The following is a 57,671-nucleotide window of genomic DNA, read 5'->3' as shown; positions in this document are numbered from 1 at the left end:
AGTATCATATTTGATGAGGTAGACACAGGTGTCAGCGGGAGAGTTGCACAAGCGATTGCAGATAAAATCTATTCAGTCGCTTTTCATTCACAAGTATTATGTATTACACATTTACCGCAGGTTGCTGCTATGGCAGATCAGCATTTGTATATCAGTAAGGTGATCGTTGAAGATAGGACAAGTACGCATGTTGAGCAGTTGGCAGATAAAGACAAGGTATCAGAAGTGGCCAGAATGCTTGCAGGTAGTGAGATCACGAAGTTAACAATGGATACAGCAAACGAACTGCTTTCATTGGCTTCAAAGAAAAAGAAAGCATAAAAAAAGTCATGGAGAATCTCCATGACTTTGGTCTATAATATAGCGCCAAGTAGAGCAGCAATTGCTGAAAAACTCATTGTAAAGACCATTGCCCAAATAATGATTTTAGAAATTAAACCTGATTTACTTTTTTTATCGTCTTTTTTTACCACTAGTCTACACCAACTTTCTAAGTGATAGTTGCTTGTCAGTTAATAGTGTACGCAATATCATCTTTTTTTTCAAGAGTATAGAAGATTGTTTTAAAAGTGTTCAAAGTTTGATACTATTAAGTTAAAGATTATAATTAATTTGTAGACTGGGAGTAACCAGATGCAAAAACCTAATGATTAGAGTGGGTTTTGGTAAGGTAGACCGATTGTCTACGGTGAACATTCAGTTCAAACTGACTGATAACAAGTAGGCTCTCAGTCCAAATATCAAACCTGAGAGGAGAATGAAGCAATTGAGTAAACAACAAGTCGGCGTCGTTGGTATGGCCGTTATGGGGAAAAACCTTGCACTAAATATCGAGAGTAGAGGATACAGTGTTTCAATCTACAATCGTACAAATGCTAAAACGGATGTAGTCATAGCAGAAAATCCAGGTAAGAACTTAGTTGCCACTTACGAACTAGAAGAATTTGTTCAATCTCTTGAAACACCTCGTCAGATTTTATTGATGGTTCAAGCTGGTAAAGGAACAGATGCTGTTATTCAACAGCTACTACCTTTCTTAGATAAAGGAGATATTTTAGTAGATGGCGGAAACACTTTCTACAAAGATACGATTCGAAGAAGCAAAGAGCTTGCAGAATCAGGCATCAACTTCATTGGTACTGGGGTATCTGGTGGAGAAGAAGGCGCACTAAAAGGCCCTGCAATTATGCCAGGTGGTCAAAAAGAAGCGTATAATCTAATTGCTCCAATTCTTGAAAAGATTGCTGCTAAAGCACCAGCGGATAATGAACCATGTGTAGCATACATTGGACCTAACGGAGCTGGTCACTATGTAAAAATGGTTCATAATGGAATTGAATATGGAGATATGCAACTGATTGCTGAAGCTTATCACTTGTTAAGTGACGTTGCAGGCCTTCCTAATGACGAGATCGCTGAAGTGTTCAAAGAATGGAATACTGGAGAACTAGACAGTTTCTTGATTGAAATCACAGCGGATGCTTTGACTAAAAAAGATCCAGAAACAGGTAAACCAATGGTTGATATCATCTTAGACCGTGCCGGAAACAAAGGAACAGGTAAATGGACTTCTCAAAGTGCGCTTGACTTAGGTGTACCTCTTCCATTGATCACTGAGTCAGTATTTGCTAGATACATCTCTGCTCTTAAAGACGAGCGTGTAGCTGCAAGTAAAGTCTTAACTAAACCAGAAGCAAAAGCATATGATGGCGACAAAAAAGAATTGATTGAAAAAATTCGTCAAGCACTTTACTTCAGTAAAATTATGAGCTATGCTCAAGGATTTGCTCAAATGAGAACAGCTTCTGATGAATATGGCTGGGACCTTAAGTACGGTGAAATCGCGAAAATCTTCCGAGCTGGTTGTATCATTCGTGCAGGATTCTTACAAAAAATCACAGATGCATACGATAGAAAGCCTGACCTTAAAAACTTAGTTCTTGATGAGTATTTCTTAGACATTACAAAAAACTACCAACAATCTGTTCGTGATCTAGTTGGATTAGCTGTACAATCCGGCGTTCCTGTGCCAGCATTCTCCTCAGCAATCTCTTATTACGATTCTTATCGTTCAGAACGTCTGCCAGCAAATATCATTCAAGCACAACGTGATTATTTTGGGGCACACACTTACGAACGTACTGATAAAGAAGGTACATTCCACTTCGACTGGTATGGAGATAATGGCCAAGAACAGTGGTAAGCACAAACAAATGAGTTTAAGTTGAATTGAAAAACGGAAAATGTGGATTCCACTTTTTTGGAATCTGCATTTTTTTGTGTGTTAATTGTAAGTTTTGAATAGAATTGTAAGCATGTTAAAGAAAAATTAGAAAAAACTTTAAAGCTAACATTTTTTCTGTGTAAAAACTATGTTAAACTGATGGTGTATAAGTGGATCAGTTTGAGCATAAAGCGATTGTGACCTTTATGAGTACAAATTTTTCTTAAAATATAACTGAACTATAAGTAAAAATCTAAAAAAGTAAATAAAGAACTGGGAGCTGAAAAAATGGGTAAAATTTTAATAATAGAAGATGAAAAAAACCTTGCGCGTTTTGTGGAGTTAGAATTAAATCATGAAGGATTCGAAACAGAAGTTCGTTTCAACGGACGTGCTGGACTTGAAGCTGCTATTGATGAAAATGAAGAATGGGATATTATCTTGTTGGACCTAATGTTGCCTGAATTAAACGGTATCGATGTAGCACGTCGAATTCGTCAAGTAAGCAATGTACCTATTATCATGATGACTGCTAGAGACTCAGTGATTGACCGAGTATCTGGTTTTGACCATGGAGCAGATGACTATGTGGTAAAACCATTCGCAATTGAAGAGTTGCTTGCTAGAATGCGTGCATTATTAAGACGTATCGAAATTGAGACAGAAGAAAATGCCAATAGACAAACAACAGTAACATATAAAGACTTAACGGTTGAAAAAGAAAATCGTGTTGTTCGTCGAGGTGAAGATGTTATTGAATTGACTAAACGTGAATATGAATTGCTCGTTGAGCTAATGGAAAACGTTAATGTTGTATTATCAAGAGAAGTTTTGTTGAACAAAGTATGGGGTTACGAAACTGAAGTCGAGACAAATGTAGTAGACGTTTATATTCGTTACTTGAGAAACAAAATTGATGTTCCAAATAGAGAAAGCTATATTCAGACTGTCAGAGGTACTGGGTATGTGATGCGTACGTGAAACAAGTTGTAACAACTGACAATGATATGAATCAAAAAAAGAGAATTTCTTTAAGGTGGAAATGGACAATTGGAGCAGCCATTGCGATTTTTTTGACTTATACGATTTTTTCAACGATCCTATATGTGAGCTTTCAGCGAAGTATGTTAGAGAACGAAGAAGTTGCTTTAAGAGATACTGTTCAGAATCTTTCAGATAGATTTGGTCAGCAATTCTATGATTTAACGGAGGAGTCTGTCGCAGAAACGCTGGAATTGAGTCAATTAAGGCTTCTACCGACACTTCCTGATCCTGAATCAGAAGAAATGATCGATGAGGAAACACCTATTCCTTTGCGAATCGGTCAAGGTGGGATGTATGTTCGAATCTTTAACACAGAGTCGGAATTACTTTATGAAACAGCGACATTTTCAACTGATTTCGCACCTACAAAGGATTTAAGGATTGATACAATCGATGGTCCTTATGGTGAAGCTTTTTCTGCCAGAAAGCCAATTTATTCTTATTTAAATAATGATCATATTGGATATGTGCAAGTCATTAATTCTCTTTATTCGTACCACCAGCTATCTGACAGTGTTTTGATGGCCATACTGGTTACTGGTGTGATTGCTCTGATGTTTAGTGCTATTATAGGTTATTTTATTGCTCGAAAATTCTTACAACCGATCAGAAAAATCACAAATGCTATGAAAAGCATCGAATTGGATCCAGAATCCGTTGAAAGAATTGATGTTGGAGATGGTCGTGATGAATTGACAGATCTGGCCAATGCCTATAACAATATGCTTGACCGAATGCAGAAAAATATCGAACATCAGAAACAGTTTGTTGAAGATGTATCACATGAATTAAGAACACCAGTGGCTGTAGTAGAAGGACATTTGAAATTACTGCATAGATGGGGGAAAGATGATCCAACGGTTCTGGAAGAGTCCTTGGATGCATCTTTACAAGAAATTGGACGAATGAAGAGCCTCGTTCAGGAAATGTTAGATTTATCTAGAGCTGAACAAGTCGAAATTCATTACAAGAATGAACAGACGCCCGTAAGACAAATCATATATGCAACATTTAATAATATTAAACTCGTTCATCCAGATTTTGTATTTATTCTAGATGATGATCTTCGAAAAGAAGTATACGTGAACATTTACCGTAATCACTTGGAACAAATTTTGATTATCTTACTGGATAATGCAGTGAAATACTCAACGGATAGAAAAGAAGTGCATATCTCTGTATCAATTGATAGCAAAGAAATTCAAATTGCCATTCAAGATTACGGAGAAGGTATGACAGAAGAAGATACTGAGAAAATCTTTAACCGATTCTACCGTATCGATAAGGCACGTAGCCGTTACAAGGGTGGAAATGGACTTGGGTTATCGATTGCCAAGCAACTGATTGAAGGATACAAAGGTAAAATTTGGGCCGAAAGTGTGCTGAATCATGGTTCGATCTTCAGAATTATGTTACCTGTATTAAAAATAACGGATGACGAATTAAACCATAAAACAAAAGAGCCACAAGCTGAGGAGTAATGCCTTAGCCTGTGACTCTTTTTTCATTATATTATTTCTTTTGTTTACCTTCATTGCGTCTGTTTTTATTTTCGAAAGGACTTGCTGATTTTCGGTTACGATTAGAAGCAGTGTTTGAAGAAGTGATACCAGTAGATGGTCCTACTTTTTCGGCCGTTTTGCGAGCTTTTGGCTTACGGGCAACGACTTGTACTTCACCGTGCTTCTCTTTCAATTCTGCTTGAATTTTTGGTTTGTAATAAAAAGTTGTAATGGCAGATTGTGCGATCGCAACAAATCCACCAACCATCCAATAAAGACCTAATCCTGCAGGACTTGTAAAGGAAATAACCATTAACATGATCGGGTTCATTAACATCATCGTATTCGATTGTTTTCTTTGTTCTTCAGGCATACCCAGTAACATAACTCTAGATTGTGCATAGTAAACAGCACCTGTTAATAGTGCAAGTAGAATACTAGGCGTTCCTAGTTCAATTCCTAAGAATGTAGCGTTCTGAATCGATTCTGACATACGAATCGCTTGGAACATGGCAGTGAAGACAGGCATTTGAATCAGTAGGGGGAAACATCCGGCAACGCCGCCAAGCATATTTACATTGTTTTCACGATAAAGTTCCATTAGTTCTGCTTGAAGCTCTTGTTTTTGTCTAGGGTCAGTTGATTCTTTCATTTCAGCTTGAATTTCATCGGCTGCTGGTTTTACTACAGACATCTTGACTTGTTGCTCCAGTGTCGTACGTTGCTGCTTGATACTTAATGGTAAAATCAAGATACGAACGATAATCGTAATGGCAATAATGGCCAAACCATAACTACCTAAAAGACTATTGAGTAATTCAATGAATTGCTGTGTAGGAAGTACAAGATAGTCAAACAAGAATTGCGATATATTTCCTGCAGGTTCTCCGGTTGACTGATCAATTCGGATACATCCTGACATGAAGACGACTAAGGATAGCATTCCGAGAGAAAGTATCCACTTTTTTGCTCTATTTTTCAAAATAATTCAATCCCTTAAGTGAGTTAGTAGTGTTAAAACGCCAATTCTCACTATACCTTATAAAGTAAGAGATTTCAATTGGACTGAGAAAAATTTGATTTTTCTTCAATATTTTGATCAAATTTAACCACAACTTTGTCAACTTTAGCAGACGGACTAGGACCTTTACTCACTGCGTCAATGAATTTGTCGATTTGATCGGGTGTACCAATTGCTTCTGAATAAACAGATCCATCTGGTTCATTTCTCACGATGCCAGTGACACCAATCTCGTCAGCTGCTTGTTTAGTCGTAAACCGAAATCCAACACCTTGAACGCGTCCGAATACTTTAAGAGAGATCTTGTCTTTATTTACATCAGGTTGTCGTTCATTAATATATTCTACTGTCCCAGCCTCAGTATTTTCCTGTCCTTTTTTAAAAAAATCATCAAATATTGATCCCATACATGTTCCTCCTAAAAGTTTTATTATCTTGAGTTTACAGGTAAATAAGATCAGACGTCAAAAGTTATGTCGGTATAGAGTACGATTAAGTTCTTTAAAAAAGAACGAACTTCCGTACCCCTTGTTTTCATGATATAATCAACAGGAAAAGAATAGAATTAGAGGAGTAATTTTATGGCACAGGCACGTAAAAGGGGAAGACCTAAAAAGAAACAATCCAAAGTTTCTTCAGAACTTGTAGGCATTATTGTATTGATTATAAACTTTTTAGCAATTGGGCAATTCGGGTTTGTAGGCCGTTTCTTTGCCAATATTTTGCGTATTTTCGTGGGAGAAACCTACATAGTTGTATCGTTTGTATTTATCTTGATTGGAATTTATCTATTAATCAAAGGAAAGAAACCAAGCTTGAAGAGTCAAAGATGGCTCGGAGGATTCTTACTTTTTTGTGCGCTCGTCGTATGGCAGCACGCACAATTGTTTTCTCCAATTATGAATGCTGATGTCAACATCATCAGTGCGACTTGGCGGATGTTCGTTCCGCAGTTTACTAGTGTAACGATAGGACAAAGTATTGGTGGCGGCATGATTGGTGCTATTCTTTATGCAACGAGTTATTTCTTGTTTTCTTCAGTTGGAACGTATCTAATGATGGCTATGTTTATCTTTATAGGAATTATGACGATGTTTCAGTTATCTTATAAAAACCTTCTTGAGCGCTTGCGTTCTACTGGCGGTAAATTTATAGAATCCACTGGAAAATTAGCTGGTCGAATAAAAGAAAATCATCATTCTAGAAAAAGTAAAAAGAAAAAATCAAAAAAATCTCAAAAACCCAAGAGAACGAGAGCCGAAAAAGGAGTAATAGAAGAGCCAGAAGCTAAAGCACTCCAAGTAGAAGAACAAGAAGATACTAGTACGCCATTAATAGATGATACGGAATCAGATGATGTATTAGCTGGTCAGATGGCTTTAAAAATCGAAGGATTTCAGCAGAATACTAAAGTGGAAGAACCTAAAGAAGAAACTGTGAGTACGGAAACAGGAACAGTCGATTTTGAAATTGGAGAAGAAGAGAATGAACAATACAAATTACCTCCGATTTCATTACTGAATGTCAGAGAACCTGTGGATCAGTCAGATGAGTATTCGATTATCCAAGAAAACGTAAAAAAACTAGAGGAGACTTTTGAAAGTTTTGGCGTGAAAGCAAAAGTCACAAAAGCCAATCTTGGTCCAGCTGTAACAAAATATGAAATTCAGCCAGCAACAGGTGTGAAAGTTAGTAAAGTAGTTGGATTGACGGATGATATTGCACTCGCACTTGCGGCCAAAGATATTCGTATGGAAGCCCCGATTCCTGGTAAAGCACTGATTGGAATTGAAGTTCCAAACTCAGAAGTTAGTATGGTTTCATTTAGAGATGTGATCGAAGGGCAGATCAATAACAAAGATCAGTTGCTTGAAGTCCCACTAGGTAGAGATATTGCTGGGAATGTCGCAATGGCTGACCTAGCTAAAATGCCTCATTTGTTAGTAGCTGGAGCGACTGGATCAGGGAAATCAGTCGCAATTAATGGAATTATCATCAGTTTGTTACTTAAAGCGAAACCGAACGAAGTTAAATTGATGATGATTGACCCAAAAATGGTTGAATTGAATGTTTATAATGGAATTCCTCATTTATTGACACCGGTTGTGACAAACCCTAAAAAAGCTTCACAGGCATTGCATAAAGTGGTTCAAGAAATGGAAAGACGTTATGAACTCTTTGCTGCTAGTGGAACAAGAAATATGGCTGGATATAATCAATTCGTCAAGAAAAAGAATGAAGAAATGGAAGAAGCGCTACTGCCGCTTCCTTATATTGTTGTTATTGTAGATGAGCTTGCTGATTTGATGATGGTGGCTTCAAATGATGTTGAAGACTCTATTACAAGACTAGCTCAAATGGCAAGAGCTGCTGGAATTCATATGATTCTTGCAACACAAAGACCGTCTGTAGACGTCATTACGGGTATCATTAAAGCGAATGTTCCTTCAAGAATTGCCTTTGCTGTTTCAAGCGGTACAGACTCTAGAACGATTCTAGATGGAAACGGGGCTGAGAAACTTCTTGGAAGAGGGGACATGCTATTCCAGCCGATGGGCGAGAATAAACCGAACCGTGTGCAGGGTGCCTTTATCTCTGATGAAGAAGTAGAAGCGATCGTTCACTTCGTTAAGGAACAGCAGGAAGCTAATTATGTAGAAGAAATGATTCCAAAAGATGAACCAGTCGTCAGTCAGGGAGAAGCCGAGGACGAATTATATGAAGAAGCAGTAGCTTTAGTTGTCGATATGCAAACAGCAAGTATTTCGCTACTACAAAGAAGATTTAGAATTGGATATAACAGAGCAGCACGAATCGTTGATGAAATGGAAGATAGAGGTGTCGTTGGACAATCTGAAGGTTCAAAACCTAGAGAAGTACTCATTCAGCCTGAAATGGATTCAGCGGAAAATATTTTAGAGTAAAAATGAATTTAATGTAAAGAATGTAGAGAAGATGACAAAATCTCTACATTCTTTTTTTGTGCAAAAAGCCATAAAATATGAAAAAATCCGGTATCATTTTCCGAACGTACGGGTATAGAGCGGTTTCATGTGAACGTTCTGAATCAGTAGCTCATTAATTAATCGTATTTAGGCTTTATTTTTCTTTACAAAGATGTTACTATTAATTCGAGATAAGAAACAAAGAATTGTGGAATGAATTTGGTGGATTAAACAACTATGTTAAATTCTGATTCAGGAGCAGCTCTACATACAACTTTAATTGGAGGAATTTCGTAATGACTACTAAATTAAGAAATCTTTTTGCAATTGGAGCATCTGCTATGCTATTAGCAGCTTGCCAGGGACAAGACGCAAGTGATACAGGCTCAACACCTGCTGATGATAATGCTACCCCAGATACTGAAGAAACAGCAGAATTCAAACTTGGTATGGTAACAGATGAAGGTGGTGTAGATGACCGTTCATTTAACCAATCAGCTTGGGAAGGTATGCAAGCTTGGGCAGACGAAAATGGATATGGAGCTGATGCAGTAGATTACTTCCAATCAAATGATGCACAAGACTTTGTACCGAACTTGAATCAAGCAATACAAGCAGATTTTGATATTATCTACGGAGTTGGTTTTCAACTAGCAGAAGCGGTTGAAGATGTTGCAAACAGTAATCCTAACCAACACTTTGGAATCATCGATTCAGTGGTTGAAGCGGATAATGTTATTTCATTGAACTTCCGTGATAATGAAGCGGCATATTTAGTAGGTGTTGCAGCGGCACACACGACTGAGACGAACAAAGTTGGATTTATCGGTGGTATCGCTGGACCAGTTATTGATAAGTTCGAAGCTGGATTTGTTGAAGGCGTTAAATCAGTTGACGAAAATATTGAAGTAGAAGTTCGCTACGCTGAATCATTCTCTGATGCAGCGATTGGACAACAAATTGCTGCTGGTATGTACTCAGCAGGAGCGGATATCATTTATCACGCTTCAGGTGCTGTAGGTAATGGCGTATTTACAGAAGCTGCTGATTTAATGGAATCAGGATCAGATAGACAATTGTGGGTAATTGGAGTAGACCGTGATCAAGAAGAATTAGGCGAATACTCAGGTGGAAACTTAACATTAACTTCTTCTCTTAAAGGTGTAGGAGCAGCGATTCAATTGGCTTCAAACGAAGCAAGAGATGAAGGCTTCCAAGGCGGAGAAAACTTAATTTACGGTTTAGCTGAAGATGGTGTTGGTGTTACTGAAGGGAACATGTCTGAAGAAGCTTGGACTGCCGTTCAAGAAGCTATGGAATCTATTATCAGTGGAGACATTGAAGTTTCAGAAACTCCGGGAGAGTAAGGTACGATAACTCTGTTAAAGACGATTTGAAATTGAATAAAAGAGCGCTGGTCGTGTGACCGGCGCTTTTTTAGAGCGAAAAACTCAATACAATTAGTAGACAGATAATATGAATTTTTTAGCACAATATCTTGAAATGAGTCTTTTTTCGAATGAAATACTTTAAAGAAGCTTGAATACGGGTTCACGATGTAAGATAATGAGAAAACATCAGAATTAATTTAAATAATTTGAATGAGGAGGCCATCTTTTGTCTGAATTACAACATGTTATTGAGATGAGTGGGATCACAAAAGAATTTGGAACATTTAGAGCAAATGATAATATCCATTTAGATTTAAGAAAAGGTGAAATTCATGCACTTTTAGGTGAAAATGGTGCAGGGAAATCTACTTTGATGAATATCTTGTCTGGTTTGTTAGAGCCGACTTCCGGAGAAATTAAAGTGAACGGTCAGTCTGTAAACATATCATCACCAGATGTAGCAAATGAATTAGGTATTGGTATGGTGCATCAACATTTTATGTTGGTGGATAAATTTACTGTAGCTGAAAACATTATGCTAGGAAGAGAAAAAACGAAATTTGGATATATCGACCGTAAAAAGGCAGAAAAAGAAATCCAGACTCTGTCAGATCAATATGGTTTGAGAGTAGATCCTTCCGCACGTGTGGAAAATATTTCTGTAGGGATGCAACAACGTGTAGAGATTTTGAAAACACTTTACCGTGGAGCAGATATTCTTATCTTCGATGAACCAACAGGGGTTTTAACACCTCAAGAAATTCAAGAATTAATGGGCATTATGAATAAATTGGTCAATGAAGGCAAATCAATTATTTTAATCACGCACAAGCTTGATGAAATCAAACAAGTATCCAATAGATGTACTGTTATCCGAAGAGGAAAAAGTATTAATACGGTTGATGTAGCTGGAACATCGCAACAAGAACTTGCTGACATGATGGTAGGACGTTCCGTATCCTTTAAAGTGGATAAAAAGCCTGCTAATCCATCAGGAACCGTTTTGAAAGTTAAAGACTTAACTGTAAAAGAAACACGAGGATTTGACGCAGTGAAGAATATCAGCTTTGAAGTACAGGCTGGGGAAATTCTTGGAATTGCAGGGGTAGATGGAAACGGTCAGTCAGAACTGATTCAGGCTTTGTCTGGGCTTACTAAATCAAGTAATGGAAGTATTGAATTAGATGGCAAAAATGTAACGAACTTGAAACCAAGAAAAATTACTGAAGCGGGACTGGGGCATATACCAGAAGACCGTCAGAAATTTGGTTTGATCTTACCAATGTCTTTGGAAGAGAATATTGCACTTCAAACATACTATAAAAAACCATTTAGTAAGCATGGATTCTTGAACTATAAAGAAATTAAAATACATGCGAAAAGATTGATTGAAGAATTTGATGTTCGTACACCTAGTGAAGAACATTCAGCTGCCTCTTTATCTGGGGGAAATCAACAAAAAGCCATCATTGCTAGAGAAGTAGATAGAGACCCTGCTTTATTAATTGCAGCACAACCAACTCGTGGATTAGATGTTGGAGCCATCGAGTATATTCACAAGCGCTTAGTTGAGCTCAGAGATAATGGAAAAGCCGTTCTCTTGATGAGTTATGAACTGGATGAAGTCATGAATGTTTCAGACCGAATCGCAGTTATGTACGATGGGAAAATCATCGCTATCGTTAATGCTAAAGATACATCAGAATCAGAACTAGGATTACTTATGGCCGGAGTTTCCTTAAGTGATGCACAAGATCAAGCAGAACAAAAAGGAAAGGAGAAGGATGTAGTTGATTCGACAAAGTAAAGGTTTTTTAAGTAGTTTAATCGTTCCTATCATGTCTATCTTGTTCGGGTTTTTATTTGGAGCCATTCTTATGCTGGCATTTGGATATAATCCAGTTGAAGCTTATAGAGCGATGATCGTCAGCGTCTTCCAAAGTCCGTATTTCATTGGGGAAGCACTTAGACAAGCAACCGCACTAACCTTCACAGGATTAGGATTTGCTTTAGCTTTCCAAGCCGGTTTCTTTAACATCGGAATTGCTGGACAAGCTTTAGCTGGTTGGGTGAGTGCAGTTTGGGTTGCATTAGCATTTCCTGATTTACCTAGAATTCTTTTATTAACGCTCAGTCTAGGTGTAGGATTACTTGTTGGTGCAGTTTGGGCATCAATTGCTGGTTTCTTGCGTGCTTATTTTGGAACGAGTGAAGTTATCGTTAGTATTATGCTGAATTATACAGCCTTACAAGTGACCAATTATCTAATCAGAAACGTTTTATCAGAAGCTGGAAATACAACAGCGAGAGTTGGTGAGAATGCCAACATGGGATTCCAGTGGCTGTCTACTTTAACACAGAATTCAAGATTAAATGTTGGATTCTTTATTGCTATCGTCGTAGTCATTCTTTACTGGGTGTTCATGACGAAAACAACTGCCGGTTTTGAAATTCGCGCAGTTGGATTAAACGCTTCTGCTTCAAAATATGCTGGAATGAGTGCTGAAAAAAATATTATTCTATCTATGTTTTTAAGTGGTGCTTTAGCTGGTTTAGGTGGGGCCATTCACGGACTCGGAACATTTGGAAATATCTTTACTCAAGGAGGATTACCAGATATCGGATTCAATGGTATCGCGGTTGCTTTACTTGGACTAGGCAATCCTTTTGGTATTTTCTTCTCTTCTATTTTATTCGGTGTTTTAAACATCGGAGCTGGGTTCATGCCGAATCAGGCAGGGGTGCCAGATGAAATGGCCAATATTGTTATAGCTGCTATTATTTTCTTTGTAGGCGCTAATTATATTATTCGTTATTTTATAGATAAAAGAGCAGCAAAAAAACAAACTGCTAGCTCAACTTCGCAAGGAGGAGACGTATGAACGCTTTAAGTATCATTCAACTGATTGTTTCAAGTTCGTTAATCTATGCAGCTCCATTAATACTCACAGCTCTCGGTGGAACGTTTTCTGAGCGAAGTGGTGTCGTAAATATCGGTCTTGAGGGTATCATGGTTATGGGGGCTTTCATGTCTGCGGTGTTTAATATTCAATTTGCTGCAACTTTCGGAGGTTGGACTCCATGGATGGGCTTACTCGCAGGAGGGCTTATCGGGGTGCTGTTTTCTATCATTCATGCAGTAGCGACAATTAATCTTAGGGCAGATCATATTATTTCTGGTACAGTGATCAACTTAGCTGCACCGGCGTTAGGTGTCTTTTTGACAAGAGCCATTTTTGGAGCTGCTCAAACAGGTCCGTTACCTGAGTCATTCGGTAGAACGAGTATTTTCTTACTTGATCGAATTCCAATTATTGGACCGATTTTCTTTGAAAACACTTCAGGACCAGCATATTTTGGTATCATAGTAGCAATCCTTTCTTGGTTCATTCTTTTTAAAACAAGATTTGGTCTAAGGCTCCGTTCAGTTGGGGAACATCCTCATGCTGCTGAGACATTGGGAATTAAAGTCTATCTTATGAAATACTCTGGAGTTTTGATTTCAGGATTACTTGGAGGCATGGGTGGCGCGATTCAAGCTCAAGCGATCTCTAATGAGTTTGGTATTCTAACCATTGCCGGTCAAGGATTTATCGCTATGGCCGCAATGATCTTCGGTAAATGGAATCCATTGGGTGTTATGGGTGCTGCGATATTCTTTGGTTTTGCACAAAGTCTAGCGCGTATCGGTACGTATATACCAATTATTCAAAATATACCAACAATATGGTTACTAGTTATGCCATACTTATTGACAATCATTGTACTTGTAGGCGTAATTGGAAAATCTGAAGCACCAGCAAGACTTGGACAAACCTATATTAAAACAAAATAAACGAAAGCCATATCCCTAATCACAGGGATATGGCTTTTTACTTACCTTTTTTTTTCAATAGCAATAAGAAATGGAGGGGTATTTTTTTGATTCATGAATCCGTATCTAAGCACTGAGTAGTCTTCTTGAGGGAGTGTCTTTAGATAAGACTCCACAGCATTTTTCTCTTCTTGTCCACCGTCATGTCCGTAATAAACCATAATAACAACTAGTCCACCAGGCGTTAAGCTATCTAGACTTTGTTCTATTGCAGACAATGTTGTGTCTGGAAGTGTAATAATGGTTTTGTCACTCTTTGGTAAGTAGCCGAGATTGAAGACCACGGCTTGAATCGCATCCGTACCTATATAGTTCTTTAATTGTTCATGACCATCGTGGATCAATTCAACTTGAGTATTCAGTCCAGTTAAAAGAACTTTTTTCTTCGTTTCTTCAATTGCAGAATCTTGTATATCAAAACCATAAACTTTTCCAGTTTTTCCGACAAGTTGAGCAAGTTTGACTGTGTCGTGACCATTTCCAACGGTTGCATCAATAACCGTGTCTCCGTATGAAATAGAATCTGTTAAGAGCTGATGGCAAAATCTAAGTGGCGAAAGTAGCATGGTATCCGACCTTTCTTGAATAATATTCTTGTTCATAAAGTGTTCCCTTATCTTTTGTATAAACAGAACAGGATTAATTTTTGATGAATTTGGCTTACGACGATGTATTAACTTAAATGAATCAGCTATTCGCGTTTATAATCTGTTCGGTTTCCGACTGTTACAGTCATATGACATTTACAAAAAGACTTACTTTTTGGTTCCTTTCATCCGATACTAACGGTATAATATGAGGACAAAGAAACTACTTTTGACTTGTTTTTTTGAGAGGGGTATTGAATAAATGATAAACCAGAAAGATATGTTAGATTCTTACAAAAACAGCGCAAAGAAGCGCTCATTGAAACTGACCATGTCTTCAAGCATTCTAGCTGGGGTCGTGGCGATTTCTGCATTTGGTGAAGCTGTCCATGCAGAAGAAATGGATCTTAATAAAGAAGAAATTCAAGCACTATATGACCAGTATAATGAATTACAAGCAACTGTCAAAGAGCAGCAAACGTTAGCTCCAGAAACAGAAGATGCTGAATTAACTGAAGAAGTGCCTACCAGTGACGAACTTGAAGAACTCTCTTTCGTTAAGTCTCAATTAGTCAGAATGATTGAAATGGCTGGTGGAGAAAGTTTATTAACTCAACTCAACGTTGAACAATTATCTACAGACGACTTAAATACTGCATTTGAAGCATTACTTACTTATCAACTAGAACAATCTGAAAGTGCTGAACTCATTGTTCAAGAAGAATTGACGGAAACTACTGAAGAGGAATCTGTTGAAACAACAGAAAACATAGTAGAAGAAACAGTCGTCAAAAATGTAGAAGTTACAGAACCTGAAATGAATGAAAGTACTAAAGAAGAAACAGAAGATGTAATTGTAGAAGAAGGTACTTCTTCAATTGAGAATAAAACAGCAGAAATAGCCGTTACTCAGTCAACAGAAGAAGGAAATGAAGCGTCCACAGTTGAAACAAAAGCATTAATTGAAACGGTTCAAGAAGAAGTCGAAGAATCCCAAGAGTTTGAAACACCTCTTACTGAAGTCGAAGAATCGATTGAAGAAACAGAAGAAATTGTACCTGAAGAAGTGAAACCAGAAACAAAGCCAGTTGAAGAAACAAAAGATGAAGAAAAGCCAGCTCCTAAACCAGCTGAAACAAAACCGACTCCAGCTCCGGCGACAAAACCTGTAGCAGAAACGAAGCCTGAGCCAAAACCGGAAGTGAAACCAACACCAACTGTCAATAAGCCGGAAGTTAAAGCAATCGTTCACACAGTTAAATCTGGAGACACATTAAACAAAATAGCGAGATCTTATAATACGACTGTTAACAACTTAGTTGCCTTAAACAAAATTACTAATCCCAATAATATAAAGATTGGACAAAGAATTGCGATTAACCAAGCTGGTGTTAGTTCTGCTTCTTCATCATCAAATGGATCAGCAACAAGTACTGGCAATTTGAGTCAAGCTAAAACGACTTCTGAGTTCATTAATCAAATATCTGGCCACGCTCAAAGAATCGCTAAAGAAAATGGAATCTATGCTTCAATTATGATTGCTCAAGCAAGTCTAGAGTCTGGTTATGGTAAAAGTACTTTATCCTCTCCACCAAATCATAACTTATTTGGAATCAAAGGCTCTTATAACGGACAATCTGTTGCTATGCGTACAAAAGAGTACTATTCAAGTACAGGTTGGATCACGATAACAGATAATTTCAAAAAATATCCTAGCTATGCAGAATCTCTAGAAGACAATGCTAGACTAATCAGAAATGGTACAAGATGGAATAACGAATTCTATTCTGGGGCATGGATTGAAAAAACCAACTCCTATAAAGATGCTTCTGCTTGGTTGCAAGGTCGTTATGCAACGGATCCTAGTTATGCAAACAAATTGAATAATATCATTAGTTTATATGATCTTACTCGTTTTGACGGAAATTGGACAGGACCAGTAGAAACAGGTAATGGCGGTTCAAGTACTGTTAAACCAGTTCAACCAACCACACCACCGACATCTGGTAACAATACTAGCGGTCAACATACAGTCGTTAGAGGAGAAACCTTAACGTCTATTGCTAGAAAATACAATACAACGGTAGCTGCGATTAAATCAGCGAACAATTTAAAGAGTGACTTGATTTTTGTGAACCAGAAATTATCTGTTTCCGGAGCGGCATCTGGAGGATCTTCAAACAGTGGATCAACTACGCCAGCACCAACCCCTGGTAACAGTCAACAGACCGATTCATCAAGTTATACGGTTGTTAGAGGAGATACGTTGACGTCAATTGCTAGAAGACACAATACATCCGTTTCTTCCATTAAATCTTTAAACAACTTGAAGAGTGACTTAATCTTTGTGAACCAGAAATTGACTCTAACTGGGTCGTCTTCAAATAACGGATCAGCTACACCAACGCCAGCACCAAAACCTGGAAGTAATCAACAAACTGGTTCGTCAAGCTATACAGTGGTTAGAGGAGATACGTTGACTTCTATCGCTAGAAGATTCAATACGAGCGTGTCGTCGATCAAATCATTAAACAATCTGAAGAGTGACATGATCTTTGTGAACCAGAAGTTAACACTATCAGGAACATCACAAAGTGGATCGACAACACCAGCACCAAATCCTGGAAATAGTCAACAAACGGGCTCGTCACATTATACAGTGGTTAGTGGAGACACATTGACTTCTATCGCTAGAAGATTCAATACAAGCGTGTCGTCAATCAAATCATTAAACAATCTGAAAAGTGATTTGATTTTTGTAAACCAGAAATTAGCCTTGTCTAAAACGTCAACGGGTTCTGTTTCTAATCCAGTTGCGCCTACGACACCCACAGTGTCTAATTACACAGTAGTTAAAGGAGACACGCTGACTTCGATTGCAAGACGTTTTGGTACATCAGTATCTGCTATCAAATCAGCAAATAATCTGAAAAGCGATGCTATCTTTGTGAATCAGAAACTGACTTTAAACGGTCAAAATACGGGTAGTTCAACTACTCCAGTCTCGAGTAACGGAAGTTCTCAAGATGCAACGACTTCAAGCTATACTGTAGTAGGTGGAGATACGTTGACATCCATTGCAAGAAGGTTTAATACAACAGTGAATGCTATTAAATCTCTTAACAACCTAAAAACAGACCAAATATTTGTGAATCAAAAGTTAACGGTTTCTGGTAAAGCGTCAAGCACTCCAGTAACGAATAGTCCAAGCGCATCTGCACCAACTGAGACTGTTCAATCAAGCTATACGGTTCTTGCAGGGGACACGTTGTCAGGAATCGCTAGAAAGTTCAATACTTCGGTTTCTACAATCAAATCATTGAATGGATTAAATACGGATACGATCTATGTGAACCAAAAATTAGCAATCAATGGATCTAAAGCATCAGTTGCGCCTACACCAGTTGTTAGTACTCCTGTGACGCCTAAGCCAGTCTTAGGTCAATATAGTGTGGTTGGTGGAGACACATTAAGTGGAATCGCGCGTCAATTCAATACGACTGTGAATCAATTGATGCAAGACAATAACTTGTCTTCAAGCACGATCTTTGTTGGTCAAACTTTAAATGTGGCTGGCGCTAAGTCAACTTCTAAACCAGTTACACCAGCACCTGTTGTGACTAAGCCGGTTAATGAACAGACAAGTAGTATGGTTGTCTCTGCTGGAGACACATTGTCCGCTCTAGCTGCTAAATATGGAACAACTGTAGCACAGATCAAAGCAGCGAACAGACTAGAATCTGATAATATCTTTGTTGGTCAAGTACTTACTATACCAGCAGGAAGAACACAGACAGTCTCGACTCCTGTAGTCTCGAAACCTGTGTCTCAACCAACACAAGTGGTTTCTAATCAGTACGTTGTTCAACAAGGAGATTCATTATACAAAATTGCGCTTCAATTCAATACAAGCGTTGCACAGATCAAAGAGTGGAATAACTTAGCAAACGACACAATCTTTGTAAATCAGCGTTTATCTATTCATTCTACTGATAAAGTAGTAGAACAAAAAGCACCTGTTACTAAGAGTGGATATGTCGTTGAAAAAGGGGATACACTTTCTGGAATCGCACTTAAATTTAATACAACGATTCAACAATTAAAAGAGAAAAATGCACTAGATTCTGACGTCATTTACGTAAACCAGAACCTATCTGTATAAAGTGTAAAGCAGTAGATCGGCAATCACCGACTACTGCTGTTTCTTTTTTTCGACTAAATAGCTATTGCGGCAAGACAAGGGTTTTGATAAGATATAGACTAATAACTACTTTGAACAGGAATAGTAGGTTTTTCCTTTTTAATAGAGAGCACATGGTTGGTGGAAATGTGTATAGAGGTAAACTGAACTCGCCTGGAAGTTGTTCGAGTGAACGGAATCTAACAGGATTCTATTAATTCGATCCGTAAATCTGCGTTAAAGATTTGAGGCTGCAAAATGTGCAGTGAAATTTAGGTGGTACCGCGAATTGATTCGCCCTATAAATTATACAATTGTATAGTTTATAGGGCTTTTTTTATAGCAATTATTCGAAAAAAGGGGCGTAATGAAATGTCATTTAATCATAAATCAATGGAACCAAAGTGGCAAAAATATTGGCAAGACAACCATTCTTTCAAAGTAACGGAAGATGAGAACAAAGAGAACTTTTATGCATTAGATATGTTCCCATATCCATCTGGACAAGGACTACATGTAGGTCATCCAGAAGGCTATACAGCTACAGATATTATCTCGCGTATGAAACGCGCACAAGGATACAATGTGTTGCACCCGATGGGATGGGATGCTTTTGGTCTTCCTGCTGAGCAGTACGCGCTTGATACAGGAAATGATCCGGCGGAATTCACCGAGAAAAATATTCAGACATTTAAACGTCAAATCAATGCTCTTGGATTTAGTTATGACTGGGAGCGAGAAATCAATACGACTGATCCTGAGTATTATAAATGGACGCAGTGGATCTTTATTAAGTTGTATGAAAAAGGACTGGCTTATGAGGCGGAAGTGGCGGTTAACTGGTGCCCGGCTTTGGGGACAGTTCTGGCGAATGAAGAAGTCATTGATGGTAAGTCAGAGCGTGGCGGACATCCAGTTTACCGTAAGCCAATGAAGCAGTGGATGCTGAAAATCACGGCTTATGCAGATCGTCTTCTAGAAGATTTGGAAGAAGTTGACTGGCCTGAACATATTAAAGATATGCAGCGTAACTGGATTGGTAAATCTGAAGGCGCGAACGTAACGTTTAAGGTTAAAGATTCAGATAAGGACTTCACGGTGTTTACAACTCGCCCAGATACTTTGTTTGGTGCTACGTATGCAGTGCTTGCTCCTGAGTCTGATTTGATTCAACAGATCACTTCAGCGGATCAAAAAGAAACTGTTGAAGCGTATATTAAAGAAGTGAGCATTAAATCAGATCTTGAAAGAACAGATTTGAACAAAGATAAATCTGGTGTATTTACAGGAGCTTATGCTGTCAATCCGGTCAATGGTGAAGAACTTCCAATTTGGATTGCAGACTATGTTCTAGCTTCTTACGGTACAGGTGCGATTATGGCCGTTCCTGCCCATGACGAACGAGACTTTGAGTTTGCTCAAAAATACGATTTGAAGATTATTCCAGTTCTTGAAGGTGGCAATGTGGAAGAAGCTGCTTATACAGAAGACGGAAAACATATCAATTCAGATTTCTTGGATGGGATGAACAAAGAAGAAGCCATTGCAAGTATGATCGAATATCTGGAAAAAGAACAAGTTGGAGAGAAAAAAATCACTTATCGTTTGCGTGACTGGTTGTTTGCTCGTCAAAGATATTGGGGAGAGCCAATTCCAGTTATTCACTGGGAAGATGGCACGACGACTACTGTCGCAGAAGCAGATCTACCAATCGCTTTGCCGAAAACAGATAAGATTCAGCCTTCTGGTACTGGAGAGTCTCCTCTAGCGGTTATTGAAGACTGGGTGAATGTGGTGGATCCTGAAACAGGTATGAAAGGTAAAAGAGATACGAATACCATGCCGCAATGGGCAGGGAGTTCTTGGTACTTCTTGAGATTTATTGATCCTAAGAATACTGAACAACTAGCGGATCCAGAAAAACTGAAAAAATGGCTACCAGTAGATCTTTATATCGGTGGTGCAGAGCATGCGGTTCTTCACTTGTTGTATGCGCGTTTCTGGCATAAGTTCCTTTACGATCTTGACATTGTACCAACAAAAGAACCGTTTCAACGTTTGTACAATCAAGGAATGATTCTTGGTGCTAACAATGAAAAAATGTCTAAATCTAAAGGAAATGTTGTGAATCCTGACGATGTGGTTGAAGAGTTCGGAGCGGATACACTGCGTGTGTATGAAATGTTTATGGGTCCACTAGATGCTGCTATCGCTTGGAGTACGGAAGGTCTTGAAGGTTCGCGTAAATTCCTTGACCGTGTTTGGAGACTACTCGTTGATGAAGAAGACAAACTAAGAGATCGCATTACAACCATCAACGATGGGTCACTAGATGTTGTGTATCATCAGACAGTCAAAAAGGTCACACAGGACTTTGAAAATCTGCAATTCAACACAGGGATATCTCAATTGATGGTCTTTGTAAATGCGGCTTATAAAGCAGAAGGACTACCGATTGATTACATTAAAGGCTTCCTTAAAATGCTTGCACCTGTTGCGCCGCACCTTGGAGAAGAGCTTTGGAGCCGTATTAGTCAAACGGGTGAAAGTATTTCCTATGAAGCTTGGCCAACTTACGATGAAGCCAAATTAATTACGGATGAAGTGGAAGTTGTCTTCCAAGTTAATGGTAAAATCAGAGGAAAAGCAACTGCTTCTAAAGACATTTTAAAAGATGATCTTGAGAAATTAGCATTGGGAAATGACAATATTAAAGAGCATCTAGAAGGTAAGACAGTCCGTAAAGTGATTGTAGTACCCGGAAAACTCGTTAATATCGTTGCACCAAATTAGTAAACTGAACTAGTAATCAATCAATGATTAACGACAGAAGAATTCAAGGAGAATGAATCATTCTTCTTGGGTTCTTCTTTTCATTTTCTGCCTTTCTGATAGAATATGAATGCACTAAAACAGAAGATTGAAGTTACAGAAGATAAGCTGTTGGTGTAGCAGAAATGGCTTATGCTAGAGGGTTTATCGAGTCTTTTACTAATGATCTGGATGAGATGATCGGCGACAGAGGGAATACGCTATTAGAAGGACAAAGGCAACGGATGAATATTGTAAAAAATCTTTTGAAAAATCCAAAAATTTAAATAATGGATGGAGATACTGCTAGTTTGGATAGTCAGGCAGAAAGAATTGTTTCTCAGGTTTTAAATAAAGTGATGGAAGAAAGAACCACTTTTGTTACTGCAAACCGTTTAAGTAAGATTATCGATGCGAACCAAATATTTTTTATAGAAGAAGATAAGTTAATAAAAACACACCAAGAATGACTAATAAAACATCCTTTATCTAGGATGTTTGCGAAATAGCAACTTAATTAAAACCTTGTCTCTTAAAAGTGAACAGAAGCATTAAGTTTTTACTAAATACTCTTTTTATGCTCAAACAAGATTGCAACAGATACAGTAAAACAGTAAAATAGAGTCTAGTTGGAAAAGGGGCCTTACGGTGCTCCTTTTTCTATGGAATTTTTTTATTGAATAAATCAGTAAGAGAATCATTTAGTACTTTTACTTATCGAAAGAAGGTTTCTTTAAATATGGACAACCAAGCCACAACAAACGTGATAAAGAAAGAAATGTCTGATGATCAAAAAATGGTCAGTGGATCCGCTTGGATGACTGCATCCAGTATGATTTCAAGAGTTCTTGGAATTATTTATATTATTCCATGGATGGCATGGATGGGTGGGCGTAGTGATGCGAATGCTGCAAATGCGCTCTTTCAGATTGGATATAATCCATATGCATTCTTTCTAGCCTTGGCAACGGCAGGTGTGCCCTCTGCGATATCAAAGCAGATTAGTCACTATAATGCGATTGGCGAATATGAAATTTCCAAATCCATTTACAAGCAAGGGTTGAAATTGATGGTTTTTACGGGTGTCGTTTCTGCTGGAGCGCTTTATGTACTGGCGCCAGCACTCGCGAGTACTAGCCCGACAGCGAACCCTGAAGATGCTGTGATTGTTATGCGGGCACTAGTCCCAGCTTTACTCATTATTCCTGCTCAAAGTGTTACCAGAGGATTTTTACAGGGACACAATACAATGGCCGGGCCTGCGATTTCTCAAATCATTGAGCAATTTGCCCGTATCTTGTTTATGTTGGCTTCTGCCTATGCAATCACTCAAGTTCTAGGCGGTTCCAATGTAACAGCAGTATCTTATTCGACATTTGCTGCTTTTATAGGAGCCATCTTCTCATTGATCTATCTAGCTTGGAAGATTAAGCGAATCGATACAGCTTTTAATCATAAACCGGAAGACAGCGTAAATGAAGTAAAGGTATCTCCAAAGTCTTTGTTAGTGGAAATTGTTAAAACGTCTATTCCATTCATTATCATCGCAACGGGGATTACACTTTTTCAACAAATTGACCAGAATACGTACAAACCGATTATGGAAATGTTCTCAAACATGGATTCTGACTCAATTCAAGAAACGTACGGTGTCACACAAGCAAATGCACATAAATTGATTATGATCCTAACTTCGTTTGGGACAGCTTTATCGATTACAACAGTTCCCTTAATCAGTAACCTTATGGCTAAAAGAAATGTCAAAGAAGTGAGTAAGCAATTTTCAAAAGGCGTTCAATTACTCTTCTTCGCTATGTTCCCGGCTGCTGTGGGAATGGCCGTTGTTGCTGAACCGTTATATAATGTTTTCTTTTTGCCTAGCGCTCTTGGAACGTCTATTACGCAAGTTTCTGCTTATATGGCTATCTTTATTGCTTTGTATGCTGTGCTTGGGAATATGCTTCAAGCGGCTAACCAGACTAGACCCGCTATTTGGGCATTAGTTATCGGTTTTGTTGTGAAAATTGTTACGCAGCCATTATTTGTTGGAGTACTTGGACTCAATGCATATGGCATGTTGTATTCAACAATTGCCGGGTTCGGTGTAACTTGCTTCATGATGATGCGTATTATGCATAAAGCAACGAACTATTCGGCTGCTCTTTTATTTAGACGCTCAGTATTGATTATGATTTTATCACTTATTATGGGAGCATTTACGATGCTGACCAAAATAGGATTAGGAACAGTGTTGAATTTTGAAAGTAAAGTTCAAGCTGGCCTATCTTTACCGGTTATGGCTGTCGTAGGCATCGTTGTTTATGGATATCTAGTTTTGAAAACAAGATTGGCTGATCGTCTGATTGGTGCACAAGCTGCTCGAGTAAGAAATAAACTCAAAATTGGTTAAACGTTTTTTAATTTAGAGGAATATCAGATACACTAGATATGAGGTGATAAGATGAGAATCGATAAATTATTGGCCCATAGTGGTTTAGGAACAAGAAGAGAAGTTAAAAATTTACTGAAATCATCCATTATTGAAATCAACGGTGTTATCGTAAAAGATCCAAAGACACAAGTTGACCCTGATACGGATACAGTTATGATTGGCGGAGAAGAGCTCGACTACCAAGAGTTCGTTTATTTTATGTTGAATAAACCTGCAGGTGTAATCAGTGCTACAGAAGACGATATGCATGATACGGTTTTAGATTTGCTAGAGCCCAGTGATATCGTACAAGAACCGCATCCAGTGGGTAGGCTGGATATTGACACAGAAGGCTTGATGCTGCTTACAAACGATGGCAAACTGACGCATAAATTACTTTCTCCTAAACGACACGTGGACAAAAAGTATTTTGCTGAGATAGAAGGTATCGTAACAGAATCAGATGTTATAGAATTCGAAAAAGGGATTACACTAGCAGACGACTATGTAACAATGCCCGCAAAACTTTCGATTTTATCAGTGGATGAAGTGGAACAAACTTCTAAGATTGAAGTCACGATTCAAGAAGGGAAATTTCATCAAGTTAAAAGAATGTTTCATGCAGTTGGTAAAGATGTGCTTTACCTCAAGAGACTTTCAATGGGATCATTAGAATTGGATCCTCAGTTAGAACTTGGTGCGTACAGGGAATGTACAAAAGAAGAAATTGCACAATTGAAAAGCTAATACAAAAAAGCCAGTATCGACTATGTTCAGTCTAGTCAATACTGGCTTTTTTATGAAACAAAGAAAAGAGAGGCAATACCGGACAGTACATAAAAGGCACTGATCCACATCAACTTGATAAGACGATCTTGGTCTTTTTTATAACGCGCTTCATTGCCATCGTCATCCAGACGTGGTCCGGCTCCAAACGCGAATAGGATAATGACAGCCATCCCCAGGATATAAAGGATAGCCAAATTGAAATACATCATCATAAATCCTAAAACGAAGGCACCTATACAAATCAGAAAAAGTTTTTTATTCATTGAAATCGACCTCTTTCTATCATTCTATTTCAGTATAGCGAAGAAAAAAGTAAAAAACTAGATTGATTTTGTATATTCCTTCATGAGTTTAGGAATCTCATCAATGATTAAAGTAGGTAGAGTAACATAGTGGGTTTCAGATAATTGATTTGCAATCTGACTATGCATAAAGACAGCAGAAAGAACGCCTTCTTTACGCGTTTTGAATTGGGCTGTAAAACTACCAATCATTCCTGCGAGTGTATCACCCATACCTCCAGTAGCCATGGAAGGATTACCAGAGATATTTTGCCAGACTTCATCTTCAAAATAAACTTCGCTCTGACCTTTTTTCAAAACAACTATAGCGTCAAGTTGGTCTCGTTTCTCTTGATTTTTTTCAAGTGCTTCTTCATCTGGCCCCATTCCTGATAGTGTCTTCCATTCTCCTAAATGAGGTGTGAAAATCAGTTCAGCAACAGGATGATCCAATTTCTCATTAACATAAATAGAAATCGCATCTCCATCGACAACCAAAAATTGCTCTTCTGATACTGTCTCAAAAACTGTTTTTGCAATGTCTACCGATTTTGAATCTCGACCAAGACCAGGTCCAATAACAATCCCATCCATAGAAGGAATCATATCTTTTAGTGTATCAAGATCATACATATCCAAAAACATAACTTCTGGCATTCTGGCATGGAGCGCATGTACATTTACTGGGGCACTAGCTACTGTGACGAGACCAGCCCCGGCATGTAAAGCAGCAGAGGCCGACAATGTAATGGCTCCACCCATCTGATCATTTCCGCCTACGAACAGTAACCTACCGAAATTTCCTTTATAACTATTTTCTTCTCGAACCGGAATAAATTGTCTAATGGTTTCTTCTAAGATTTTCTTCAAAGAAAACCCTCCTTTATAGATCCATTTTACGCTTTGAAATAAAATTATGCATGGATTTTACTTGTGGGAGAATTGGTATTCACACTAAAAAGTGCTAGAATAGTAAGTAGAAGCGAAAAGTGAGAAAGACCTCATTTATTCGCAAAGAAGATAGCTCACTAGGAGGAAAAGACAGTATGACAAATCAGTCAATTGATTGGAAAGCAGAAGCAGCGAAACGCAAAGATGATTTTCTAGAGGATCTTTTCACGATTCTTAAAATTGATAGTGTTCGTGACGACTCAAAAGCAACAAAAGAGGCTCCAGTAGGACCTGGCCCTAAAGAAGCACTCGAAGCCTTTTTAGCGATTGGTGAAAGAGACGGTTTCAAAGCTGAGAACTTTGACAACTGGGCTGGACATATTGAATATGGTGATGGAGACGAAATCATGGGTGTCCTTGCCCACGTAGACGTTGTTCCAACCGGTACTGGATGGGAAACTGATCCTTTTGAACCAGTGATCAAAGACGGTAGACTATATGCTCGTGGATCAAGCGATGATAAGGGACCTGGTATGGCCGCTTACTACGCGATTAAAATGATCAAAGAACTAGGCTTGCCTGTATCGAAAAAAATTCGTTTCATTTTAGGTACTGACGAAGAAAGCGAATGGAAAGGCATTAAGCATTATCTTGAAACGCAACCAGAGCCGGATTTCGGATTCTCTCCAGACGCGATGTTCCCAATCATCAATGGTGAAAAAGGGAATGTATCAGCTGAACTTTCATTCAAAGGAAATGCTACTGGTGGAACACACAAACTAGTTGAATTTGAATCAGGTTTACGCCCGAACATGGTACCTCAAGATGCCGTTGCAGTCATTGAATCAGAAGATCCATCTGAACTTGAGAGTGGATTCCAAGATTATCTATCTAGTCAACCTGTAACAGGAGACCTTTCCGTTGATGGAAATCGTGTAACAGTTACAGTTGTAGGAAAAGCTGCACACGGAAGTACGCCTGCTAAAGGAATCAATGCCGGCACGCATCTCGCTCGTTTCTTATCTGAATTCAACTTTGGTGGAGACGCTAAAGACTTTGTTCAAGTTGCAGCACTTTATCTTCATGATGATCCATCAGGTAGTAAATTAGGTGTGGCGCATACTGATGAAGTCATGGGTGAACTGACTTCAAACACTGGCGTATTCAAGTTCAACGCAGATAAAGGCGGTCAAATGACAGTCAATATGCGTTACCCTCAAGGAACAAGCGAAGAAATTATCGGTAAACAAATCCGCGATAAAGTATCTCAATATGCCGTTGAAGTGAACTTACCTGAAGGTAAAGTACCTCACTACGTACCTGGAAATGACCCATTGGTACAAACCTTATTGGATGTCTATGCACGCCAAACAGGTCTTGAACCTAGTGAACAAGTCATTGGTGGCGGAACATATGGACGTTTGATGAAACGTGGCGTAGCTTATGGCGCAATGTTCCCTAATAGTATTGATACAATGCATCAAGCCAACGAATTTATGGCTGTAGATGATTTAATGAACGCAATGGCAATTTACGCAGAAGCGATTTATGAATTAGTCAAATAAAACAATTATAAGACTGAATAGGTGTAAGAACCTATTCAGTTTTTTACATACTAAGGATTTATTAAAAGAAAAATCAATCACATAATATTAAAGTAAGAGTTGTCCCAAATACCTGGGGCAACTCCTACATTAATATTTTTTATTCGACATTAGATAAATCAACAGACATCGTTTGTCCTTCTTCCAGAGCAATATGTCCAGAAGCATAAGGTGCCTCTTCTACAGTTAGTAAAACTTCATCAACCTCGTAAAATCCACCGATGGTATTCACCAAACTTTGAATCAGTAGGGCTTCAATACCAGATCCGGCATTCATATCGTTAATAAGCTCTTCAGAGAAGTCAACATGAGCAATTTGATCATTACCAAGATAAAGATAATTGATTTCCACGTTTTCCGTTAAGGTGGGAATCGTCATATCGCCAGTACTTCCGTTTAACAGTTCTGTTAATTGAAGTCTAGCTGGATCATTTGTTCTAAGCTCCATTGTAGCATTAGTAGGGGTTAGAGCAGTCGCCATCTCATTCAACTCATAAAGCGTTATGGGAATTTCTTCAGCAGCATCTTCTTGAATGTTGCTTAATGAAGAAACAATCTCTGCTTCGCCATCAACATCGGAAATGGTCTGTATCAATCCAGTACCTTTAGCATAATACAGTTTATCTGACTGATCATTAAGCGTTCGGGTGATCTCTAGTGCTGAATACGTACCAGTTGGTGTCTCAACTTCTACATTGGCATCCGTGATTTCGGATACCGAACCAGAAGGACTCTCCCAACTTCTTCCAATTTCAACAGGGGCCTGCAGTAAAATTTCAAGCTGATCTTGTTCACTACTATTTAGACCAGTATCCACAAAGTCATCTCGGAAATACGTTTCCGCTCTTGTGAAAACTTCGCGGACTTCATTTTCAGTATACTCATAGATGGTAACTGTCTCCGTACTCGCATTTGTTTCTACGAATTGCAGGGTATCATTATGGATAAACTGAGGATAGGTCTGGTATTCAGCAAACTCACTACCAGTTCCTGAGTAGGTATAAGCAGTATCCTCATTCATTGGGAGCCAGTCCAACATATTCTGTGAAAGTGTATCTGTCTCATCTATAGTTTCTTCTGTATCTGTGTCGTCCTCACCAGGCTCGGGAGCTGTTACCGTTTCAATGGGGTCTGGATCGACTGGTTCTTGTTCTTGCGCCGTATTACAAGCAGCAAGAAGAAAGCCAGAAAGGGTTAAGACTGAAACTGTTTTTAATATAGTAGGCTGGTTCATTAAAGTAACCTCCTTATAAATTAACGGTTAAAATTCTAATTCCAATGCTTTTTCATAAATGGCTCTAGAGACCTCTAACGTCTGATCTCCACGTTCAGAGAGTGCTGTATTGCCGTGTTTTTCAAGTTGATTGACCAAGAAGTCGATATCAGAAGAAGATACATTGATATCTTTCAAGGTTACAGGCATACCAATCGATTTCAAGAAAGCAACCGTTTTTAAAATGGCTGCATCAACTTTTTCTTCATTCGTACCATCTGTGATAGACCATACATTCTCAGCATACTGAACAAGTTTATCGAATTTCTGTTCTTTTCTAACGAGCATCACTGCAGGCAAGATTGCTGAAAGAGTTTGAGCGTGATCTGTGTGGTTTAATACAGTTAACTCATGACCTAATGCATGAGTAGACCAGTCACCAGGTACACCATTTCTTAGTATGCCGTTTAAAGCAAGGGTAGCTGTCCACATAAAGTTTGCTCTGATTGTATAGTCATGTAAGTCCTCTTTAACCACATCAGGTCCAATTTTGATTAAAGTTTTCATCAAGCTTTCTGCGAACCCATCTTGAACCATACCGCCGACTGGATAAGTCAGATATTGTTCAATGATGTGTACAAAAGAGTCTGTTACACCGTTCGCTAATTGTTTTTTAGGAAGTGTGTAAGTAAGTTCTGGTTCAAGGATAGAGAACGTTGGAAAAACGTAGAAACTACCGAAGCCAACTTTAGCTTTTTTCTCTTTAAAAGTGATGACCGCACCACTATTCATTTCTGAAGCTGTAGCTGGTAAAGTGAGTACTGTACCCAATGGAAGAGCCGATTTGACAGGTTCTCCAGTACCGATGCCTTTACCGAAGATATTGATAGGATCTCCTTCAAACTCAGCTGCCGCAACGATAAATTTTGAACCATCGATAACAGAACCGCCACCAACTGCAAGGACAAAGTCATACTGTTCTTTTTTGATTAATTCAACTGCGCGCATACACGTTTCAAAAGTTGGATTGGCTTCAATCCCACCAAATTCACCAAAATCATAACCACTTATGGCTTCACGTACACGGTCTAATGTCCCAAATCGCTGAACACTTCCGCCACCATAGGTAATCAAAACTTTCTTACCTTGAGGAATTAACGTTGATAGATTTTTAATCTGATCTTTACCGAATACAATTTTAGTCGGATTCTGTAATGTGAAATTTGCTATTTCTTGTTGCATGATTATTGCGCTCCTTTATAATATAATAACCTTATTGTATCATAAAAGGTAAATGGAAGATTCCAAAGTAAATTATGGAAACGTGATTTTAAAAAAATTAAGATGATCTATCTGATGAAATATACTAAACTTTCGAACGAAAATAGTTTTTATTAATCTATTGTTCGTATTATTAAATAAGTAAGCGTATTCTTAAAATATTATTATTGTTTTATCTATTTCAGTCCGAATAAAATCATGTTAGAATAAAACATAGAAAATTAAAAGAGTAAACAGAAATGCGTTCAGACGAAAATAGTCATTGAATACTGAATAAAGCCCCATTGTAATTACACAGGGTTGACGGAGGGATTAAATGTCAGAAACAAACGATCAAGAGTTGCTACATACGCCGTTATACGATTACTATCTAGAAAAAAATCTCAAGCTAACGAATTTTGGTGGATGGGCACTACCTGTCCAGTTTACAAAAATTGCCGAAGAACATGCAGCTGTAAGAAATCATGCTGGGATTTTTGATGTATCTCATATGGGTGAAATTATGGTTAAGGGGACACAAGCTACAGAGTGGCTAAATAAACTTGTTACAAACGATGTTTCCAAAATGGTTATGCATCAAGCTCAATATAATACGATGACGAACGAGCAAGGCGGTACATTAGACGACTTGTTGTTATTCAAATTTTCAGATAGTCATTATTTGGTAACGCCAAATGCCAGCAACACAGAAAAAATCTATTCTTGGATGAATCAGCACCTGGATGAAGGGATTGAAATTGTTAACGTCTCTGACTCATATGGTTTGATTGCACTGCAAGGACCGAAGGCTGAACGTATTCTTAAATCGATGACGCAAACGACGTTAGCCGATTTAAAAGCTTATCATTTTTTACCTTCTGAGAATTTTGGGAATATCGAAGATGTCATTGTGGCGCGCACGGGTTATACAGGAGAAGATGGCTTTGAATTATACGTGCAAAAAAAGGATACACAAGAATTATGGAAGAAATTGCTCAGAGCTGGATTTATTCATGGGTTAAAAGAGTGTGGATTAGGCGCCAGAGACACCTTGAGACTAGAGGCTGGGATGCCTTTATATGGACAAGAGCTTTCTGAAGAAATTTCTCCTTTAGAAGCTGGCGTAGGTTTCGCAGTCAAATTAGACAAAGCGACTGCTTTTATTGGACAGACAGCTTTAAAAGAACAACGAGAAAAAGGACTCAAACGACTTTCTCGTGGTTTTGAATTGCTAGATAAAGGGATCGCTAGACATGGCTATCCTGTATTGAATGGTAATCAAGAGGAAATTGGTGTGGTGACTTCCGGAACACAATCTCCTTCCTTAGGCAAAAGTTTAGGAATGATATTGATCAATAAGGCAGAAGCTCAACTTGGGGAAACAGTCTGGATACAAGTTAGAAAGAAACAAATTCCTGCGAAACTGACAAAAAAAGACTGGTTAAAAGAACTTCAAAATTCAAACAAAGGTGGATAAAAAAATGGCAGCTAAAGAAGGATTATATTTCACAAAAGAGCACGAATGGATTGAAATCGTTGGAGAAGATTACGTTAGAATTGGCATTTCGGATTACGCTGTAGAGCAATTGGGGGATGTTGTTTTTGTAGAATTGCCTGTACTCAATGATCAAATGGAAAGTGAAGCAGCTTTCTCGACAGTAGAATCCGTTAAATCTTCTTCAGAAATCTATGCACCCGTTCAAGGCACTATTGCAAAGGTTAACGATGAATTAGAAGACGAACCTGAAAAATTAAATGATTCTCCTTATGGTGAAGGATGGATTGTTGAAGTTCAAGTTTCTGAAAAATTGAATACAAGTGACTGGATGGACGCTAAAACTTACGACCAGTACGTTAGTGAACTGTAAAAGATGTTATTTGAATAGCAGAGAAACCACGGAGGAGATTTCTCATTGAAAGATGAGGGGGCTTCTCTTTTCTGTTTATTCCAGCTTGAACGTTATCTATAAGGAGTGAGCCATCATGACAAAGCAACATCGATATTTACCGACAACTCAAAAAGATCAAGAAGATATGTTAGCTGTAATCGGTGTGGAGAGTATCAACGACTTGTTTTCAGATATTCCCATGTCCACTCGAGCAACAAAGGAAAAGTCGATTGATCTTCCAGCACCCTTAAGTGAATATGAGTTAACGAAACATATGAAAGCATTAGCGCAACAAAACAAAACGGCTGCTGATTATCCTTTCTTTTTAGGTGCAGGTACTTATGATCATTTTATTCCAAGCGTCGTCAATCACGTTACATTGAAATCAGAATTCATGACGGCTTATACACCCTATCAACCAGAAGCTAGTCAAGGGGAGCTACAAGCTCTTTTTGAATTTCAGACGATGATTTGTGAACTGACTGGGATGGACGTTTCCAATTCCAGTCTTTATGATGGCTTCACATCTTTAGGAGAAGCTTGTAATCTGGCAACAGCGGTTACGAAAAAGCAGACGATTCTCTTATCAGGTGCCATTCATCCTCAAGCGAAAGAAGTTGTTCATACGTATGCATATGGGATGGAATACAAAGTAGAAGAGCTGGAACTGAAAAAAGACATCACGGATCTTCAAAATTTGAAAGCTTCATTAACAGAAGATACTGCAGCGGTCGTTGTACAATATCCAAACTTTTTCGGGTCAGTTGAAGATCTTTTAAAAATCAAGGAAATGCTGAAAGAAACGAAAGCGTTACTAATCGTTATAGCTAATCCATTAGCACTCGCTAAACTGGAAGCGCCTGGTAAATTAGGTGCAGATATTGTTGTGGGAGATATGCAACCACTTGGACTTTCGATGTCTTATGGCGGACCTCATTGTGGTTATTTCACTGTGAAGAGTCAATATATGAGAAAAGTTCCAAGCCGAATCGTTGGAGAAACGATTGATATTGAAGGCAAACGGGGCTTTGTCATGACGCTTCAGACAAGAGAACAACATATCAGAAGAGAGAAAGCGACATCGAATATGAGCTCCAACCAAGCTTTGAACGCCTTAGCAAGCTCCGTTTTTATGTCTGCAATGGGTAAAGCTGGTGTTCAGGAAATGGCGCAACAAAATATTGATAAAGCCCATTATCTTGCACAACAGTTAAAGGATTCGGGCATAACGATTGTGAATGAATCTCCATTCTTCAACGAATTTGCCATTGAATTGTCTAAGCCGATCGCGAAAATCAACAAAGCTTTACTAGAAAAAGGTTTTATTGGTGGATATGATGTATCAGAAAATTTAAACAAAGATCAAGCTATGTTACTGTGTGCAACTGAGAAAAGAACGCGCAAAGAAATTGATGCATTTGTAAGAGCATTAGTGGAGGTGAACGGTTAAATGATAGAATCACAAACGAAACTGATTTTCGAACAGTCCAAACCCGGACGTAGAGCTTATAGTTTGCCGGAAAATGATGTAGAATCTTTTGACTTATCGGAACAGTTACCAGAGCATTTAACTAGAAAAGAGGCAGCTGAACTACCAGAAGTCTCTGAACTACAATTGATGCGTCACTATACTGCACTAGCAAATAAAAATTTTGGAATCGAAACGGGCTTTTATCCATTAGGTTCTTGTACAATGAAATACAATCCGAAAATCAATGAAGATGTAGCCCGTTATGATGGCTTTACGGCTATTCATCCTTTACAAGATCCTGCTACAACTCAAGGGGCTCTTCAGTTAATGTTTGAATTGCAGGAAGATTTAAAGCAAGTCACAGGAATGGATGAAATCTGTCTTCAACCAGCAGCTGGAGCTCAAGGGGAGTGGGCAGGCTTATTGGTTTTTAAAGCGTATCACCAGTCCAAAGGAGAAGGCGATCAAAGAAGAAAGATTCTCGTTCCAGATTCAGCGCATGGTACAAACCCGGCAAGTGCAGCAGTTGCTGGCTATGATGTAGTAGAAATCAAGTCCAGTGAAAAAGGAACAGTAGGTGTGGAAGCGCTCAAGGCGGCCCTTGGACCGGATACAGCTGGATTAATGTTAACAAATCCCAATACACTCGGATTATTTGAAGTAGACATTGTCGAAATTGCGAAAATCGTGCATGAGGCAGGCGGTCTTCTTTATTACGATGGAGCTAACGCAAATGCGATACTTGGGAAATCGACTCCTGGAGAAATGGGCTTTGATGTGGTTCACTTGAATTTGCATAAATCATTCAGCACACCTCATGGTGGCGGTGGACCAGGATCAGGACCAATCGGTGTTAAAGCGGCTCTTTCACCATTTTTACCAAATCCCAGAATTGAAAAACAAGGGAATCAATATATTTTAAACACAAATTATCCAGATTCTATCGGTCGAGTAAAAGGTTACTTCGGTAACTTTGGTGTTAATGTGAGAGCTTATGCATATATCCGTTCTATGGGTGCTCAAGGTCTTCAAAAAGTGTCAGAAGATGCTGTGCTTCATGCGAACTATTTGAAAGCTAGACTTGCGGATCATTACGATACGCCGTTCAAGCAGCATTGCAAACATGAATTTGTCTTGAGTGGGTTACGTCAGAAAAAACAAGGTGTCAGAACACTAGATATTGCCAAAAGATTATTGGATTATGGCTTTTATGCACCCACTGTTTATTTCCCACTGATTGTTGAAGAGTGCATTATGATTGAACCAACGGATACGGAAGCAAAAGAGACATTGGACGAATTTGCAGATGCAATGATTGCTATTGCAAAAGAAGTTGAAGAACAACCTGAATTACTTCATGAAGCACCCACTACAAAAGCTGTCAGAAGATTAGATGAAGTGCTTGCTGCTAGAAAACCAATGGTAGTTTACCAGAAATAATCTTTCGTCTATACTGAAGGAAGTAAATGAAATCAGTAATGGAGGAGATTAGATAGATGGATATGAAGCTTACCGGGAAGACAGCACTTGTTCTGGCTTCTAGTACAGGACTTGGAAAAGCAATCGCGACAGAATTAGCCAAAGAAGGGGCTAACGTCATGCTGACAAGTAGAAGTATGGATAAACTAGAAGAAGCGAAAAAAGAGATTCTCAAAACGGCCACAGGTAAAGTAGAATATACAGTAGCGGACATTACGGATGCAGAAAGTATCAAGAATCTAGTCGAGGCTACACGTAATACATTTGGACCAATTTCTATCCTTGTCAATAATGCCGGTGGCCCACCAAGTGGAACATTCGAAGACTTCGATGACGCAGAATGGCAAAAAGCATTCGACCTCACACTGTTCAGTTTTATCCGAACCATCAGAGCAGTTCTACCAGATCTGAAAGAAACAGGTGGCCATATTCTGAACAATGCTTCCTCATCCATTAAACAGCCAATCGATGGGTTAACGTTATCGAACGTATTTAGAATGGGTATTTCAGGATTATCTAAAAGTTTGTCTCAGGAATTAGCACCTCATCATATTTTGGTCAACACGATCGGTGCGGGACGTATAGAAACAGAAAGACTTGTTCAGCTAGATGCTGCAAAAGCAGAAAAGCAAGGGAAAAAACAACAAGAAGTGACGGATCAAATCGAGCAGTCGATCCCATTAGGACGTTATGGACAACCAGAAGAATTTGCTAAGGCAGCTGTATTTTTAGTTTCTGGTGCAAATACCTATCTAACTGGTCAAAACATTCTAATCGATGGCGGTATGGTCAAATCTTATTAAAAAGTGGAGCTATGGAACGTCTAATTAGAGGCGCTTCATAGCTTTTTTATAGAGCCCAAGTATCAAATAAAGGATTAAGAACACTCATACGATTTGTACGCTTTTTTGATAGTGGAGTAGACATAAAAAAAGGACCTTGCAATCTAACCAGATTCCTTGTACACTAATAAACGTTGAAATTAAATACAGATAGAGGCGCGAAGAAAATCAGTATGATTCAGTAGGGTGACTCCCATTGATCGAATCAGAAAGGGTTCTTTGCCGAAGTGGATAGAGATAGTCAATCTCTTTTTGCTGGAGTTCCGCTTAAAAAGCGGATCACTGTCACGATGTTTTCGTGGAGCACTATCAGGCTAATTGCGAATTGTAAAGCATTTAGGGTGATTGTGCCTTGAGTGCTATTTTTTTATATAAAAACAAGAATGATCTGTACCTCTATGCAGTCCTTTTCAACAAAATAAGTGAAAATGGAGAATGAAAACAAATGAAAAAGAAATTAACATGGAGTTTGATACTCACAACCTTCTTTTTGTTTTTACCTCAAACGGTACATGCAGAAGAAGTACAATCAAGTTTAGCCAATTCTATCGGCTGGATGACGTTGATTCCGCCAATTATTGCAATCATTCTTGCGTTTGTAACTAAGAATGTTGTTCTGTCATTATTCGTTGGAATCTTTTCTGGAACAATTATCATGCAATTCTATAATGATACCAATATTTTAATGGCGATTTTTAACGGCTTTATGGATATTGTGGATTATATTTTGAATTCACTAGCAGATCCTTGGAATGCTGGGATTATCCTACAAGTTATGACGATCGGTGGACTAATCGCCTTGATTACGAGTATGGGTGGTGCACAGGCGGTAGCAGAGAGTCTGGCAAAGAAAGCCAAAGGTCCAATTAGTGCGCAGATCATCACATGGGCATTAGGAATTTTGATTTTCTTTGATGATTACGCGAATGCGCTGATTGTTGGACCGATCATGAGACCAGTATCTGATAAAATGAACATTTCAAGAGAAAGACTTGCTTTCGTCATTGATGCTACTGCTGCACCGATAGCTGGTATTGCACTGGTTTCTACTTGGATAGGGTATGAAGTTGGTTTGATCAATGATGCCTATCAGTCTATTGGACAAGAAGTAAATGCATACGGTGTGTTTCTTCAAACGATTCCTTACCGTTTCTACAATATTTTAATGCTCCTTTTCGTAGTGGTGACCTCTTTAACGCTTAGAGAATTTGGTCCGATGAAAAAAGCGCAAGAAAGAGCCAGAGACACTGGACTGTTGGTGGATGAAACCTCTGAAGTCGAAACAGGAGACGAAGAACAAGAAGTTTTAAATAAAGAAAAAGCTTCAATCTGGAATGCATTGATTCCAATTGGAAGTCTGATTGTTTTTAGTTTTCTAGGGTTCTACATGAATGGTCGTTCAGAAATTCTTAGTGGAGATAATAGTATGCTAGCGCAAACCATTACAAACGCTCCATTATCTTTTGAAACAATCAGAGAAACATTCGGAGCTTCTGATGCGTCCATTGTACTGTTTCAGGCAGCCTTGATTTCAAGTATTATCGCTTTAGTTATGGGTGTCACACAAGATTTGTTCAATTTCAGTAAAGGGATTGAAATCTGGGTTAACGGGATGAAGACATTGATGATCACGGGCGTTGTTTTGTTACTTGCTTGGTCATTATCAAGTGTTATGAACGAATTGGGAACAGCTGATTACCTTGTTTCTTTACTAGGCGATACGCTACCGCCCGTTTTACTGTCTTCAGTGATCTTCATTTTAGGTGCAATCATATCCTTCTCAACAGGAACTTCTTATGGAACAATGGGTATCCTGATGCCACTTGCTATACCACTAGCAACGGCCTTACAACCTGGAAATCCAGACTTCGTCATTATGTCTGCAGGTGCTGTATTAACGGGAGCGATATTTGGAGATCATAGTTCACCAATCTCTGATACAACAATTCTGTCTTCTATGGGTGCAGGATCTAATTTGATTGATCACGTGAAGACACAATTACCTTATGCACTAGCTGTTGGAACCATTTCAATCGTATTTGGATACCTTCCATCCGCAATGGGACTGAACATTTGGATCATACTACCTATTACTTTTGCCGCAACAATTGCAATGGTGTTCATTCTTGGTAGGAAAGTGGATACAACAGAGCAAAGCTAATGTATTAAATTGATTACCTGAAAGCTTAGTCTTCCATGGCTAAGCTTTTTTGTTTGCGTCAGGATATTATTGCTATTAGGATTAATGAAGAGATTTCATAAGAGGAGGATAAGTCATGAATGGAACAATTCAAGTATGGCGTGGAGATATTACAACACTGAATGTCGACGCCATTGTCAATGCAGCAAACTCTTCACTTTTAGGTGGAGGAGGAGTGGATGGTGCGATTCACAGAGCAGCAGGACCAGAACTGTTGGAAGCTTGTAAAAAACTAGATGGAGCTAAAACAGGTGAGGCCAAATGGACAAAAGGATTCAACCTTCCGTCAAAATATGTGATTCATACAGTCGGTCTGGTCTATAAAAAGGGCTCCAGTGAAGTACAAAGGCAACTAGCAGCATGCTACGAGAATGCTCTTGAAATCGCAAAAAATCAAGGAATTCAATCCATTGCTTTTCCTGCGATTAGTACAGGGATATACGGGTATCCAGCAGAAGAAGCTGCGGAAATAGCTGTCAAAACAATCAAGCGAAAACTAGAACAATTTCCTATAAGGATTGAAGTAACCCTCGTTGCTTTTGACGAAAAAACAGAACAGTTATACAAAAAGAATTTAGAAGGATAAAATAAGGAGCATAACTATGAGACAGTATTTAAAATTTGGACTGATGATTCTGACATCTACAGTCGTTATGTATGCCATGATGTTTTTAAACGTATTTGAATTTAATCATGTAAGATTCAGTCAAACCAGGCTTTTTATGGCTATCATGATGGGATCCGCTATGGCTTTTATTATGATACTATTTATGTGGAAGATGTACAAAAACAAGAAACTGAATAAAGTCATTCTAGCGGCTTCGGTTTGTTTATTTGGTGCTTCACTATGGCTTGTGAGAAGCCAGCAGACTGTGGATGACACTTCATGGATGAAAGCTATGATTCCGCATCATTCGATTGCTATCTTAACAAGTGAACGTGCACAAATAACTGACCCTAGAGTTCGAGAGCTTGCAGATGGTATAATAGAAACGCAAAGAGAAGAAATACAGCAGATGAATCAATTGATTGAATTTTTAGAAGTACAAGAAGATGAAGAAGAACGTTCATCAAAGCCGCAAAAGTCAGCTGATTTTACGGACCAAGCTGTAATGGACTCAACAATTTTAAATAAGAATGGAATGGATTAAATGGATGGAAAGAAAAGAGATACAATTAAAATCGGCGCATTAGTCGATATTGTTTTAAAAAAAGACCAAAGATCAGGAAAGCTGACGAGAGGTCACGTCAAAAGAATATTGACGAATAGTCCGCAGCATCCTCACGGAATTAAAGTGATGCTGGAAGAACAAGATCAAGTTGGTAGAGTACAAGCTATTTTATAAAAAAACACTTGCAGGGAACCGAGAATCCATAAGATTCACCTCGGAGCCTAGCAAGTGTCTTTTTTACATTTCTGAAGTATCTTCTGTATTGCCTAGAGCGAATGTCAGTAAGAAACATCCGATTCCTAAAGCAACAGTCAAAAGATAATACCAGATAGATCTACCAGATTGTAAATCTGGAATCGCGCTTGTATTTGTCAGAATTGCAATCGGAGAAGCAACGACTAATCCTAAAATACTCGCATACGTATATGTTGGCTTCGTTTTGAAAAAGTAATCAATCGCTTTACTAATCAAAATAATACCAATCAACATACCTAATGCATAAGCACCTAAAAGAGTCCCAAATGGTAGCAACGTGCTCATATCAAATGAAGAAAGAGCTCCGGTAAACTGATTGATCGTGTAAATTACAGCATAATAGTAACCAAGAATCAACATCAGTAAAGAACCACTCACACCAGGAATAACCATTGCAGCTGCTGAAACAACTCCTACAAAGAAGAGCGCTAGTAAATGACCGAAAGTCAGCGAAACCGTTTGTCCAGTTGCGCCACCAGTTTCAGCAAAGGCCATCCATCCGACGATTCCGAAAAAGATTAAAAAGAAAAGTAGATGCAACAGATTCATTGATTGTTTTTCCTGAACCATACTTTTCTGGAAAGATCTCCATAGAATGGGTAAGCCACCTAAAATCAGCCCAATAAAAGCGACTGCTGTAGCAAGCGTATATCTCACGAGTAACATCTCAATAAAATAAGAAAAACCAGCAATTCCAAGAATAGCCCCAATAATTAGTGGCCCAATGATGCGCGCACTTTTTTTGAATTCACTTTTCAAATGTGTTACTGCATGTATAACATCATCATATATCCCAAAAGAAACAGCCATTGTCCCACCCGAAACACCTGGTATCACATTTGTGATTCCAATAATCATACCTTTAATTATCATCCATATGTATTGCATAAAAATCTCCTTTTTTGTTTAAATACAGTGTTCAAATATCCTAATACATTCTAGCATATTTTACTGGTTAAAGTTCAAAGAAAAGATAAACAAATAAAAAAGTTTCATGGCCGTCTAGGCGCATGAAACCCTTCTTATCAAGAATGTTCATCTAAATATTTTTTAACTTCTGATATAAATCCACTATCACAATGAACGAGTAGTTCGTCACCAGCCCAGATTGTTGTGTCCTGACGAGGTATAAACTCATTGTTATGTCTCTTGACTTTAACCAGTTGAGAACCAAAAGGTAATGAGATATTCCTTAAGGTGATTCCGTCTAAAGGGCTATCAGGTTCGACACTACACTCTACAGAAGCAAGTTCGCCATTGAAAACGGTCGGAATTCGATGAACTTTTCGTTCCAGCAATTTTTCATAGATAGATTCTGAGCCAATAAAATCTGCAAAAATATACGCGCTTAGGCAGACAACAGCTAGTGGCATCAATTGAGCTTCGGTTCCAGTCATTTCGGTGATGAGCATAACTGAAGTTAAAGGAGCTTTCGTAACAGCCGTTAAGAATCCGCCCATTGCATAGACAATAAAACTGCGGATAAAGGCATCTTCAATACCTGTAATGAAAAGAGCCGTATTACCATAAATCCCACCCAAAATCGCACCAAGACATAATACAGGAATAAAAATCCCTCCCGGGAGGCCAGAACCATAAGAGATATGAGAAAAAATAAATCTAAAAACAAAGATGCTTATAAAGAATAGAGTAGGAAAACGAGCAGAATTGATCATAGCGATAATACTCGTTCCACCTCCAAGCATCTGAGGGAAATATAAGCCAATAGGAATGACGATTAGAAAAGGTAGAAATCCATATAGGTATGCGGGTATAGGAAGCCTTTTGTAAAGAGAAGGCATAAAGAGTAATACTTCTTGGTAGAATCTTCCGACAATCGCAAGAAAGACTCCTAGTACAATTAGATGCAGGTAATGTTCTAAAGGGAATAAAATCAGTTCGCCTAAATGGAGTGCCGGCTCAATTCCAAATATTCTATAGGCAACAAAGTTCGCTGCAATAGAAGAAGAGAATGCGGAAAGTAAAAGTATACCGGAAAATTTATGATGGACTTCTTCCAGTATAAAAGTAATGCCAGAAATAGGTGCATTGAATGCAGCAGAAAGACCAGCACTTGCTCCAGCTGATATCAAAATATTTTTCTGCGAGCGATTACCTTTCAAGAGTGCATGAACACCTTGACCTACAGCACCACCTAATTGGATAGACGGACCTTCACGACCCAATGCCAGACCAGAACCGATTGCCAGAGAACCACCAATAAATTTTCGCCAGAGGATCGAGAACCAGTTCAATTTCAACACCCCTTGTAATTGACCCTCAATATCCTGGATACCAGATCCTTTAATATTTGGTTCGTCTCGAACAAGGATGGCGATAATAAAAGCAGCAGTAAGTGACGCGAAAATCCATCCGATGATCCAGCGAGGATGGACTCTTAAGTAATCATAAAATTCAATAATATGGTCAAGCATAAACTCAACAGTGTATCTGAACAAACTGACAACAATACCGACAATTACGCCTACAAGTATACCTTTTGCAACATAAGCAATTTTAGTCCAGTCGAACATACGTCTTTGCTTCATGATTTCCTCCGTTAAACCATATTCATTAGTCCATAATAAAAAACATAGCGAAACTTGGTCGTAATATCAAGTGATATCACAGTTTTGAATGATTAATGACTGAATAGGATAATTAATTGTTGAGTTCATCTAATTTTTACGGTTTTTTGAAAATATGGTATGATAAATGATATAGAGACTTACTGATATAAAATAGAATAAGATATAGAATTGAGGTGACTGGCCATTGGTATTCATGGGTTTGGAGTTAACAATCTTAATATTTGATTCTTATTCCTTAAAAGATAAGAGGAGTGTAGTCAAAAGTATCCTTAAAAAGTTGTCCAATCAATATAATGTTAGCGTGGCCGAAATAGATGAATTAGATACGTTAAACAAAGCAAAAATTGGTTTAGGAATTGTCGGAAATAACCGAGTATTATGTGAGAATATTTTAAACCAGACCATTCGGTTTATCGAAGCCAACTACGAAGTGAATATTACAGAAATAGAGCGACTAGATTATTAAGTAAGCCAGTAAAAGATTAAATAAAGAAATACAAAGGATGGAAAAGTATTGGGTACAAAAGTGAAATTTCCGGTAATAAAAAAAGAAATCTGTACAACATTAAAAGAAAATCTTGGACATTATACTAAGACCCAATTGATTCAAATAGCAGATCAAGTGAAAATAGAAATCAAAAAGAGCTGGAAAAAAGACCAAGTTGTATCTTTACTTTCTGAAACGATTCTTACACAGTTTAGACAATTTTACAAACCAGTTGTAGTAGATATTTTGAATCAATTTGGTGATCAAGTAGAACAGGCATTGGGTTTTCAGAATGTAGAGCAAATCGAAGTTCTTGCACCGCTGATCAATAAAGGATTTTTCTTTGTCTATCAGCAAGAAGATATGCTCGTACTCGTAATTCCAGATGAAATCTGGATGGCCTTATGGCATGACGAAGACGTAGAAGAAGTGAGTTTTGAAATTGACAGTAGTTTACTGGTCGAAGCACAAGCAGAAAAAGAAGAATCATCAGATTATAGAATCTTGAAAAAATGGAAAGAAAATGCGATGCGTATATACGGTCATGCATCCTCTGCTTATTTCTCTACTATCTGGAACAAGTATTACGATGAACAGTTAACTTCTGAACAAATTGATGATATATTAAATCGTTAAACAAATATCCAAAAGGAAGGTGTGAGATAGATGATAAAAGTTATAATTGATTCTGGGATTGACCAGAATGCATTTATGAAGCAAGAATATGCATACGAATTTTTGCCCCTCAGTGTCATCATTGAAGATAAAGATTATTTAGATCAAAAAGAGATTTCGTTGGAAAGAGTACACGAATATATGAGTAAAGGAATTTTACCTAAAACTTCTCAAATCACGCCTCAATCTTTATTGGATCTGCTAGATGAAGCTCGAAAAAATCGAGAGGATGTTTTGTACTTATGTATTTATAGTCAGTTCTCAGGAACCTTTCAAGTTGCTCATTCACTCATTAATGAATACAAAGTGAATCATCCTGAGATGAATGTCGAACTAATAGATTCTTTAGGAGGATCAGGCGGAGGCGCTTTGTTAGCTTTTCAAGCCTTGGAAATGGTCAAAAGTGGTATGCAGTTCGAAAATGTTGTAGATCAAACGCGTAAAAATACTAAGCATGTAAAGTATCACTTTACCTTGAATGACTTGAATTGGCTGGTAAAAGGCGGCCGTCTATCTAAAGTTGCAGGTGTAGCAGGAACAGCTTTGAATATAAAACCATATTTAACAGTGGATCATACGGGAATCATTGTCAAAAAATTGGTGCGCGGTAAAGAAAGAATCTATAAGCGAATTATTGATGATGTAAAAGAAGGTGTCGGGACATTTGATGATCAATTAGTGACAATCAGTCATGTAAATGATATCGAAGCGGCTCAAAAGCTAGAAAATATGGTTAAAACAGCTTTACCGAACGTCACTACACAAATTTTAGATATTGGTGCTGTGCTGGCAGCACACTTAGGTATTGGTGGAGTTGGCGTATTCTACTTTGATGAAAAACCAGAACACTACCAATATATCAATCAAACATAAGGCTTTAATCAGAGTCGGTCAGCTGAAAAACTAAAGCTGATCGGCTTTTCAATATACATTTGAAATGCATATTGTTTGTCAGAAAATCAATCCCTATATATACTTGGTATTAGTAATCAAATAAAAAGTAAAGGGGATACAATTATGAACAACATGACGAATACCGTTCAAGATGGTTTCAACACATTTTTGAACTTTTTACCACAGTTGCTACTAGGTATAGTACTTATTCTTGCTGCTTGGATTGTAGCGACGCTTGTAAGCAAAGCAATTTCTAAAGGGTTAAAAGCAATCGGAATCCAGAAACACTTCCAGAAATGGGGTGCGACAAATACAGAAGAGCAATCACATACTTTGATTGATACGATCAGTAAAATTGCCTATTATCTTGTATGGGTATTATTCTTGCCAGGTATCTTCTCAACTTTCGGTTTAGAAACAATTGGTCAGCCAATCATGAATATGATTGACACGGTACTAAGCTTCATTCCGAATATCATTGCCGCAGCTATTGTGTTGATTTTAGGCGTATTTGCAGCTCGATTTGTTAAGAATCTTGTCTATAATCTAGGACTTGCAGCAAATATTGACAAACACCTTTCTAAGTTGACTGGAAACAATACAGATGAAACAGAAATCGAGAAAAACAAAGGTACACTAGCAACAGTTCTAGGTAACATTGTTTTCTTCTTGATTTTAATTCCAATTATCTTAGTTGCCCTAGAAGTATTGAACATTAATACAATTGCTGAACCGATTAGCGCAGTATTAAATACAATTCTAGCGTCTATTCCAAACATTCTTGTGGCAATTGTCTTAATGATCGTTGGATTTGCTCTAGCGAAATTTGCTGGAATGATTTTGACAGATTTATTGAAAAGTACTGGAATCAATAAATACTCAACTTATCTAAAAAAATCTAGTAACGTGAATATTGATCTTGCAAAAATCATTGGACAAACAGTTGCTGTACTCATTGGATTATTCTTCTTAGTAGAAGCACTGAATGCCTTGAACCTTGTGATGTTAAATGCGATTTTAAGTGTAGTTATCGGATATGTACCAAATGTACTGTTCGCTGCGATTATTATTGGTCTTGGTTTTATTGGTGGACAATTACTTTCATCAGGAATCAAGAGTGCAACTGGAAGCTTACTAGCTGGCCTATTAACTAAATACATTTTGATTGTATTCTCAATCTTTATGGCTTTAGACCAACTGAACTTTGCTTCGGATATTGTACAAGCGGCATTCATCTTTATCATTGGTGGATTAGCTGTAGCTTTTGCTTTATCATTTGGTCTTGGAGGACGCGAGTTTGCGAAGAAACAACTTGCCCGCTTAGACAGCAAAATTGATGAAGAAACAAATAAATCAAGTAATGAAAATACTAATAATCCAACAGATTCACTATAAAAGTAAAATGAAAAGGCTGATCACATATCAATGTGATCAGCCTTTTTCTGTCTAATGATTCGATTACCAGTTCAACATTCCAAATACTAAAATGACTAGAATAGCAATGGGGGCAACATACTTAGCAAAGAACAAGATTGCTGGAGCAATTGCAGTCCCTTTTAAATCTGTCTGTTCTAGTAATTCATCTGATTTCCAAGACCACGTTCCATAAAGTGCAATGATCAAGCCACCAAGTGGTAATAAAAGGTTACCAGAGAATTTATCCATGAAATCAAGGAAAGAATCTCCGAATACTTCGATAGATACAGCTCCTTGACTTAATGAAGAAGGAACACCTACCAAGAAAATCACAAATCCGATACCCAAGGTAGCAATCTTACGAGAAACACCAAGTCTACGGATCAGATAAGCAACTACAACTTCTAAAAGTGAAATAGCTGAAGATAAAGCAGCTAATGCCAATAATACGAAGAAAGCAACACCTATAATCGCCCCAATACCACTAATGTTTTGGAAAATAGTCGGTAAAACAACGAATACTAAACCAGCGCCCTGAGTAGGGTCTAAGTCGAAAGCGAATAGTGCTGGGAATACAACCAGACCAGCGATAATTGCGAATAAAGTATCGAGTACGATAATATAAGCAGCTGAAGAAGTGAGTTTCTCTTTAGGGCTTAAATAACTACCATAAGTCAACATGATTCCCATACCAAGACTCAATGTGAAGAAGGCTTGACCAACAGCTGCAAAATAAACACTTGGATCTCCAAAAGCAGACCAGTCCGGATGGAACATGAACGTCAACGCCTCACTAGCGCCGCCGAGCGTCAAGCTGTATCCTGCTAGTAGAATTAAAAGAATACTCAAAATTGGCATCATCCATTTTGAGGAAGTCTCGATACCTTTTTGGACACCTAACATAACGATTGCAACTGTGACACCCATAAATAAGAACTGCCATCCAATCGGTTCGATAGGTGAACCGACAAATGCTTCGAAATACCCTCCAGTATCTCCTGCAACGCCACCAGTAAGGTAAGAGAAAATATACTTAAAGGACCACCCGCCGATAACCCCGTAGAAAGAAAGAATGACGAAAGCCGCAAGCACGCCCATTCCTCCAGCAACCACCCAGAAAGACTTAGGTGCTAATTTCTTGAAAGCATCAATGGCATCTGTTTGAGCACGCCGACCAATGGCAAATTCAATCAGCATAACAGGGAAACCAATAATCAATACACTGAGTAGATAGATAATTAAGAAAGTAGAACCTCCACCTGCACCCATTGCATAGGAGAATCTCCAAATATTTCCCAACCCAACAGCCGAACCCATCGCTGCTAAAATGAATCCCCAACGGGATCCCCATTGTTCACGTTCTTTTTTCATAGTTAGTCTCCTTTAAAAATGATATAAATCAGTTACCAACTGGCAATAAAGTCTTCATAGAATATTTATTATAAAATAATGGCAATAAGATAAACTGATTTCTCATTAGTCTACGTTATAAAATGAGAGAAATCAATACAATTATCTAATAAGTGTAATAACCATTTATAATTGAATGATGAAAACGTTTTATAGGTACTATTCTTCTTAAGGTAATTAATATACTTAAGTAAATGAACTTTAATAGCATTTCACTTAAGAAAAGTAACTGTAAAAGTTTTCTATATGGATTAAATTACTGTAATTAATTGCAATGGTTTATCTATTGACTGTCATTAAATCTGGATTTCTCATTTTTTATTAATGTTTATTAACCGCCGATTGTAAAATTAAGCTAGACAACTAAAAAAGCCATTCGTGGTACACTCAAAATGTATTTCCGACCAAAGAAAACATAGGAGTGATCACGAATGACCTACACCCATCTTACCACGGAAGAACTTGTAATGATAGAAGCCTATTTCCACCAAAATATATCTGTCTTGAAAATCTCGACTTACCTCCATCGGTCGCGTCAAACGATTCATAATGTCATTACTTTCCTAAGAAAAGGATATTCTGCGCTTGATTATTTCAAACAGTACAAAGAAAATAAACAGCGGTGTGGGAGAAGCTCTATTTGTTTACCGCAAGACCAGAAATCTTACATTCAAAAGATGGTCGCTCAAGGATGGACACCTGATGTCATTATAGGGCGTGCGGAGAAGCCCATCTCTTGCTCCGTACGTACTTTATATCGACAGTTCAAACAAGGGCTTTTTGATCAAACAATACTTCCAATGAAAGGAAAGCGCAAACCAAATGATCATAAGGAAAAACGCGGTAAGCAAGCTTTCAAAAGAAACATTTCTGAACGACTAAATGATTATCCTCATTTCACAGAAGAATTTGGTCACCTAGAAGGTGACACAATCGTTGGGGTTCATCATAAAAGCGCTGTGATTACATTAGTCGAACGATTATCAAAAGTCATTATTGCTTTGAAGCCCGACGGGCGTAAGGCACGTGATATCGAAGGTGCTGTAAATAACTGGTTCCAGACTATTCCAAGGAATCTTTTCAAATCTATCACGTTTGATTGTGGAAAAGAATTTTCTAACTGGAAATCCATTAGTAATCAACACGATATAGCAATATACTTTGCGGATCCAGGTACTCCGTCTCAACGAGCTTTAAATGAACATTCTAACGGTCTACTCCGAAAAGATGGTCTCCCTAAAGAAATGGACTTCAATCAAGTAGATCAATCATTTGTTTCAAAAGTCGCTTCAAATAGAAACCATATTCCCAGAAAATCTTTGAACTACCATACACCACTAGAAGTATTTTTGAGATACATTGATGGACAAGTACTGTCTAACTTAATTTGACAAATGGAAAACTTATAAATTAGTCAGAAATTTGACGAATGCTATTTTAGGTAGTTGAGTTCTTAATTTTGACACAGACAGATGAAAAAGGTTGCGGTATAATCGGTTAATATTAAAACTATTGCTCTTGAAATTCGGAAATATTAAACAGTTACTAGAAGATGACTATTATCATGGAGGAAGGCAATCTCAATATGCAAAACCAACAGAGAAAATTTATTTATGTACTGGAATCTGTGTCAGAATTACGAGAACTCTGTATTGAAGATTTTGAAGTTCTTGAGAATGCAGATGGAGAGATTGATGTTCCGCTAGACTCAGTGCTTAAGAAACACCATATGAAAATGGAAGACTTGTTTGAAATGAAAGTAGATAGAGTTTCATTGATTGAAAAAGCTTGTTCAGATCGTAAATTGATTAGAAGTATTTCTTTTGAATTTCTTAGATTGAATAAATAGCACTTTTAAAACTCGATCTAAATAAATTTAGACCATACCTATTTATACGCAGAGGGGTTTGGTCTTTTTATTTTAGAAAAAACGCATTCAGCCTAGTTAAGGAGAATCTTGTTACGAATTCTGAACCGATAGCTACTAACTTTTATGGTATAATAAGAGCAACGTCAGAGCTGAAAAGTATTCAGTAAGCTGTCGAAAGACGTTTCGCTTCATTTACAAAATGATAAGACGAAACGAAGATAGCGTAGGAGGAAAAGATAGATGGAATGGTTGTTAATTTTAATTGTACTGGTTTTTGGTCTGGTAATTTATCTTTATATACAGAATTATTATTTAGAAATTGATGAGTATACAGTAACCATACCGAAGCTACATAATAATATTAAAGGAAAGAAAATCATACAGATTTCCGATACGCATCTCAAACTGAGATATAATGAAGGTTATGTGAATCATATTCTACAAAAAATAAAGGCTCAGAACCCAGATATAATCGTTATTACAGGAGATTTAGTTCAATCTGAACAGTCTGATTTAGATCAGATTCCAATTCGAAAGCTGTGCGAAGGACTAAGTGCGATTGCACCAACTTATATGGTAACTGGTAATCATGATATTCAGACAGTGAACTTCGAAGAGTTCACTCATATTTTGGATAGTTCTAACGTAAGGTTACTTTTAGATGAAGCAGAATGGGTTACTTTCAAAGAAGATGAAGGTGGAATTGTTCTTATGGGATTAGCGGAACGTCCTAAAGATGAAGAAATTCCCAAACCCATACTAAAATATATAGAATTGACTGCTGAAATGAGTAAACAACCTAAAATTTTACTTGCACATCGCCCAGAACGTTTCAAAGAATACTTAGATGATAAAACAAAAGCACCAAGCTTAACGTTATCTGGTCATACGCATGCAGGTCAAATGAGAATACCATTTATTGGAGGCGCCTTTGCTCCAGGACAAGGTTTGTTTCCAAAATTTGACTATGGTATCTTTTCAGATGAAGAAAATCAGTCTAAAAGATTGATTATCAGTAGAGGAATCGGAAATTCAACTTTTCCTTTCAGAATTAACAACCGTCCAGAAATCGTCGTAATTACTTTAAATTAAAAAGGAAGAGGGATGAATAGGATGTCAAAATTACAACTTGGTATTATTGGAACGAGCAATATTAGTGAGATATTTGTTGAAGCAGCATTGGATACTGGAGAGTATGAACTACGAGCGGTTTACTCCAGATCTCTAGATAAAGCAGAAACTTTTGGAAATCCGTATCACTCTCAAGAAGCCATGGACGATTATGATGCATTCATTCACCATCAAGAGATTGAAGTCTTATACATTGCATCCCCTAATAGCTTACACTATAAACAAACGATTGACGGATTAAAGGCGGGTAAGCATGTTATTGTTGAGAAACCAGCCTTCACAAATCCCGATCAATGGGAAGAAGCGAGCCGAATCGCTGAAGAACAAGGCGTTGTTCTAGTTGAGGCGGCAAGACATATTCATGAAGAAAACTTCAAAAAAGTCAAAGAAGAAATCCAAAAACTAGAAAGTCTTCAAGGCGCGACACTAACCTATATGAAATATTCTTCGAGATATGATTTGGTGCTTGAAGGGCAAGAACCAAATATCTTCTCATCTAAGTTCGCAGGTGGAGCCTTAATGGATTTAGGTATTTACACACTTTACGCAGCAGTAAGCTGGTTTGGTGAGCCAAAAGAAGCCCACTATTTTGCTCAGAAAATCAGAACAGGTGTAGATGGGAAGGGGACAGCAATACTCAGATATGATGATTTTGATGTGACCTTATTATTTGGAAAAATTGCTACTTCTATGTTACCAACGGAAATTTATAGTATTGAGAAGACGTTAAGAGTCAATTCAGTCGTGGGTATTGATAAACTAGAAGAAATAAGTACGAAGGATTCAAGTGTAAAAGAAATTAAAATTCATCCTGCCGCGGAAAACACATTGTTTGAAGAAGCGAGAATTTTTGCAGACGTCATTCATAGAATAGAAGAACCTGAAATAAGAGAACGCCTTAAAAACTGGACAGAACTTGGAAAAGCTGTTAACCGTACACTCTTCAAACTTAGAAAAAGTGCTGATTTATCTTTTGATGATGAAAAGTAAGTCGAGTGATTGATTAGAAGAGTTTGTGCTATAAAAATCTTTGACACTCATTTAATCGAGAAGATTTAAGGAGGGAGCAAATATGACAAAAGTATCCATCTTACTCATATGTGCGACAGGAATGAGCACAACTATGCTCGTTTCAAAAATGAAGAGAGCTGCTAAAGAACAGAACCTAGAGGTATCAATTTTGGCAGTATCTGCAAACGAAGCAGAATCGAAGTTTGGCTCTAGAGAATTGGACATCGTATTGTTAGGACCACAAGTTCGTTACATGAAATCTAAAGTGCGCAAGCAACTTCAAGGATCAGATGTAGCTGTAGAAGTCATCGACATTAAAGATTACGGTAAGATGAATGGTGAGAAAATATTATCTGATGCTTTGAGCTTGGTCAATCCATGATAAGAAAACTCTGAATAGAATAAAGCCCTTACTTACTGATGAATTAGACTTTGGTAAGTAAGGGTTATTATATAGATTTAAACTATAACTAATTGTAAAAAGAGACGATTTTAACTTTTTTCGAAAAAGATTAGAATTAAGGGTTGTATTTGATTTTAAATTTGTGTATAGTAATTTTTGACAAGAGATTTATTTAAACATACTAGTATGTCAACATTTATCTCGAATTCACATTACATAGAAAAGGAGGGGCTGTACAATGAACAATTTAATTATAGATCAAGTACAGCAAAGTCAAATGACATTATACGTTAATATATTACGACCAAAAACCTCCTTTTTCAAAGTAGAATGGTAAATGATTCTTGTAGATTAGATTGTCAGTGTGCAATCTAGTGATCTCAAGAAACACACATAGTTGCCACAGTCTATTTCTCATGATGAGGGGTAGACTGTGTTTTTTTATGCGTAATAAAACGCTTTCGCAATTATAATATTCAGAAATCAGGAGTTATAATTTTGAAGTTGGTTCACCACCGTGCGCGTAAAAAATAAGCCATTCATATTTTGAAAAAGGACGAAAGGATGAATTTATGTTTGATGTAATAAAGAAATTGAAATTTTTCTTCAAAGAAAATGCCCTGCAATATACATTATCGTTTATTGCCTTAGGGTTAGGAAATTTATGTGCCGTACTGATTCCCAATATTGTTGGGAGAATGATCGATGATATCGTAACGAATGTTATGGATATACAAAGGCTTCAGTTTTATGTGATCAGCTTTATCGCTTTGATCATACTCACTTATTTACTCGATTTTTCATGGGTATATGGACTATTCTCTGGAGCCTACAAGTTACAGAATCAAATGCGTAGCAAAATGATGCGTCATCTGTTGAGAATGAGGGCGCCTTATTTTGAAAAGTTCAGAACAGGAGATTTAATGGCAAGAGGAACTCAAGATATCCGTTCTCTGGCAGACACCGCTGGTTATGGGATGGAAGTTTTAATGACTTCTACTGTATACTTGAGTATCTTAATTACTATGATGGGTGTATCGGTAAGTTGGGCACTGACCGCAGCAACGATCTTGCCTATGCTGCCAATGATTATTGTGTTTAGAAAAAAAGGTGCTGAAATTGATGAACGATATGAAACAGCACAGAAGTCTTTTTCTAAAGTAAATGAAGATGTTCTGGAAATGGTAGATGGCACAAGAGTCATTAGAGCTTATGTTAAAGAAGAAGATTTTATCCAAAAATTCAGAAAACAGACAGAAGATTTATATAATAAGAATAATCGTGTTGCAAAAACCGGTGCCGTATTCGGTCCAACGGTTAAATTTTTTGAAGCACTCAGTGTTGTCATTGCGCTAAGTTACGGTGCATATTTAGTCGCTTCAGGTGTCTTAACACTTGGAAATATGATTGCTTTCCAGTTATACCTTGGAATGACGATTTGGCCATTGATTGCTGTATCGGAATTGATTTTGATTCTTAGACAAGGGAGTGCTTCCATGCGCCGTGTCGAAGAAATCTTGGATGCGACAGATGGACTCGACCTAAGAGGAGAAGAAACAATCTCTGAAGTAGAAGATATCAAGTTCAATCAATTTGACTTCCGTTACACTTCAAGTGAGTCCATTAATTTGGAGAAGTTGGACTTGGACTTAACTAAAGGGAAGATGTTAGGGATTGTTGGTAAGACAGGGTCTGGTAAAACGACGCTGATTCGACAATTGTTGAATCAATATCCTGCAGGAACTGGATCATTTGAAATGGGTAAACATGCCTATGCGCATTATCAAGATCCTGAACTGAGAAGAATGATTGGATACGTTCCGCAAGACCACGTACTGTTCAGTCGAAGTGTAAGAGAAAATATCGCCTTTGGTAAAAAAGAGGCAAACGATGAAGAAATCATGAAAAGTATCCGAGATGCTTCGTTTGAAGAAGATTTAAACAAAATGGAACATGGGTTAGATACAATGATCGGTGAAAAAGGGATGTCGATTTCTGGTGGGCAGAAACAAAGAATTTCTATCGCACGTGCCTTGATCAAAGATCCGCAAATTTTAATCTTAGATGATTCACTTTCAGCAGTCGATGCAAAGACAGAGCAGAATATCATCTCAAATATACAACAAGTAAGAGCAAACAAAACGACAATTATTACGACGCATAGACTTTCAGCAGTCAAACAAGCGGATGAAATCATTGTGATGGATAATGGTCGTATCGCAGAACGTGGTACACACGAAGAGTTGATTCAGCAAAAAGGCTGGTATTACGAACAGTTCTTACGCCAGGAAGTCAAATCTAAAGAAGCAATAAATGAGGAAGGAGAGGTGAAATAATGAAGACAGTCAAAAGACTCCTCTCATATGTGAAGTATTTTAAATGGCAATTTGGTATCGGAATTTCGTTACTATTATTTTCAACCGTTACGGATTTAGGTGCGCCAATCATTGCACAAAGAATTATCGATAATGTGATTACACCAGCAGCAGAAACAGGAGAAGCTTTTGGAGACACACTGCTGCAATTGATTTTGATCTATGCAGCATTAATGCTTTCAACAGCCGCTTTCCGTTATTTTAGTCAAATTATTCGGATGAAAGCTGCAAACGGGTCAGTAAAAATGATCCGAGATCAAGTTTACGAAAAGGTACAAAAGTTACCTGTTCAGTATTTCGATAATTTACCGGCAGGAAAAGTTGTGGCAAGAATCACGAATGATACAGAATCATTGCGTCAGCAATTCTACGTAACGGCAATTGGTCAAGTCTTGATGAATGTTATGTACGTTATTGGAACGTTTATTGCAATTACCTTGTTTAACAGAATACTCGGTTTGATTTTATTAGTCTTGATTCCTATCATGTATTTCTGGGCTAAGTTTTATAGTAAATTTGCGGGGGAATTTAACCGTAGAGAACGTGACTTGAATTCGGAAGTCAATGCGAAATTCAACGAATCCATTCAAGGTATGTCGATCATTCAAGCTTTTGAACAAGAAGAGAAAACGGATAAAGAATTCTCTAAAATCAATGATGAGTGGTACGACGTCATGAAGAAATACGTTATCTTAGATGCAAGTTCTCAATTTACCATTGCGGATTTTTTACGAAGAATTACTTTACTCACTTTAATGGTTTACTTTAGTACGCAATACATTAATGGAACGCTTGGAATCTCTGTTGGTATGCTGTACCTCTTCAGTGATTATATCTCTAGACTTTATGAGCCAATTAAAGGAACGATTCAACAAATGACATTTATCCAACAAGCAGTTGCTGCGGGGGAAAGAGTCTTTGAATTGATGGATAAAGAGCCAGAAGAGAACGCTACGGAAAAAATGAAGATGAGTAATGGGCGTGTCAAGTTTTCTAATGTAGGCTTTGGTTATAGTGATGAGAAAAAAGTTTTGAAAAATATTCAATTCACCGCTGAACCAGGAGAAACGGTTGCTTTAGTTGGGCATACGGGTTCTGGTAAAAGCTCGATTATGAACTTATTATTCAGATTTTATGATCCTCAAGAAGGAATGATTGAGATCGACGGACAAAACACCAAGCTTTACTCAAGACAGTCCGTTAGAGAACAAATGGGCATAGTGCTTCAAGATCCATTCTTGTTCACAGGAACCATTTTATCCAACATCACGCTAGACAATCCAGCTATCTCAAGAGAAACGGCAATGAAAGCATTACAAGATGTCGGCGGTGACGATATGCTAAGTAAGTTTGAAAAAGGATTGGATGAACCCGTTGTAGAGAAAGGGAGCACCTTAAGTTCTGGACAACGTCAGTTGATCTCCTTTGCGAGAGCGCTAGCCTTCAATCCAAAAATTCTGATTCTGGATGAAGCAACGTCTTCTATTGATACAGAAACAGAAGACATCATTCAACATGCTATGGATGTATTGAAAGAAGGTAGAACGACCTTTATTATCGCTCACCGTCTATCAACGATTCAACATGCAAATCAGATTCTTGTATTAGACCAAGGCGAAATCATCGAACAAGGAGACCACGAATCACTTCTTGAACAAGACGGATCATATGCAGAAATGTACAAAATGCAGAAAAAAGGCCAGAAAATGGTATCATAAGCATAAATGGGCTTCTAAAAAGTCTCAGTAAAATAATAAGATTCGCTAAAAATTTCAATGAGATTTTTTAGCGGATCTTATTTGTTTATGTATGCAAAAGTCGCACGCCTTTGATATCATTAAGTCACCACAACACATTGCTGTCAAAAAGTGCTCAAAGAATCAACGATTGATCAAAGGATAAGGTTTGTATGTATAAAAAAGAAGAACTATAATAAATAATATAACAATGAATGGAGGACATATGATATGAAAGCAAAAAAATATTTCATATTACTTAGTGCACTGGCTTTATTCGGGTGCAGCGGGGAAGAGTCTCAACCTGAAGAAATAGAAAACATACAAGAAGACATAGTCGTAAATGAAGCGAACGAAGAAACTGAACAAGGGAGCAATGAAGAGGGACAAGAAACAGTAGAAGAAATCGTCATGCCTGATCCTGTGCAATATGAAGTGACTACATACATTGATGAGATAGAAGAGGAAGTGACAATCACGGTAGAAGCAGGTCCTGTTTTTGTGGAGGACGACCATGCCATCCTTCCAATTGTATTAGACAGCGACAATGAGACAGCATTCAGATTTAATCGTGCTCTGCCAGAAGAAATGGTTTTTTATGATAATACGAATAATCAATTTGACATTCGACTAGTGGACCCTGTTGAACGAACAGTTTCTCATATGGGGATTTTTTCGTGGGAACATGATACCTATAATGACGATTTATTTACTCCGCTGAGTACGTTTATAAGCGAGGGAGGTAGTACGAAAGACCGAAGACTTGTTGGAGGAGAGGGATATGCAGTTCATTTATTTACAGTATTTGATGCACCTCAGTCAAATGACGTTCATGTATTCTTAGGCAGATTAGGTCTTGTAGAAAATGTTCCTGTTGTCACTCGTGAGGAAACAACGATTTCAACATTAGCAGAAGTTTCAGCAGAATTTGATGACGAAGAAATAGGACCAGAAGAACGAGTAGACTCAAAAGGACATTTTATTTATGGGGTCCCTACACTATTAGAAGTGGTTCAACAAACAGTATCCAGTAGTGCAGTGGCAGAAGATCCGGAGGAACACCTTGAATCTATTCAATTCCGTACGATGCCTTTGGAAGTATACAGCGAAAGTCTCGAGTCTTCAGTTAGTCGAGTAGATGAGATTGAACATTCAACTATAATTTTATCTAGTGATGTGCTCTTTGACTTCGATGACTCGACTTTAACTGAAGAAGCAGATACAGAATTAGAAGCAGCCATAGCCGAGTTGGAGGGTGTAGATGGTGGAGAACTTCAGATTGTGGGGCATACGGATAACGAACACACAGAAGAATACAATCAAGAGTTATCAGAAGATAGAGCAGAAGCTGTTCACAATCGATTAAATGAATTGATGAGCTTAGAATTATTTGATGAAGTGACTACTCGAGGAGATTCTTTCAGAGAACCGATTGCCGATAATGATAATGCTGAAGGTCGTGCGCGAAATAGACGAGTAGAACTGCATTTCACACCACCGACAGAACCGATTGTTGTAGAATCAGAGACTGAAATACCAGAAACTGAAGGAGTAGAAGTAACCTATCCAGAACACGCAGATACACAGTATGGATCAGTGGAAATTGAATCGGTCAAACGAGTGGATGATCTCTTTGTGGGGAGAATAAAAGTAAACAGAAAAGATGGAATGATAGACAGGGAAGCACTCCAACAAAGAATGGACGGCGAGGTCTATGGTGCAAGAGGAATGACTCAGGGAGATCATGGATATGAAACGAGAAGAGTGGATGGCGTAACCTTATTACATAATGGACGCCGTTACTATCCGATTGATTATTACGTTGAAACGTTAGAAGGAACAGAAGGAGAATCTTTTGAAGAACGACAGGAAGGAAGAGAAGAAGAAAGAGAATATATCCTTCCGCTTTCTGATCGTTTTCTTGCTGATTCGGGAGAGTACTTTTATGCAACGGTAGTTTGGCCAGCTCTCGCTACAGATTCTGTAATCATTGATTTAGAATTTCCAGAAATGAGCGGGGATGAAGAAAGAAGAGCAGACCAAGTCGAACGCTTAGCACCCTGGCGAATTCTCGATGTGCCAGTTGAAGGCAATGATTATGCTGGAAGTGTAGATACAGCAGAAGATTCTGAAGAAGATGAAGTTGACGAAGAGAATGATGAATAATATATAAAATAAAATTCTATCTCAATTAACTGGTTCTATAATAAATGAGGCTGGGACAAAAGTCCCTTAAAATATTCAAATACAAATAAACCCTGTAAGAATTGTGCTTTTTTACAATCCTTATAGGGTTTATTCTTGTTTATAATCTCT

The 57,671-nt window shown here is 37.9% G+C and carries 47 protein-coding genes, 1 riboswitch and 1 other annotated feature (1 of these 49 running past the window's edge); of the genes, 37 read left to right on the top strand and 10 right to left on the bottom strand.

The window, feature by feature from the left end; all coding sequences use genetic code 11:
- The 4 genes from recN to ACFP65_RS02190 form a co-directional block, all read left to right on the top strand.
- On the top strand, positions 1 to 321 hold the final stretch of the coding sequence (gene recN / locus ACFP65_RS02205; protein ID WP_379915512.1) for a DNA repair protein RecN. 1,386 nt of this gene lie to the left of the window's left edge; 321 of the gene's 1,707 nt are visible here — the last part of the coding sequence; its start codon lies off the left edge, out of view; it ends in the stop codon at positions 319 to 321.
- A 445-nt stretch (positions 322 to 766) separates the two neighbouring features.
- Entirely contained in the window at positions 767 to 2,203 is a 1,437-nt protein-coding gene (gene gndA / locus ACFP65_RS02200) for an NADP-dependent phosphogluconate dehydrogenase (RefSeq protein WP_379915510.1), read from the top strand.
- Positions 2,204 to 2,512: 309 nt separating this feature from the next.
- Complete coding sequence (locus ACFP65_RS02195) at positions 2,513 to 3,205, top strand: response regulator transcription factor (RefSeq protein WP_225743616.1); 693 nt, start codon at positions 2,513 to 2,515, stop codon at positions 3,203 to 3,205.
- A complete protein-coding gene (locus ACFP65_RS02190) occupies positions 3,202 to 4,749 on the top strand; it encodes a sensor histidine kinase (protein ID WP_379915508.1) in 1,548 nt (515 codons plus the stop codon). The genes ACFP65_RS02195 and ACFP65_RS02190 overlap by 4 nt, the downstream gene beginning before the upstream one ends.
- A gap of 31 nt (positions 4,750 to 4,780) precedes the next feature.
- Here the strand turns inward: ACFP65_RS02190 and yidC are convergent, their stop codons facing one another.
- Positions 4,781 to 5,752 carry a membrane protein insertase YidC gene (yidC, locus tag ACFP65_RS02185; RefSeq protein WP_379915506.1) on the bottom strand — a complete coding sequence of 324 codons (972 nt, stop codon included), beginning with the start codon at positions 5,750 to 5,752 and terminating at the stop codon, positions 4,781 to 4,783.
- Between the two features lie 74 nt (positions 5,753 to 5,826).
- Complete coding sequence (locus tag ACFP65_RS02180) at positions 5,827 to 6,129, bottom strand: acylphosphatase (RefSeq protein WP_379915555.1); 303 nt, start codon at positions 6,127 to 6,129, stop codon at positions 5,827 to 5,829.
- A gap of 243 nt (positions 6,130 to 6,372) precedes the next feature.
- Here ACFP65_RS02180 and ACFP65_RS02175 point away from each other — a divergent pair, with 243 nt between their 5' ends.
- From ACFP65_RS02175 to ACFP65_RS02155, 5 genes are all read left to right on the top strand, one after another.
- Complete coding sequence (locus ACFP65_RS02175) at positions 6,373 to 8,715, top strand: FtsK/SpoIIIE family DNA translocase (protein WP_379915504.1); 2,343 nt, start codon at positions 6,373 to 6,375, stop codon at positions 8,713 to 8,715.
- A 317-nt stretch (positions 8,716 to 9,032) separates the two neighbouring features.
- Positions 9,033 to 10,103 (top strand): BMP family lipoprotein, encoded by a 1,071-nt coding sequence (locus tag ACFP65_RS02170; protein WP_379915502.1) that lies wholly within the window; start codon positions 9,033 to 9,035, stop codon positions 10,101 to 10,103.
- Positions 10,104 to 10,353: 250 nt separating this feature from the next.
- Positions 10,354 to 11,934, top strand: coding sequence for an ABC transporter ATP-binding protein (locus ACFP65_RS02165; protein ID WP_379915500.1), 1,581 nt, complete (start codon positions 10,354 to 10,356; stop codon positions 11,932 to 11,934).
- Complete coding sequence (locus ACFP65_RS02160) at positions 11,921 to 13,009, top strand: ABC transporter permease (RefSeq protein ID WP_379915553.1); 1,089 nt, start codon at positions 11,921 to 11,923, stop codon at positions 13,007 to 13,009. The genes ACFP65_RS02165 and ACFP65_RS02160 overlap by 14 nt, the downstream gene beginning before the upstream one ends.
- A complete protein-coding gene (locus tag ACFP65_RS02155) occupies positions 13,006 to 13,962 on the top strand; it encodes an ABC transporter permease (RefSeq protein ID WP_379915498.1) in 957 nt (318 codons plus the stop codon). Before ACFP65_RS02160 ends, ACFP65_RS02155 begins: the two co-directional genes overlap by 4 nt.
- 41 nt (positions 13,963 to 14,003) lie before the next feature.
- Here the strand turns inward: ACFP65_RS02155 and ACFP65_RS02150 are convergent, their stop codons facing one another.
- Entirely contained in the window at positions 14,004 to 14,603 is a 600-nt protein-coding gene (locus tag ACFP65_RS02150) for a tRNA (mnm(5)s(2)U34)-methyltransferase (protein ID WP_379915496.1), read from the bottom strand.
- 247 nt (positions 14,604 to 14,850) lie between these two features.
- Here ACFP65_RS02150 and ACFP65_RS02145 point away from each other — a divergent pair, with 247 nt between their 5' ends.
- The 6 genes from ACFP65_RS02145 (at position 14,851) to ACFP65_RS02120 (ending at position 24,757) form a co-directional block, all read left to right on the top strand.
- Entirely contained in the window at positions 14,851 to 18,750 is a 3,900-nt protein-coding gene (locus tag ACFP65_RS02145; RefSeq protein ID WP_379915494.1) for a LysM peptidoglycan-binding domain-containing protein, read from the top strand.
- A 101-nt stretch (positions 18,751 to 18,851) separates the two neighbouring features.
- Positions 18,852 to 19,073, top strand: a binding site (T-box leader).
- Between the two features lie 67 nt (positions 19,074 to 19,140).
- The gene (leuS, locus tag ACFP65_RS02140; RefSeq protein ID WP_379915492.1) at positions 19,141 to 21,561 is read left to right on the top strand and encodes a leucine--tRNA ligase; all 2,421 of its coding nucleotides are present in this window, start codon (positions 19,141 to 19,143) and stop codon (positions 21,559 to 21,561) included.
- Between the two features lie 164 nt (positions 21,562 to 21,725).
- Complete coding sequence (locus tag ACFP65_RS02135; protein ID WP_379915490.1) at positions 21,726 to 21,866, top strand: hypothetical protein; 141 nt, start codon at positions 21,726 to 21,728, stop codon at positions 21,864 to 21,866.
- A gap of 24 nt (positions 21,867 to 21,890) precedes the next feature.
- A complete protein-coding gene (locus ACFP65_RS02130) occupies positions 21,891 to 22,049 on the top strand; it encodes a hypothetical protein (RefSeq protein WP_379915488.1) in 159 nt (52 codons plus the stop codon).
- 269 nt (positions 22,050 to 22,318) lie between these two features.
- Positions 22,319 to 23,989, top strand: a complete 1,671-nt coding sequence (locus ACFP65_RS02125; RefSeq protein WP_379915486.1) for a putative polysaccharide biosynthesis protein — start codon at positions 22,319 to 22,321, stop codon at positions 23,987 to 23,989.
- 51 nt (positions 23,990 to 24,040) lie between these two features.
- The gene (locus ACFP65_RS02120; protein WP_379915484.1) at positions 24,041 to 24,757 is read left to right on the top strand and encodes a pseudouridine synthase; all 717 of its coding nucleotides are present in this window, start codon (positions 24,041 to 24,043) and stop codon (positions 24,755 to 24,757) included.
- 50 nt (positions 24,758 to 24,807) lie between these two features.
- Here ACFP65_RS02120 and ACFP65_RS02115 read toward each other — a convergent pair whose 3' ends face one another.
- Positions 24,808 to 25,062: a hypothetical protein gene (locus ACFP65_RS02115; RefSeq protein ID WP_379915482.1), complete on the bottom strand. Its 255-nt coding sequence runs from the start codon at positions 25,060 to 25,062 to the stop codon at positions 24,808 to 24,810.
- A gap of 57 nt (positions 25,063 to 25,119) precedes the next feature.
- The gene (locus tag ACFP65_RS02110) at positions 25,120 to 25,950 is read right to left on the bottom strand and encodes an NAD(P)H-hydrate dehydratase (RefSeq protein ID WP_379915480.1); all 831 of its coding nucleotides are present in this window, start codon (positions 25,948 to 25,950) and stop codon (positions 25,120 to 25,122) included.
- A 176-nt stretch (positions 25,951 to 26,126) separates the two neighbouring features.
- On the opposite strand from ACFP65_RS02110, the gene pepV reads away from it, so the two are divergent.
- On the top strand, positions 26,127 to 27,536 hold the full coding sequence (gene pepV, locus ACFP65_RS02105; RefSeq protein ID WP_379915478.1) for a dipeptidase PepV: 1,410 nt from the start codon (positions 26,127 to 26,129) through the stop codon (positions 27,534 to 27,536).
- A 139-nt stretch (positions 27,537 to 27,675) separates the two neighbouring features.
- On the opposite strand, the gene ACFP65_RS02100 is transcribed toward pepV, so the two are convergent.
- Together ACFP65_RS02100 and ACFP65_RS02095 are read right to left on the bottom strand one after the other, a co-directional pair.
- Entirely contained in the window at positions 27,676 to 28,809 is a 1,134-nt protein-coding gene (locus ACFP65_RS02100; protein WP_379915476.1) for a GerMN domain-containing protein, read from the bottom strand.
- Between the two features lie 27 nt (positions 28,810 to 28,836).
- Positions 28,837 to 30,030: an iron-containing alcohol dehydrogenase gene (locus tag ACFP65_RS02095; RefSeq protein WP_379915474.1), complete on the bottom strand. Its 1,194-nt coding sequence runs from the start codon at positions 30,028 to 30,030 to the stop codon at positions 28,837 to 28,839.
- Positions 30,031 to 30,385: 355 nt separating this feature from the next.
- On the opposite strand from ACFP65_RS02095, the gene gcvT reads away from it, so the two are divergent.
- From gcvT to ACFP65_RS02050, 9 genes are all read left to right on the top strand, one after another.
- Positions 30,386 to 31,525, top strand: a complete 1,140-nt coding sequence (gene gcvT, locus ACFP65_RS02090; protein ID WP_379915472.1) for a glycine cleavage system aminomethyltransferase GcvT — start codon at positions 30,386 to 30,388, stop codon at positions 31,523 to 31,525.
- Between the two features lie 4 nt (positions 31,526 to 31,529).
- Positions 31,530 to 31,916: a glycine cleavage system protein GcvH gene (gene gcvH, locus ACFP65_RS02085; protein ID WP_379915470.1), complete on the top strand. Its 387-nt coding sequence runs from the start codon at positions 31,530 to 31,532 to the stop codon at positions 31,914 to 31,916.
- Positions 31,917 to 32,031: 115 nt separating this feature from the next.
- Positions 32,032 to 33,387, top strand: coding sequence for an aminomethyl-transferring glycine dehydrogenase subunit GcvPA (gene gcvPA / locus ACFP65_RS02080; RefSeq protein WP_379915468.1), 1,356 nt, complete (start codon positions 32,032 to 32,034; stop codon positions 33,385 to 33,387).
- A complete protein-coding gene (gcvPB, locus tag ACFP65_RS02075) occupies positions 33,388 to 34,848 on the top strand; it encodes an aminomethyl-transferring glycine dehydrogenase subunit GcvPB (protein ID WP_379915466.1) in 1,461 nt (486 codons plus the stop codon).
- A 56-nt stretch (positions 34,849 to 34,904) separates the two neighbouring features.
- Positions 34,905 to 35,690 (top strand): SDR family oxidoreductase, encoded by a 786-nt coding sequence (locus tag ACFP65_RS02070; protein ID WP_379915464.1) that lies wholly within the window; start codon positions 34,905 to 34,907, stop codon positions 35,688 to 35,690.
- A 182-nt stretch (positions 35,691 to 35,872) separates the two neighbouring features.
- A riboswitch (Lysine riboswitch) is annotated at positions 35,873 to 36,046 on the top strand.
- Positions 36,047 to 36,174: 128 nt separating this feature from the next.
- Positions 36,175 to 37,890 carry a Na+/H+ antiporter NhaC family protein gene (locus ACFP65_RS02065; RefSeq protein WP_379915462.1) on the top strand — a complete coding sequence of 572 codons (1,716 nt, stop codon included), beginning with the start codon at positions 36,175 to 36,177 and terminating at the stop codon, positions 37,888 to 37,890.
- A gap of 115 nt (positions 37,891 to 38,005) precedes the next feature.
- Positions 38,006 to 38,515: an O-acetyl-ADP-ribose deacetylase gene (locus tag ACFP65_RS02060; protein ID WP_379915460.1), complete on the top strand. Its 510-nt coding sequence runs from the start codon at positions 38,006 to 38,008 to the stop codon at positions 38,513 to 38,515.
- A gap of 16 nt (positions 38,516 to 38,531) precedes the next feature.
- Positions 38,532 to 39,080 carry a DUF305 domain-containing protein gene (locus ACFP65_RS02055; RefSeq protein WP_379915458.1) on the top strand — a complete coding sequence of 183 codons (549 nt, stop codon included), beginning with the start codon at positions 38,532 to 38,534 and terminating at the stop codon, positions 39,078 to 39,080.
- Complete coding sequence (locus ACFP65_RS02050) at positions 39,081 to 39,275, top strand: YwbE family protein (RefSeq protein ID WP_225743638.1); 195 nt, start codon at positions 39,081 to 39,083, stop codon at positions 39,273 to 39,275.
- A 63-nt stretch (positions 39,276 to 39,338) separates the two neighbouring features.
- Here the strand turns inward: ACFP65_RS02050 and ACFP65_RS02045 are convergent, their stop codons facing one another.
- Together ACFP65_RS02045 and ACFP65_RS02040 are read right to left on the bottom strand one after the other, a co-directional pair.
- Positions 39,339 to 40,244, bottom strand: coding sequence for a DUF368 domain-containing protein (locus ACFP65_RS02045; protein WP_379915456.1), 906 nt, complete (start codon positions 40,242 to 40,244; stop codon positions 39,339 to 39,341).
- Positions 40,245 to 40,381: 137 nt separating this feature from the next.
- Positions 40,382 to 41,905: a ClC family H(+)/Cl(-) exchange transporter gene (locus ACFP65_RS02040; protein ID WP_379915454.1), complete on the bottom strand. Its 1,524-nt coding sequence runs from the start codon at positions 41,903 to 41,905 to the stop codon at positions 40,382 to 40,384.
- Positions 41,906 to 42,140: 235 nt separating this feature from the next.
- On the opposite strand from ACFP65_RS02040, the gene ACFP65_RS02035 reads away from it, so the two are divergent.
- The 4 genes from ACFP65_RS02035 (at position 42,141) to ACFP65_RS02020 (ending at position 45,398) form a co-directional block, all read left to right on the top strand.
- Positions 42,141 to 42,413, top strand: a complete 273-nt coding sequence (locus ACFP65_RS02035) for a DUF503 domain-containing protein (RefSeq protein ID WP_379915552.1) — start codon at positions 42,141 to 42,143, stop codon at positions 42,411 to 42,413.
- Positions 42,414 to 42,461: 48 nt separating this feature from the next.
- Positions 42,462 to 43,070: a hypothetical protein gene (locus tag ACFP65_RS02030; protein WP_379915452.1), complete on the top strand. Its 609-nt coding sequence runs from the start codon at positions 42,462 to 42,464 to the stop codon at positions 43,068 to 43,070.
- Between the two features lie 30 nt (positions 43,071 to 43,100).
- On the top strand, positions 43,101 to 43,982 hold the full coding sequence (locus ACFP65_RS02025) for a DegV family protein (protein ID WP_379915450.1): 882 nt from the start codon (positions 43,101 to 43,103) through the stop codon (positions 43,980 to 43,982).
- A gap of 144 nt (positions 43,983 to 44,126) precedes the next feature.
- Positions 44,127 to 45,398 carry a mechanosensitive ion channel gene (locus tag ACFP65_RS02020; RefSeq protein WP_379915448.1) on the top strand — a complete coding sequence of 424 codons (1,272 nt, stop codon included), beginning with the start codon at positions 44,127 to 44,129 and terminating at the stop codon, positions 45,396 to 45,398.
- A gap of 63 nt (positions 45,399 to 45,461) precedes the next feature.
- Here ACFP65_RS02020 and ACFP65_RS02015 read toward each other — a convergent pair whose 3' ends face one another.
- Complete coding sequence (locus tag ACFP65_RS02015; RefSeq protein ID WP_379915446.1) at positions 45,462 to 46,790, bottom strand: sodium-dependent transporter; 1,329 nt, start codon at positions 46,788 to 46,790, stop codon at positions 45,462 to 45,464.
- A gap of 470 nt (positions 46,791 to 47,260) precedes the next feature.
- Between ACFP65_RS02015 and ACFP65_RS02010 the strand changes: the two genes are divergently transcribed.
- From ACFP65_RS02010 to ACFP65_RS01975, 8 genes are all read left to right on the top strand, one after another.
- A complete protein-coding gene (locus ACFP65_RS02010; protein WP_379915444.1) occupies positions 47,261 to 48,220 on the top strand; it encodes an IS30 family transposase in 960 nt (319 codons plus the stop codon).
- Between the two features lie 194 nt (positions 48,221 to 48,414).
- Positions 48,415 to 48,678, top strand: a complete 264-nt coding sequence (locus tag ACFP65_RS02005) for a hypothetical protein (protein WP_379915442.1) — start codon at positions 48,415 to 48,417, stop codon at positions 48,676 to 48,678.
- A gap of 261 nt (positions 48,679 to 48,939) precedes the next feature.
- Entirely contained in the window at positions 48,940 to 49,791 is an 852-nt protein-coding gene (locus ACFP65_RS02000; RefSeq protein ID WP_379915440.1) for a metallophosphoesterase, read from the top strand.
- A 21-nt stretch (positions 49,792 to 49,812) separates the two neighbouring features.
- Complete coding sequence (locus ACFP65_RS01995; RefSeq protein ID WP_379915438.1) at positions 49,813 to 50,820, top strand: Gfo/Idh/MocA family protein; 1,008 nt, start codon at positions 49,813 to 49,815, stop codon at positions 50,818 to 50,820.
- An 82-nt stretch (positions 50,821 to 50,902) separates the two neighbouring features.
- Positions 50,903 to 51,223, top strand: a complete 321-nt coding sequence (locus ACFP65_RS01990) for a PTS sugar transporter subunit IIB (protein ID WP_379915436.1) — start codon at positions 50,903 to 50,905, stop codon at positions 51,221 to 51,223.
- A gap of 593 nt (positions 51,224 to 51,816) precedes the next feature.
- Positions 51,817 to 53,580, top strand: a complete 1,764-nt coding sequence (locus tag ACFP65_RS01985) for an ABC transporter ATP-binding protein (RefSeq protein WP_379915434.1) — start codon at positions 51,817 to 51,819, stop codon at positions 53,578 to 53,580.
- On the top strand, positions 53,577 to 55,337 hold the full coding sequence (locus ACFP65_RS01980) for an ABC transporter ATP-binding protein (RefSeq protein ID WP_379915550.1): 1,761 nt from the start codon (positions 53,577 to 53,579) through the stop codon (positions 55,335 to 55,337). The genes ACFP65_RS01985 and ACFP65_RS01980 overlap by 4 nt, the downstream gene beginning before the upstream one ends.
- Before the next feature lie 249 nt (positions 55,338 to 55,586).
- Complete coding sequence (locus ACFP65_RS01975) at positions 55,587 to 57,521, top strand: OmpA family protein (protein WP_379915432.1); 1,935 nt, start codon at positions 55,587 to 55,589, stop codon at positions 57,519 to 57,521.
- The last annotated feature ends 150 nt before the right edge of the window (positions 57,522 to 57,671 follow it).

The sequence above is a fragment of the Marinilactibacillus sp. GCM10026970 genome (genome assembly GCF_042660675.1).
Classification (GTDB): Bacteria; Bacillota; Bacilli; order Lactobacillales; family Carnobacteriaceae_A; genus Marinilactibacillus.
This window is presented reverse-complemented; position numbering and strand designations above follow the sequence as displayed.

Excerpts from the sequence above, each read along its gene's own strand:
- ACFP65_RS02195 (WP_225743616.1), top strand. The coding sequence starts at position 2,513 with ATGGGTAAAATTTTAATAATAGAAGATGAAAAAAACCTTGCGCGTTTT.
- ACFP65_RS02175 (WP_379915504.1), top strand. The coding sequence starts at position 6,373 with ATGGCACAGGCACGTAAAAGGGGAAGACCTAAAAAGAAACAATCCAAA.
- ACFP65_RS02170 (WP_379915502.1), top strand. The coding sequence starts at position 9,033 with ATGACTACTAAATTAAGAAATCTTTTTGCAATTGGAGCATCTGCTATG.
- ACFP65_RS02155 (WP_379915498.1), top strand. The coding sequence starts at position 13,006 with ATGAACGCTTTAAGTATCATTCAACTGATTGTTTCAAGTTCGTTAATC.
- ACFP65_RS02150 (WP_379915496.1), bottom strand. The coding sequence starts at position 14,603 with ATGAACAAGAATATTATTCAAGAAAGGTCGGATACCATGCTACTTTCG.
- ACFP65_RS02145 (WP_379915494.1), top strand. The coding sequence starts at position 14,851 with ATGATAAACCAGAAAGATATGTTAGATTCTTACAAAAACAGCGCAAAG.
- leuS (WP_379915492.1), top strand. The coding sequence starts at position 19,141 with ATGTCATTTAATCATAAATCAATGGAACCAAAGTGGCAAAAATATTGG.
- ACFP65_RS02135 (WP_379915490.1), top strand. The coding sequence starts at position 21,726 with ATGGCTTATGCTAGAGGGTTTATCGAGTCTTTTACTAATGATCTGGAT.
- ACFP65_RS02125 (WP_379915486.1), top strand. The coding sequence starts at position 22,319 with ATGGACAACCAAGCCACAACAAACGTGATAAAGAAAGAAATGTCTGAT.
- ACFP65_RS02120 (WP_379915484.1), top strand. The coding sequence starts at position 24,041 with ATGAGAATCGATAAATTATTGGCCCATAGTGGTTTAGGAACAAGAAGA.
- ACFP65_RS02115 (WP_379915482.1), bottom strand. The coding sequence starts at position 25,062 with ATGAATAAAAAACTTTTTCTGATTTGTATAGGTGCCTTCGTTTTAGGA.
- pepV (WP_379915478.1), top strand. The coding sequence starts at position 26,127 with ATGACAAATCAGTCAATTGATTGGAAAGCAGAAGCAGCGAAACGCAAA.
- ACFP65_RS02100 (WP_379915476.1), bottom strand. The coding sequence starts at position 28,809 with ATGAACCAGCCTACTATATTAAAAACAGTTTCAGTCTTAACCCTTTCT.
- ACFP65_RS02095 (WP_379915474.1), bottom strand. The coding sequence starts at position 30,030 with ATGCAACAAGAAATAGCAAATTTCACATTACAGAATCCGACTAAAATT.
- gcvT (WP_379915472.1), top strand. The coding sequence starts at position 30,386 with ATGTCAGAAACAAACGATCAAGAGTTGCTACATACGCCGTTATACGAT.
- gcvH (WP_379915470.1), top strand. The coding sequence starts at position 31,530 with ATGGCAGCTAAAGAAGGATTATATTTCACAAAAGAGCACGAATGGATT.
- gcvPA (WP_379915468.1), top strand. The coding sequence starts at position 32,032 with ATGACAAAGCAACATCGATATTTACCGACAACTCAAAAAGATCAAGAA.
- gcvPB (WP_379915466.1), top strand. The coding sequence starts at position 33,388 with ATGATAGAATCACAAACGAAACTGATTTTCGAACAGTCCAAACCCGGA.
- ACFP65_RS02070 (WP_379915464.1), top strand. The coding sequence starts at position 34,905 with ATGGATATGAAGCTTACCGGGAAGACAGCACTTGTTCTGGCTTCTAGT.
- ACFP65_RS02065 (WP_379915462.1), top strand. The coding sequence starts at position 36,175 with ATGAAAAAGAAATTAACATGGAGTTTGATACTCACAACCTTCTTTTTG.
- ACFP65_RS02060 (WP_379915460.1), top strand. The coding sequence starts at position 38,006 with ATGAATGGAACAATTCAAGTATGGCGTGGAGATATTACAACACTGAAT.
- ACFP65_RS02055 (WP_379915458.1), top strand. The coding sequence starts at position 38,532 with ATGAGACAGTATTTAAAATTTGGACTGATGATTCTGACATCTACAGTC.
- ACFP65_RS02050 (WP_225743638.1), top strand. The coding sequence starts at position 39,081 with ATGGATGGAAAGAAAAGAGATACAATTAAAATCGGCGCATTAGTCGAT.
- ACFP65_RS02045 (WP_379915456.1), bottom strand. The coding sequence starts at position 40,244 with ATGCAATACATATGGATGATAATTAAAGGTATGATTATTGGAATCACA.
- ACFP65_RS02040 (WP_379915454.1), bottom strand. The coding sequence starts at position 41,905 with ATGAAGCAAAGACGTATGTTCGACTGGACTAAAATTGCTTATGTTGCA.
- ACFP65_RS02035 (WP_379915552.1), top strand. The coding sequence starts at position 42,141 with ATGGGTTTGGAGTTAACAATCTTAATATTTGATTCTTATTCCTTAAAA.
- ACFP65_RS02025 (WP_379915450.1), top strand. The coding sequence starts at position 43,101 with ATGATAAAAGTTATAATTGATTCTGGGATTGACCAGAATGCATTTATG.
- ACFP65_RS02020 (WP_379915448.1), top strand. The coding sequence starts at position 44,127 with ATGAACAACATGACGAATACCGTTCAAGATGGTTTCAACACATTTTTG.
- ACFP65_RS02015 (WP_379915446.1), bottom strand. The coding sequence starts at position 46,790 with ATGAAAAAAGAACGTGAACAATGGGGATCCCGTTGGGGATTCATTTTA.
- ACFP65_RS02010 (WP_379915444.1), top strand. The coding sequence starts at position 47,261 with ATGACCTACACCCATCTTACCACGGAAGAACTTGTAATGATAGAAGCC.
- ACFP65_RS02005 (WP_379915442.1), top strand. The coding sequence starts at position 48,415 with ATGCAAAACCAACAGAGAAAATTTATTTATGTACTGGAATCTGTGTCA.
- ACFP65_RS02000 (WP_379915440.1), top strand. The coding sequence starts at position 48,940 with ATGGAATGGTTGTTAATTTTAATTGTACTGGTTTTTGGTCTGGTAATT.
- ACFP65_RS01995 (WP_379915438.1), top strand. The coding sequence starts at position 49,813 with ATGTCAAAATTACAACTTGGTATTATTGGAACGAGCAATATTAGTGAG.
- ACFP65_RS01990 (WP_379915436.1), top strand. The coding sequence starts at position 50,903 with ATGACAAAAGTATCCATCTTACTCATATGTGCGACAGGAATGAGCACA.
- ACFP65_RS01985 (WP_379915434.1), top strand. The coding sequence starts at position 51,817 with ATGTTTGATGTAATAAAGAAATTGAAATTTTTCTTCAAAGAAAATGCC.
- ACFP65_RS01975 (WP_379915432.1), top strand. The coding sequence starts at position 55,587 with ATGAAAGCAAAAAAATATTTCATATTACTTAGTGCACTGGCTTTATTC.